General features: G+C 38.1%; 64 protein-coding genes. 61 read left to right on the plus strand and 3 right to left on the minus strand.

Translation table 11 applies throughout. The annotated features are described in order from the left end of the window. Window positions 1–287 precede the first annotated feature (287 nt). The 12 genes from AB3I12_RS02350 to deoD all read left to right on the plus strand — a co-directional run bounded on the left by AB3I12_RS02350 (window position 288) and on the right by deoD (window position 14,656). On the plus strand, window positions 288–2,609 hold the full coding sequence (locus AB3I12_RS02350; protein WP_231105523.1) for a hypothetical protein: 2,322 nt from the start codon (window positions 288–290) through the stop codon (window positions 2,607–2,609). A 168-nt stretch (window positions 2,610–2,777) separates the two neighbouring features. After that, a complete protein-coding gene (locus tag AB3I12_RS02355) occupies window positions 2,778–3,794 on the plus strand; it encodes a LacI family DNA-binding transcriptional regulator (protein WP_010720475.1) in 1,017 nt (338 codons plus the stop codon). 140 nt (window positions 3,795–3,934) lie between these two features. Next, window positions 3,935–5,236, plus strand: coding sequence for a pyrimidine-nucleoside phosphorylase (locus AB3I12_RS02360; protein WP_063626393.1), 1,302 nt, complete (start codon window positions 3,935–3,937; stop codon window positions 5,234–5,236). A 14-nt stretch (window positions 5,237–5,250) separates the two neighbouring features. Next, entirely contained in the window at window positions 5,251–5,913 is a 663-nt protein-coding gene (deoC, locus tag AB3I12_RS02365) for a deoxyribose-phosphate aldolase (protein WP_010720473.1), read from the plus strand. A gap of 17 nt (window positions 5,914–5,930) precedes the next feature. Beyond that, window positions 5,931–6,329: a cytidine deaminase gene (locus tag AB3I12_RS02370; RefSeq protein WP_063626394.1), complete on the plus strand. Its 399-nt coding sequence runs from the start codon at window positions 5,931–5,933 to the stop codon at window positions 6,327–6,329. A gap of 73 nt (window positions 6,330–6,402) precedes the next feature. Beyond that, window positions 6,403–7,485, plus strand: a complete 1,083-nt coding sequence (locus AB3I12_RS02375) for a BMP family protein (RefSeq protein ID WP_010720471.1) — start codon at window positions 6,403–6,405, stop codon at window positions 7,483–7,485. 502 nt (window positions 7,486–7,987) lie between these two features. After that, window positions 7,988–9,550, plus strand: a complete 1,563-nt coding sequence (locus AB3I12_RS02380; RefSeq protein ID WP_010720470.1) for an ABC transporter ATP-binding protein — start codon at window positions 7,988–7,990, stop codon at window positions 9,548–9,550. Continuing rightward, complete coding sequence (locus AB3I12_RS02385; RefSeq protein WP_010720469.1) at window positions 9,543–10,676, plus strand: ABC transporter permease; 1,134 nt, start codon at window positions 9,543–9,545, stop codon at window positions 10,674–10,676. Before AB3I12_RS02380 ends, AB3I12_RS02385 begins: the two co-directional genes overlap by 8 nt. Beyond that, complete coding sequence (locus AB3I12_RS02390; protein WP_010720468.1) at window positions 10,676–11,632, plus strand: ABC transporter permease; 957 nt, start codon at window positions 10,676–10,678, stop codon at window positions 11,630–11,632. Before AB3I12_RS02385 ends, AB3I12_RS02390 begins: the two co-directional genes overlap by 1 nt. Before the next feature lie 97 nt (window positions 11,633–11,729). Beyond that, window positions 11,730–12,896: a phosphopentomutase gene (deoB, locus tag AB3I12_RS02395; RefSeq protein WP_010720467.1), complete on the plus strand. Its 1,167-nt coding sequence runs from the start codon at window positions 11,730–11,732 to the stop codon at window positions 12,894–12,896. 212 nt (window positions 12,897–13,108) lie between these two features. Then, on the plus strand, window positions 13,109–13,927 hold the full coding sequence (locus AB3I12_RS02400) for a purine-nucleoside phosphorylase (RefSeq protein ID WP_010736792.1): 819 nt from the start codon (window positions 13,109–13,111) through the stop codon (window positions 13,925–13,927). 21 nt (window positions 13,928–13,948) lie between these two features. Next, window positions 13,949–14,656, plus strand: a complete 708-nt coding sequence (gene deoD, locus AB3I12_RS02405; protein WP_010720465.1) for a purine-nucleoside phosphorylase — start codon at window positions 13,949–13,951, stop codon at window positions 14,654–14,656. A gap of 54 nt (window positions 14,657–14,710) precedes the next feature. Here the strand turns inward: deoD and gpmA are convergent, their stop codons facing one another. From gpmA to rpiA, 3 genes are all read right to left on the minus strand, one after another. Next, window positions 14,711–15,397 carry a 2,3-diphosphoglycerate-dependent phosphoglycerate mutase gene (gene gpmA / locus AB3I12_RS02410; protein WP_010720464.1) on the minus strand — a complete coding sequence of 229 codons (687 nt, stop codon included), beginning with the start codon at window positions 15,395–15,397 and terminating at the stop codon, window positions 14,711–14,713. Window positions 15,398–15,705: 308 nt separating this feature from the next. Next, entirely contained in the window at window positions 15,706–16,287 is a 582-nt protein-coding gene (locus AB3I12_RS02415) for a recombinase family protein (protein WP_010720463.1), read from the minus strand. 137 nt (window positions 16,288–16,424) lie between these two features. Beyond that, window positions 16,425–17,108 (minus strand): ribose-5-phosphate isomerase RpiA, encoded by a 684-nt coding sequence (gene rpiA, locus AB3I12_RS02420; RefSeq protein ID WP_010736793.1) that lies wholly within the window; start codon window positions 17,106–17,108, stop codon window positions 16,425–16,427. 308 nt (window positions 17,109–17,416) lie between these two features. On the opposite strand from rpiA, the gene rpsL reads away from it, so the two are divergent. The 49 genes from rpsL (at window position 17,417) to AB3I12_RS02665 (ending at window position 57,376) form a co-directional block, all read left to right on the plus strand. Beyond that, window positions 17,417–17,830 carry a 30S ribosomal protein S12 gene (gene rpsL / locus AB3I12_RS02425; RefSeq protein WP_002294318.1) on the plus strand — a complete coding sequence of 138 codons (414 nt, stop codon included), beginning with the start codon at window positions 17,417–17,419 and terminating at the stop codon, window positions 17,828–17,830. 91 nt (window positions 17,831–17,921) lie between these two features. After that, entirely contained in the window at window positions 17,922–18,392 is a 471-nt protein-coding gene (gene rpsG / locus AB3I12_RS02430; protein WP_010720461.1) for a 30S ribosomal protein S7, read from the plus strand. A 78-nt stretch (window positions 18,393–18,470) separates the two neighbouring features. Beyond that, on the plus strand, window positions 18,471–20,555 hold the full coding sequence (gene fusA, locus AB3I12_RS02435) for an elongation factor G (RefSeq protein ID WP_010720460.1): 2,085 nt from the start codon (window positions 18,471–18,473) through the stop codon (window positions 20,553–20,555). A 171-nt stretch (window positions 20,556–20,726) separates the two neighbouring features. Further along, window positions 20,727–21,914 (plus strand): elongation factor Tu, encoded by a 1,188-nt coding sequence (gene tuf, locus AB3I12_RS02440; RefSeq protein WP_010720459.1) that lies wholly within the window; start codon window positions 20,727–20,729, stop codon window positions 21,912–21,914. 353 nt (window positions 21,915–22,267) lie between these two features. Continuing rightward, entirely contained in the window at window positions 22,268–23,104 is an 837-nt protein-coding gene (locus AB3I12_RS02445) for a PRD domain-containing protein (RefSeq protein WP_010736794.1), read from the plus strand. Window positions 23,105–23,113: 9 nt separating this feature from the next. Next, a complete protein-coding gene (nagE, locus tag AB3I12_RS02450) occupies window positions 23,114–25,090 on the plus strand; it encodes an N-acetylglucosamine-specific PTS transporter subunit IIBC (RefSeq protein ID WP_063626395.1) in 1,977 nt (658 codons plus the stop codon). A 243-nt stretch (window positions 25,091–25,333) separates the two neighbouring features. Further along, on the plus strand, window positions 25,334–26,803 hold the full coding sequence (locus AB3I12_RS02455; protein ID WP_063626396.1) for a PRD domain-containing protein: 1,470 nt from the start codon (window positions 25,334–25,336) through the stop codon (window positions 26,801–26,803). A 1-nt stretch (window position 26,804) separates the two neighbouring features. Further along, complete coding sequence (locus AB3I12_RS02460) at window positions 26,805–27,293, plus strand: PTS sugar transporter subunit IIA (protein ID WP_063626397.1); 489 nt, start codon at window positions 26,805–26,807, stop codon at window positions 27,291–27,293. Window positions 27,294–27,313: 20 nt separating this feature from the next. Further along, window positions 27,314–27,628: a PTS fructose transporter subunit IIB gene (locus AB3I12_RS02465; RefSeq protein WP_010736797.1), complete on the plus strand. Its 315-nt coding sequence runs from the start codon at window positions 27,314–27,316 to the stop codon at window positions 27,626–27,628. A 15-nt stretch (window positions 27,629–27,643) separates the two neighbouring features. Continuing rightward, window positions 27,644–28,726, plus strand: a complete 1,083-nt coding sequence (locus tag AB3I12_RS02470) for a PTS fructose transporter subunit IIC (RefSeq protein ID WP_063626398.1) — start codon at window positions 27,644–27,646, stop codon at window positions 28,724–28,726. 24 nt (window positions 28,727–28,750) lie between these two features. After that, window positions 28,751–29,602: a class II fructose-bisphosphate aldolase gene (locus AB3I12_RS02475; protein ID WP_010720452.1), complete on the plus strand. Its 852-nt coding sequence runs from the start codon at window positions 28,751–28,753 to the stop codon at window positions 29,600–29,602. 18 nt (window positions 29,603–29,620) lie between these two features. Further along, window positions 29,621–30,520, plus strand: coding sequence for a ketose-bisphosphate aldolase (locus AB3I12_RS02480; RefSeq protein WP_010720451.1), 900 nt, complete (start codon window positions 29,621–29,623; stop codon window positions 30,518–30,520). Window positions 30,521–30,979: 459 nt separating this feature from the next. Next, window positions 30,980–31,288 carry a 30S ribosomal protein S10 gene (gene rpsJ, locus AB3I12_RS02485; protein WP_010720450.1) on the plus strand — a complete coding sequence of 103 codons (309 nt, stop codon included), beginning with the start codon at window positions 30,980–30,982 and terminating at the stop codon, window positions 31,286–31,288. Window positions 31,289–31,318: 30 nt separating this feature from the next. Then, on the plus strand, window positions 31,319–31,948 hold the full coding sequence (gene rplC / locus AB3I12_RS02490; RefSeq protein WP_002290445.1) for a 50S ribosomal protein L3: 630 nt from the start codon (window positions 31,319–31,321) through the stop codon (window positions 31,946–31,948). A gap of 27 nt (window positions 31,949–31,975) precedes the next feature. Further along, window positions 31,976–32,599, plus strand: a complete 624-nt coding sequence (gene rplD, locus AB3I12_RS02495; RefSeq protein ID WP_010720449.1) for a 50S ribosomal protein L4 — start codon at window positions 31,976–31,978, stop codon at window positions 32,597–32,599. Further along, window positions 32,599–32,889, plus strand: a complete 291-nt coding sequence (gene rplW / locus AB3I12_RS02500) for a 50S ribosomal protein L23 (protein ID WP_002290449.1) — start codon at window positions 32,599–32,601, stop codon at window positions 32,887–32,889. The genes rplD and rplW overlap by 1 nt, the downstream gene beginning before the upstream one ends. Before the next feature lie 39 nt (window positions 32,890–32,928). Beyond that, window positions 32,929–33,762 carry a 50S ribosomal protein L2 gene (gene rplB / locus AB3I12_RS02505; protein WP_010720448.1) on the plus strand — a complete coding sequence of 278 codons (834 nt, stop codon included), beginning with the start codon at window positions 32,929–32,931 and terminating at the stop codon, window positions 33,760–33,762. Window positions 33,763–33,804: 42 nt separating this feature from the next. Next, entirely contained in the window at window positions 33,805–34,083 is a 279-nt protein-coding gene (rpsS, locus tag AB3I12_RS02510) for a 30S ribosomal protein S19 (RefSeq protein ID WP_010720447.1), read from the plus strand. Window positions 34,084–34,104: 21 nt separating this feature from the next. Continuing rightward, on the plus strand, window positions 34,105–34,452 hold the full coding sequence (gene rplV / locus AB3I12_RS02515; protein WP_002288657.1) for a 50S ribosomal protein L22: 348 nt from the start codon (window positions 34,105–34,107) through the stop codon (window positions 34,450–34,452). 13 nt (window positions 34,453–34,465) lie between these two features. Continuing rightward, the gene (rpsC, locus tag AB3I12_RS02520; protein ID WP_010720446.1) at window positions 34,466–35,122 is read left to right on the plus strand and encodes a 30S ribosomal protein S3; all 657 of its coding nucleotides are present in this window, start codon (window positions 34,466–34,468) and stop codon (window positions 35,120–35,122) included. A gap of 2 nt (window positions 35,123–35,124) precedes the next feature. Continuing rightward, complete coding sequence (gene rplP / locus AB3I12_RS02525) at window positions 35,125–35,559, plus strand: 50S ribosomal protein L16 (RefSeq protein ID WP_010720445.1); 435 nt, start codon at window positions 35,125–35,127, stop codon at window positions 35,557–35,559. Further along, complete coding sequence (gene rpmC, locus AB3I12_RS02530) at window positions 35,549–35,737, plus strand: 50S ribosomal protein L29 (protein ID WP_002288664.1); 189 nt, start codon at window positions 35,549–35,551, stop codon at window positions 35,735–35,737. Before rplP ends, rpmC begins: the two co-directional genes overlap by 11 nt. A gap of 24 nt (window positions 35,738–35,761) precedes the next feature. Beyond that, complete coding sequence (rpsQ, locus tag AB3I12_RS02535) at window positions 35,762–36,028, plus strand: 30S ribosomal protein S17 (RefSeq protein ID WP_010720444.1); 267 nt, start codon at window positions 35,762–35,764, stop codon at window positions 36,026–36,028. Between the two features lie 57 nt (window positions 36,029–36,085). Beyond that, window positions 36,086–36,454, plus strand: a complete 369-nt coding sequence (gene rplN / locus AB3I12_RS02540) for a 50S ribosomal protein L14 (RefSeq protein WP_002288669.1) — start codon at window positions 36,086–36,088, stop codon at window positions 36,452–36,454. A 36-nt stretch (window positions 36,455–36,490) separates the two neighbouring features. Beyond that, window positions 36,491–36,802, plus strand: a complete 312-nt coding sequence (rplX, locus tag AB3I12_RS02545) for a 50S ribosomal protein L24 (protein ID WP_010720443.1) — start codon at window positions 36,491–36,493, stop codon at window positions 36,800–36,802. A gap of 25 nt (window positions 36,803–36,827) precedes the next feature. Further along, window positions 36,828–37,367, plus strand: a complete 540-nt coding sequence (gene rplE, locus AB3I12_RS02550; RefSeq protein ID WP_002288671.1) for a 50S ribosomal protein L5 — start codon at window positions 36,828–36,830, stop codon at window positions 37,365–37,367. A gap of 18 nt (window positions 37,368–37,385) precedes the next feature. Beyond that, complete coding sequence (locus tag AB3I12_RS02555) at window positions 37,386–37,571, plus strand: type Z 30S ribosomal protein S14 (RefSeq protein ID WP_002356214.1); 186 nt, start codon at window positions 37,386–37,388, stop codon at window positions 37,569–37,571. A 36-nt stretch (window positions 37,572–37,607) separates the two neighbouring features. After that, window positions 37,608–38,006 carry a 30S ribosomal protein S8 gene (gene rpsH / locus AB3I12_RS02560; RefSeq protein WP_002288675.1) on the plus strand — a complete coding sequence of 133 codons (399 nt, stop codon included), beginning with the start codon at window positions 37,608–37,610 and terminating at the stop codon, window positions 38,004–38,006. 31 nt (window positions 38,007–38,037) lie between these two features. Beyond that, on the plus strand, window positions 38,038–38,574 hold the full coding sequence (rplF, locus tag AB3I12_RS02565) for a 50S ribosomal protein L6 (RefSeq protein WP_010720442.1): 537 nt from the start codon (window positions 38,038–38,040) through the stop codon (window positions 38,572–38,574). A gap of 158 nt (window positions 38,575–38,732) precedes the next feature. Then, entirely contained in the window at window positions 38,733–39,089 is a 357-nt protein-coding gene (gene rplR, locus AB3I12_RS02570) for a 50S ribosomal protein L18 (protein WP_005880747.1), read from the plus strand. Window positions 39,090–39,109: 20 nt separating this feature from the next. Continuing rightward, complete coding sequence (rpsE, locus tag AB3I12_RS02575) at window positions 39,110–39,610, plus strand: 30S ribosomal protein S5 (RefSeq protein ID WP_002288681.1); 501 nt, start codon at window positions 39,110–39,112, stop codon at window positions 39,608–39,610. A 14-nt stretch (window positions 39,611–39,624) separates the two neighbouring features. After that, the gene (gene rpmD / locus AB3I12_RS02580; protein WP_010720441.1) at window positions 39,625–39,804 is read left to right on the plus strand and encodes a 50S ribosomal protein L30; all 180 of its coding nucleotides are present in this window, start codon (window positions 39,625–39,627) and stop codon (window positions 39,802–39,804) included. A 61-nt stretch (window positions 39,805–39,865) separates the two neighbouring features. After that, window positions 39,866–40,306, plus strand: coding sequence for a 50S ribosomal protein L15 (gene rplO, locus AB3I12_RS02585; protein WP_010720440.1), 441 nt, complete (start codon window positions 39,866–39,868; stop codon window positions 40,304–40,306). Then, window positions 40,306–41,601, plus strand: coding sequence for a preprotein translocase subunit SecY (gene secY / locus AB3I12_RS02590; RefSeq protein WP_010720439.1), 1,296 nt, complete (start codon window positions 40,306–40,308; stop codon window positions 41,599–41,601). Before rplO ends, secY begins: the two co-directional genes overlap by 1 nt. A gap of 59 nt (window positions 41,602–41,660) precedes the next feature. After that, window positions 41,661–42,308, plus strand: coding sequence for an adenylate kinase (locus tag AB3I12_RS02595; protein ID WP_010720438.1), 648 nt, complete (start codon window positions 41,661–41,663; stop codon window positions 42,306–42,308). Between the two features lie 191 nt (window positions 42,309–42,499). Beyond that, on the plus strand, window positions 42,500–42,718 hold the full coding sequence (gene infA / locus AB3I12_RS02600; protein ID WP_002288695.1) for a translation initiation factor IF-1: 219 nt from the start codon (window positions 42,500–42,502) through the stop codon (window positions 42,716–42,718). A 32-nt stretch (window positions 42,719–42,750) separates the two neighbouring features. Further along, window positions 42,751–42,867 carry a 50S ribosomal protein L36 gene (gene rpmJ, locus AB3I12_RS02605; protein WP_002288710.1) on the plus strand — a complete coding sequence of 39 codons (117 nt, stop codon included), beginning with the start codon at window positions 42,751–42,753 and terminating at the stop codon, window positions 42,865–42,867. 17 nt (window positions 42,868–42,884) lie between these two features. Further along, on the plus strand, window positions 42,885–43,250 hold the full coding sequence (gene rpsM, locus AB3I12_RS02610; RefSeq protein WP_002288713.1) for a 30S ribosomal protein S13: 366 nt from the start codon (window positions 42,885–42,887) through the stop codon (window positions 43,248–43,250). Between the two features lie 27 nt (window positions 43,251–43,277). After that, a complete protein-coding gene (gene rpsK / locus AB3I12_RS02615; protein ID WP_002288714.1) occupies window positions 43,278–43,667 on the plus strand; it encodes a 30S ribosomal protein S11 in 390 nt (129 codons plus the stop codon). 79 nt (window positions 43,668–43,746) lie between these two features. Further along, the gene (locus AB3I12_RS02620) at window positions 43,747–44,685 is read left to right on the plus strand and encodes a DNA-directed RNA polymerase subunit alpha (RefSeq protein WP_005880735.1); all 939 of its coding nucleotides are present in this window, start codon (window positions 43,747–43,749) and stop codon (window positions 44,683–44,685) included. A gap of 27 nt (window positions 44,686–44,712) precedes the next feature. Then, window positions 44,713–45,093, plus strand: a complete 381-nt coding sequence (gene rplQ / locus AB3I12_RS02625; RefSeq protein ID WP_005880733.1) for a 50S ribosomal protein L17 — start codon at window positions 44,713–44,715, stop codon at window positions 45,091–45,093. Window positions 45,094–45,365: 272 nt separating this feature from the next. Further along, window positions 45,366–46,205: an energy-coupling factor ABC transporter ATP-binding protein gene (locus AB3I12_RS02630; RefSeq protein ID WP_034697737.1), complete on the plus strand. Its 840-nt coding sequence runs from the start codon at window positions 45,366–45,368 to the stop codon at window positions 46,203–46,205. Further along, window positions 46,181–47,050, plus strand: coding sequence for an energy-coupling factor ABC transporter ATP-binding protein (locus AB3I12_RS02635; RefSeq protein ID WP_034697740.1), 870 nt, complete (start codon window positions 46,181–46,183; stop codon window positions 47,048–47,050). Before AB3I12_RS02630 ends, AB3I12_RS02635 begins: the two co-directional genes overlap by 25 nt. Further along, window positions 47,040–47,837: an energy-coupling factor transporter transmembrane protein EcfT gene (locus AB3I12_RS02640; protein WP_053766555.1), complete on the plus strand. Its 798-nt coding sequence runs from the start codon at window positions 47,040–47,042 to the stop codon at window positions 47,835–47,837. The genes AB3I12_RS02635 and AB3I12_RS02640 overlap by 11 nt, the downstream gene beginning before the upstream one ends. Before the next feature lie 15 nt (window positions 47,838–47,852). Further along, window positions 47,853–48,602, plus strand: a complete 750-nt coding sequence (gene truA / locus AB3I12_RS02645; protein ID WP_063626400.1) for a tRNA pseudouridine(38-40) synthase TruA — start codon at window positions 47,853–47,855, stop codon at window positions 48,600–48,602. A 381-nt stretch (window positions 48,603–48,983) separates the two neighbouring features. After that, window positions 48,984–50,612 carry a hypothetical protein gene (locus tag AB3I12_RS02650; RefSeq protein WP_231105524.1) on the plus strand — a complete coding sequence of 543 codons (1,629 nt, stop codon included), beginning with the start codon at window positions 48,984–48,986 and terminating at the stop codon, window positions 50,610–50,612. A gap of 361 nt (window positions 50,613–50,973) precedes the next feature. Then, window positions 50,974–53,676, plus strand: coding sequence for a hypothetical protein (locus AB3I12_RS02655; RefSeq protein ID WP_063626401.1), 2,703 nt, complete (start codon window positions 50,974–50,976; stop codon window positions 53,674–53,676). A 242-nt stretch (window positions 53,677–53,918) separates the two neighbouring features. Then, window positions 53,919–54,296 carry a hypothetical protein gene (locus tag AB3I12_RS02660; protein ID WP_063626402.1) on the plus strand — a complete coding sequence of 126 codons (378 nt, stop codon included), beginning with the start codon at window positions 53,919–53,921 and terminating at the stop codon, window positions 54,294–54,296. Between the two features lie 368 nt (window positions 54,297–54,664). After that, window positions 54,665–57,376, plus strand: coding sequence for a hypothetical protein (locus AB3I12_RS02665; protein ID WP_231105525.1), 2,712 nt, complete (start codon window positions 54,665–54,667; stop codon window positions 57,374–57,376). Window positions 57,377–57,671 lie beyond the last annotated feature (295 nt).

The following is a 57,671-nucleotide window of genomic DNA, read 5'->3' on the forward strand; positions in this document are numbered from 1 at the left end:
CCGAAGAATCCTAAAATAGAAGTAACTATTTGCGGGTCCTTCGGTTTATTTTTGTCCCTTTCTTTCTATTAAAAAACAGGCGATAGGTACTCTAGGTCATGGGAATATGGAGATCGTAAAAAAGTTGATGAAAGGAGTGAGACACTTCGCTAACTAGTGGAACTTTTTCCTATTGAAAAGTGGCGTATTTCAAGGAGCTAATAATTGAATAACGTTTCTTCCTTTTTTAGAAAACAAAACTAGCATGGTATTGAAAAATTTGAGTGACTTGAAAGGAGAATAAAAAAATGACACAAACCAGAATGATAGTAGATACTAAATCTATTTTAGAATTACCCATGTATAACCAGGAAAACGTATTAAGGTATTTAGAAAAAGACCATGTCGAAATGGCTACAACATTTAAAGCATGGGAAGAAAAGGCGAAGGGGATCGTCCAGAACAATAAAACGAAAAGAGAAAAATTAAATAGCAAAAGAGAAAAAAGTGAAGTTCAGCCAGATGATCAACATGTTGCTTTAACAAATGAACTTTTAGATCTCTTAGATGGATTAGTACATCATGGTTTGCATCAGTATCGTCCCACACTAGTGTCTAAGTATAAAAATCTATTGATATGGAAAGATCAAGAAAAATTTGATTTCTTACTTAAGAATCGAGATGCTAAGAACGGGTTCACTCAAATCATGAACGACAAGCCTATGATTAAGCTTTACCAAAAAAAGCCAAAGAAATTTGCTCAGATCAAAAAAGGCTACCATTCTCAAAAAAACAACGATGTCCTATTTGTTGGAAACATGCTGCTGTTTGAACTACTTGATTTTTCTCGCTCAGAGAGGGAACAACTGGTAAAAGAATTTCTAACCCATACGATTCCCAACGATCAGCGACGAGACAACTTAAATCAAGAAATTCAAAATCGTCCTGCGGCAACGCTTGACAAGCTTTCACAGAGAAATAAAACAGTCTATTGGGAGTTTGTTAGTATCAGAAGTGTGGCAGATTATTCTAAAGTAAAACATGTGAAAGAACAAATTGATCATCAAGATGGATTGACTCCAGAAGAAAAACAGGCACTTCATAACGATTTAGATGCACGTATCGCCAAATTTAATAGTCAAGCTATACTGTTTGAAGAAGCAGTCGCGGATCTAAGTGAAAAAAATAAGGATTTACATAAGATGTTCAAAAAAGATGTACCACAAGAGCGAATTGACTTGCTCAAACGAATCAAAGATGAGTCAAATTTGGATTGGCTAACAAAGAATGTGTTGACCGAAGAATTAGTAAGAAAACAAGTGGCTCAAGAAAAACTAGATACATATAAAGCACTGATGAGTGACAAACAATTGACCCGAGAAGTGGTAGCTAGCATCAAACAAAGCAAAGAGTATTCAGAAGAAATAAAAAAAGCTCTCATTTCTGAAATTAATCCCTCAGAGGAAGCGAAAAAGAACAACATCAAAAAAATATCAGTTATCAAACAGGAATTTTTCATTAGAAAGCAACTGTTAGAAGTACTAAAAGAACGAGTGGCAACGGATAAAACCTATCAGCCGCTTTTTGAACAAATAGAAAAAGTCATGAATAGTAATGAAAAACAAAAGGAACATGTAACTGCTCAAAGTGATATCAAAGAGTGCCAAAAGTTTATAAGTGAAAATAAATGGGAAGAGGAAATGATTAAAAGAATCAATCAAGAGGAACGAATCCCTCCACATTTGAAAGTAATCGTTTTATCTGAGTTAAAGGAACCAACAGCAAAAAATCAACGAGTTGGTGGAGAAAATCGGCAAGATTCCACACTTGTTGCTCTTGTTTTAAAGTCTCACGTTCAAAATATACAACTAGGATACCAACAAGAGGTTTCTCAAAAGACGAAGAAGGAGCAACAAATTGATCATCGCATGATTAAATACGAACAAAAGTTACAAAAAATTCTAAAGATAAGAACAGGACTCTTTGATGCCATAAATAGATTTGAGAGCCAGGAGAAACAACTGATAGGGGATGGGGGAAAGATTTCTGTTCCCAAGGATGAACAAGAAAAAGGCAGTCAACAAGCTACGCTGACTAAAAAAGATTTGCAAGAGAATGAAGAGCAGAGGCTAGCTATGGATATCGGAGAGCTTCTTATGAAAGGAAATACGGCAGACTATTTTCAGGCAGTCGATAAACATGATTTAAACTTTTTAAATCTTAGGCAACAAGTAAGGCAAGATCCAAAGATTCCTATTGAAAATAAAAAACCTTTCCTTGAACAGCTAACAACGATGATCGCCACGGATCGAACGGCAGGTTATCAAAAAGAGCTTCAACTTTTTTCATCTGTTCGAGAAAAGATTCTAGAACTCCATAATGAAATCTTAAACGATCAGGAGATAGCTCATGATGAGAAAAAAATACTTCTCAAGCAGGTAGATGGAATGGTAGGAGCGATTGAAAAACGGGATTCTGAACATATAGCTGCTGATAATTTAGTAACCCAAAGTCAGAAGTCTTCTTTGAGTGAGAAAGTAACTAGTGCAATCAATAATAGAAAAGATCAATCGCTAGTTACTCAAGCCAATGAAAAAACTCCTATGAAAGAGAAGAACAATGACAGATAATCGGCAGTTACAGAAGTTTTTAAGAAGTCAGTTTAGGAAATTGGCACTTTCCAAGCTATTTATTTTTATTAGTGAATAAAAGATTTTTTCTTATTTTTTTCTATCTATTCTTTTTTATATGCTTTTGGTAAACTAAAAAAGAATTTACATCATAAAGGAGGAGAAGAAGTGAAACTAACGATCCGAGACATTGCAGAAATGGCAGGTGTTTCAGTCACCACTGTATCACAAATTTTAAATAATAAAGGGAGCCGCTTTAGTGATAAAACACGAAAAAAAGTCCTGAATATTGTTAACGAGCACCATTATAAACCAGATTACTTTGCCTCGAATGTGATCAATCGTCATTCTAAAACGATTGGTATGATCGTGCCAGATGTCACTGACTTCTTCTTTTCTAAATTGATTGAAGGGGTCGAGAGTTACTTGAATCCACTGGGGTATGTGATCATGCTTTGCAACTCTCGTCATAGTCAAGAAAATGAAATCAAGTATTTAAAAGAATTGGCTCATCGCTCAGTGGATGGAATCTTATTGGCTACGCCCAATGTTTTGCCAGATGACTATTCTTTAGATAGTGGTTTTTATAAAAATATGCCGATTATTTTGATTGATCGTGGATTGAATACCAGAGATAATGGTCGGTTGATCGTAAAAGAGTATGAGGGGGCTTATCAAGCAGTTTCTTTGTTTATTAAGAACGGTCATACCAAAATCGGTATGCTCAAAGAAACAACAGGCTATTACCAGTTAGAAGAACGGTTCAACGGGTATCGTCATGCACTAAAGGATCATGGAATCCCTTTCAATGGAAAGTATGTAGAACAAGGGGAGTTGACGGTCCAAGGGGGATACGAGGCGTCTAAACGGCTCTTAAAGCACAAAGATCTTACAGCAATTTTTTGTGGAAATGATGCAATGGCGATTGGTTGTTACCAAGCGATTGATGAATTAGGCAAAAAAATCCCCGATGATATTTCAGTTATTGGTTTCGATGGGTTGAAGTTATCCGAGTATATGATCCCTCAATTGACAACAGTGAAACAGCCAAGTTCTGATATTGGATTTTATGCCGCAAGATTTTTGATCGACACGATCGAGTTCCCACAACGCAAAGTTCCGAACAAAGTCTTTGAAACAAAATTAATTATTCGTGAGAGCATAAAAACATTGACAAAGGGATAACTCAGCGTTATATTGCTTATGTAAGTGTTTACAAAGGCGGTGAGTAGCTCTTTGTATTCTTAGTAAACTGGTTTACTAAAGTGGTTTACCTTTTGGAAAATTCCTGTATAATACCGAATGAAGACGAGGAGGATCAAGCAATGCGAATGGTGGATCTGATTGAAAAAAAGCGAGACGGAAATGAATTATCGACAAAAGAAATCGAGTATATTATTACAAAATACACGAATGGTGAAATTCCAGATTATCAAATCAGCGCATTGTTGATGGCGATCTTTTATCAAGATATGACCGATAGAGAAATCACGGATTTAACACTTGCCATTGCCCACTCAGGAGATGTCATTGATTTAAGTCCTTTAGATGGGATCAAAGTGGATAAACACTCTACAGGTGGTGTGGGAGATACGACAACGTTGATCTTAGCACCTTTAGTCGCAAGTGTGGGTGTTACAGTTGCCAAAATGTCTGGTAGAGGTTTGGGGTATACAGGTGGTACGCTGGATAAACTAGAAGCAATTCCTGGATTTCAAATCGAGCTTTCTGATGAAGCGTTTATCCGAATTGTCAATGAGAGTAAAGTAGCTGTTATTGGACAATCAGGAAATCTTGCACCAGCAGATAAAAAACTTTATGCTTTGCGGGATGTGACTGCGACAGTGGATTCGATTCCTTTGATTGCCAGTTCGATCATGAGTAAGAAAATTGCCGCAGGAGCAGACGCGATCGTTTTAGACGTGACGACAGGTGACGGCGCCTTTATGAAGAATATTGAAGATGCTAGACGTTTAGCAAAAACAATGACTAGTATTGGAAAATTAGCTCATCGTCAGACAGTAGCCGTAATTTCTGATATGTCTGAACCTCTTGGTGAAGCAATTGGTAATAGTCTTGAAGTTGTGGAAGCAATTGAAACGTTAAACGGCAATGGACCAGAAGACTTGCTGGAAATGTGTTATGCATTAGGGAGTCAGATGGTGGTCTTAGCCAATCAAGCAGCAACAATCGAAGAAGCTAGAAGTTTACTGCAAGAAGCACTAGAATCTGGCAAAGCCTTAGACAAATTTAAGGAAATGATCCGTAATCAAGGTGGAGATGACTCTATCGTAGACCAACCAGAACGGTTACTGACAGCTAAGTATGTTGTTGAGTTGCCAGCCAAATCGAGTGGTATTGTCTCAAAACTCGTTGCGAATGAGTTGGGGATTGCAGCTATGATGTTAGGTGCAGGACGCAAAACTAAAGAAGATGATATTGATCACGCAGTTGGTCTTAAATTAAATAAAAAAATTGGTGATTCTGTAAAAGAGGGAGAATCATTATTGACAATCTACAGTAATACAAAAGAGATTTCTTCTGTTCAAGAATTGCTCTATCAAAATATCCAAATTAGTGACTCGGCTGAAAAGCCTACATTGATACATGATATCATCACCGAATAAAAGGAGAGAAAAAAATGGAATTGAACCGAATGATCGATCACACCATCTTAAAAGCAGATGCTTCTCAAGAAGACGTCATGCGAATTATTGAAGAAGCAAAGAAATACCATTTCTATTCTGTTTGTATCAACCCAACATGGGTCGCACTAGCAAAAGAACAATTAAAAGGCGAACCAGTGGCAGTATGTACAGTAATTGGCTTTCCTTTAGGAGCTAATACTGCTGAAACTAAGGCTTTTGAAACTACAAATGCGATTGAAAATGGCGCAGATGAAGTGGATATGGTCATCAATATTGGGGCAATGAAGTCTCAACAGTTTGATAAAGTCCAAAAAGATATTGAAGCAGTGGTTGCAGCGGCCAAAGATCGTGCTTTAGTCAAAGTCATCATCGAAACAGCTTTATTAAATCATGAGGAAATTGTAAAAGCTTGTGAGCTGGCAAAAGCTGCTGGGGCAGACTTTGTTAAAACTTCTACAGGATTTTCAACTGGAGGAGCAAAAGTCGAAGATGTTCGTTTAATGCGTGAAACTGTTGGACCTGAAATGGGTGTAAAAGCATCTGGTGGTATCCATAACGAAGCTGAAGCTTTGGCAATGATTGAAGCTGGTGCGACAAGAATTGGTACCAGTGCAGGAGTTTCGATTATGTCAGGATCTACTGGCGAAGGCTATTAAGTAGTAAGGGGAAGCTTATGACAGAAGTGAAGCAAGAATGGATCAACATTGCAGTAGAAGCATTGGATAAAGCATATGTACCATATTCACATTTTCCAGTAGGTGCATGTTTAGTCACTGAATCTGGAAAAACGTATCAAGGAGTCAACATCGAAAATGCCTCGTTTGGTTTAACCAATTGTGCGGAGCGCACGGCTTTTTTCAAAGCTGTTTCTGAAGGAGAAAAAGAGTTTACTCATTTAGTAGTGGTTGGTCATACGCCAGAGCCAATTTCTCCTTGTGGTGCTTGTCGTCAAGTAATGGCTGAGTTTTGTGTACCAGACATGCCGGTAACTTTAGTAGGGGATAACGGTGTGACTAAGGCAATGACGGTTAAAGAACTATTACCTTACGCCTTTACAGAAAAAGATCTATAGAATTATCACTCATGTTCATTCAGTCAGCTGACTGTTGAAAAATAAAACAATTATTTTAGGGGGCTTTACAGAAATGAAAAAAGCAAAATTATTTGGTTTAAGTGCTGTAGCGTTATCTGCTGGGTTATTATTGGGCGCATGTGGCAGCGGATCAGATTCAACTGATTCAACCGGTGGAAACAGCGGTTCAAAAACAGCAACTGCAGCATTGATCACAGATACGGGCGGTGTTGATGACCGTTCATTCAACCAGTCAGCTTGGGAAGGACTACAAGCTTGGGGGAAAGATCATGATCTATCACGTGGAAATGATGGGTTCCAATATTTCCAATCAGCAAATGAATCAGATTATATCCCTAATATTGACCAAGCTTTGAATGCAGGTTTTAAAACAATCTTTGGTATTGGTTATAAATTGAAACCAGCTATTGAAGAGCAAGCTGCATCAAATCCTGAAACAAACTTTGCTATTATTGATGACGTTATCGACGGCAAAGACAACGTGGTTTCAGCAACATTTAAAGATAACGAAGCTTCTTATCTTGCTGGGATTGCCGCAGCTTACACAACTGAAACAAACACTGTTGGTTTCATTGGTGGGGTAAAAGGTGAAGTAATCGATCGTTTTGACGCAGGATTCAAAGCTGGTGTAGATGCTGGTGCAAAAGCATTAAACAAAGAAATTAAAGTCTTGAATCAATATGCAGGAGACTTCTCAGCGCCAGATAAAGGACGTTCAATTGCTCAAGGAATGTATGCACAAAATGCAGATATCATTTTCCACGCATCTGGTGGTACTGGTAACGGTGTATTCCAAGAAGCGAAATCATTAAACGAATCAGGCGACAAAAAAGTTTGGGTTATCGGGGTTGACCGTGACCAATCTGACGAAGGCGAATACACTTTAAATGGTGAAAAGAAAAACTTTACTTTGACATCAACTCTAAAAGGTGTAGGAACTGTTGTTGAAGACTTAGCTCAAAAATCAGCTGATGGTGATTTCCCTGGTGGGGAACATACCGTTTACGGATTGAAAGAAGACGGTGTTGGTATCACAAAAGGTCAACTTTCAGAAAAAGCAGAAAAAGCTGTGAATGAAGCAAAAGAAAAAATCATCTCAGGAGATATCAAAGTACCAGAAACTCCTGAAAAATAATCAAACGAATTTCTATAGCCTTGTTGGACAATTGTTTGACAAGGCTATGGTTTAGTAAATAACTAACGATTGTTTCTTTATCAAGATGTTGCTGAAAAGCTATTTTCGTTTTTTTGTTCTTAATTCTTGAAGTAGAACATGCTGCTCACAGCCTCTTGCTAAACGGCGTTCAAGAAGCAGCTCCTCAACAATAAGCGATGATTTTTAAAAATATGAGAAGCTATTTTAAAAAATCCTCTCTTATTTGCTCGGAGCTAAACGCTTCTTTCACAGCCTCTTGCTAAACGGCGTTCAAAGAGCTGACCTTCGGCATTAAGTCAAAAAATCTCAAAACATGAAAAGCTGTTTCGAGATTTTCTTCCTTAATGCTCAGGTCAAAACGCTCTTTTCACAGCCTCTTGATAAGGGAATAATCCCCTGAAGTTTTTGCTTCAATTTGAGATTTTATGAAAAATCTTTGTTAATCGTTGCCTAGATAGAAATCGTTAGGATGTGAAAAATTGTGGTTCAAGAAAATATTGTCATCGAAATGCGGAATATCACCAAACAGTTTGGTACGTTCAAAGCAAATGACAACATCAACTTGCAAGTGAAAGCAGGAGAGATCCACGCTTTACTTGGAGAAAATGGTGCCGGAAAATCAACCTTGATGAATGTGCTCTCAGGCCTTTTAGAGCCAACATCAGGTGAAATACTGATGCATGGGAAAGAAGTGAAAATTACAAGTCCGACAAAAGCGAACCAGCTAGGTATCGGAATGGTCCATCAGCACTTTATGCTTGTGGATGCATTTACTGTTACTGAAAATATTGTTTTGGGAAGTGAGCCAAGTCGAGCAGGGGTACTTGATCGTCGCCAAGCACGTGAAGAAATCCAAAAGCTTTCTGAACAATATGGTTTATCGGTCAATCCTGATGCGTATGTCCGAGATATCTCTGTTGGAATGGAACAACGGGTAGAAATCTTAAAAACACTTTATCGTGGGGCAGATGTCTTGATTTTTGACGAACCTACAGCGGTATTAACGCCACAAGAGATTGACGAACTGATTGTAATCATGAAAGAGTTGGTCAAAGAAGGAAAATCGATCATTTTGATCACCCATAAGTTAGATGAGATTAAAGCTGTAGCAGATCGTTGTACAGTTATCCGTCGTGGTAAAGGGATTGGTACAGTAAATGTAAAAGATGTCTCTTCACAACAATTGGCAGATATGATGGTTGGACGTACGGTTTCATTTAAGACAATGAAGAAAGAAAGTCAGCCTCAAGAAGTTGTGTTATCGATTGAAAATCTAGTGGTTAAAGAAAACCGAGGATTGGACGCAGTCAAAGATCTAAGTTTAGAAGTACGAGCAGGAGAAGTTTTAGGAATTGCTGGTATTGATGGTAACGGACAGTCAGAATTGATCCAGGCGTTAACCGGTTTACGTAAAGCAGAAAGTGGAACAATTCGCTTAAAAGATGAAGATATCACGAATAAAAAGCCAAGAAAAATTACGGAGGCTGGTGTAGGACATGTGCCCGAAGACCGTCATAAGTATGGCTTAGTGTTGGATATGACGTTAGCGGAGAATATTGCTTTACAAAATTATTACCAAAAACCTTACAGTAGAAATGGCTTATTGAATTATTCGTTGATCAATGAACATGCACGAGAATTAATCGAAGAGTATGATGTTCGAACAACGAATGAACTTGTGCCAGCAAAAGCATTATCAGGTGGGAATCAACAAAAAGCAATTATTGCTCGGGAAATCGATCGTGATCCTGACTTGTTGATCGTTGCTAATCCGACACGTGGGCTAGATGTTGGAGCAATCGAGTTTATTCATAAACGTTTGATTGAACAAAGAGACAAATACAAAGCGGTCTTATTGATTAGTTTTGAATTAGAAGAAATTTTGAATGTTTCTGATCGTATTGCGGTACTCCACGAAGGAAAAATCGTGGGAATCGTTGATCCAAAAGAAACTTCTGAAAATGAACTAGGATTACTTATGGCGGGCTATTCTTTAGAAGAAGCAAGAAAAGAGTTAGAAAAGGTTGGTGGCGCACATGAATGATCGCAATGAAAAGATACGTAATCTCCTAGTTCCTATTTTTTCGGTAATTCTAGGTTTAGTTTTAGGTGCTATCTTGATGGCAGCTTTTGGTTATAACCCAGGCCAAGGTTATTCTTCAATGTTAAATGCGTCCCTTGGTTCTCAAAGAAGTATTGGTGAAACATTACGGCAAGCAACACCGTTGATTTTTACTGCATTAGGTTTTTCTGTTGCGAACTCAGCAGGATTCTTCAATATCGGGCTTTCGGGACAAGCACTCTGTGGTTGGATCGTTAGTGTGTGGGTAGCACTTGCCTTTCCTGATCTGCCAAAAGTCATTTTATTACCGACTTGTGTGATTTTAGGTGCTTTGGCAGGAGCCTTGGCTGCGGCTATCCCAGGGGTGTTAAGAGCCTTTTTCGGTACAAGTGAAGTAATCGTCACTATTATGATGAACTATATTTTACTTTATTTAAGTACTTTTGCTTTACATGACATCATGCCAGACACGTATCGTTCAAGCTTAGATTCTTCAAATTTGATTGGGCAAAATGCTTCTCTTAGATTACCTTGGCTGACACAAATGTTTGGCGGTTCTCGTGTAAATGCTGGTTTGTTTTTAGCATTGATTGCACTGGTTGTTGTTTGGCTATTGATGAAGAAAACGACGTTAGGCTTTGAAATTCGTTCGGTAGGTCTAAATCCTTTTGCTTCTGAGTATGCTGGAATGAGTAGTAAACGTACGATCGTCTTCTCCATGATGATTTCAGGCGCTTTAGCAGGACTTGGTGGAGTAGTCGAAGGATTAGGAACGTATCAAAACTTTTTCGTCCAAACAACTTCATTAGCCATCGGATTTGACGGAATGGCTGTGTCACTGTTAGGTTCTGGTTCAGCGATTGGAATTTTACTTTCAGCACTCTTGTTCAGTATCTTGAAAATCGGTGGTTTGGGGATGCAAACAGGTGCCGGTATACCATTTGAAATCGTAAATGTATCGATTGCATTGATTATTTTCTTTGTTGGGATCAACTTCTTGATTCGTTTCATTATGGCAAAATTCTTCCAAGGTAAAAAACAAGAAGCGATCGTGGAGACTGTTGAATCGAAACCAACAAATCAGAGTCAAGAAGGAGGAGAATTATAATGTCAACAACTGAGTTAATTGCTTTAATCCTCACTTCAACGTTGGTTTATTCAACACCATTAATTCTTACATCTTTAGGTGGAACTTTTTCTGAACGAAGTGGGATTGTCAATGTAGGTTTAGAAGGCATCATGGTTATGGGTGCTTTCAGTGCGGTAGTATTTAATCTAACCATGAGTCCTACCTTAGGAGACATGACACCATGGATTGCTATTTTAGTCGGTGGGATAGTTGGTGTGTTATTCTCTTTATTACATGCAGTAGCAACTGTTAGTTTACGTGCAGACCATATCATCAGCGGGACAGTTATCAACTTGATGGCACCAGCTTTGGGTGTATTTTTGATCAAAACATGGTATGGAAAAGGACAAACTGATAATATTTCAGTTAACTTAGGATATTTCTCATTTCCTGGATTATCAAAAATCCCTGTGATTGGACCAATTTTCTTTAAAAATACATTTTTACCAGCTTATTGTGCCATTTTAATTGCGATTCTTGCTTGGTTTATTATCTTTAAGACAAAGTTTGGACTTCGCTTACGCTCAGTGGGTGAAAATCCTCAAGCAGCGGATACATTGGGAATCAATGTTTACGCGATGCGTTATTCTGGGGTATTGATCTCTGGTTTACTTGGCGGAATGGGTGGCGCAGTATTCGCTCAATCGATTTCAGGGAATTTCTCTGCCGGAACGATCGTAGGTCAAGGGTTTATCTCAATGGCTGCTATGATCTTCGGTAAATGGAATCCACTAGGGGCCATGGGCGCTTCTTTATTCTTTGGTTTTGCGCAAAGTTTAAGTATCATCGGGGCTCAATTACCAGTGATTTCTTCGATACCGCCAGTATTGTTGCAGATTGCACCTTACCTATTAACCGTTATTGTGTTAGTAGCGTTCTTAGGAAAAGCATCTGGACCTAAAGCAAACGGTAAAAATTATATAAAATCAAAATAAACTTTTAGTGAATAAAAAGGGTGGGTTACGGGAAATGTTTTTTCGACTCGCCCTTTTTGATTTAATAGCAATAATAAAAAAGAAAGAAGGAATAATCATGTTTAAACGCGTACATTTGATTGTCATGGATTCAGTAGGAATCGGTGAAGCGCCAGATGCTGAAAAATTTGGTGATAAAGGTTCAGATACACTAGGGCATATCGCAAAAGAAGCTGGTTTGACAATTCCTCATTTAGAACAGTTAGGATTAGGAACGATTCGCCCATTAGAAGGTGTCGAAGCGGTTAAAAACCACCAAGGCTATGCCACTAAATTGGAGGAAGTATCTGTAGGAAAAGATACAATGACCGGTCACTGGGAAATCATGGGTCTGAACATCAAGACACCATTTCGAGTATTTCCTAACGGTTTCCCTGATGAATTACTCAAACAAATCGAAGACTTCTCAGGACGCAAAATTGTTTGCAATCAACCATATAGTGGAACCGCTGTTATAGATGACTATGGTGAACATCAAATGAAAACTGGTGATTTGATCGTCTATACGTCCGCAGATCCGGTTCTACAAATTGCTGCGCATGAAGAAATTATTCCTTTAGAAGAACTTTATCGGATTTGTCAGTTCGTTCGTGACATTACTAAAGACGACCCATACATGATTGGTCGAATTATTGCGCGACCTTACGTTGGAGAACCTGGTAATTTTACTCGTACGAGCAACCGACATGATTACGCATTGGATCCATTCGGGCATACGGTTTTAGATTCATTAAAAGAAGCAGGAAAAGACGTTATCGCTGTTGGAAAAATCAACGATATCTTCAACGGTCAAGGAATTACAGAGTTCGTCCGTACGAAAAGCAATATGGATGGCGTTGACCAATTATTAAATGTGATGAAAAAAGAGTTTACAGGGATCAGTTTTACTAATTTAGTTGATTTTGATGCATTATTTGGACATCGTCGGGATGTTGTAGGTTATGCCCACGCAATTGAAGATTTTGATTTACGTATTCCTGAAATATTAGAGGCAATGGCAGAGGACGACTTACTGATGATTACTGCTGACCATGGAAATGATCCAACATTCCCTGGAACAGATCATACACGTGAATATGTACCATTATTAGTTTTCAGCAAAAAAATGCAAGGACAAGGAAGCTTGCCACAAGGCTACTATTCAGATATCGCAGCAACGATTGCTGAAAACTTCGATGTTCCTGCTACCGAAAACGGCGAAAGTTTCTTAAAACTTTTGAAATAGGAATGACAGACCGCGTTTGAAAATTTGACCTGAAAAAGCGTAACTAAGATAGGTCAATCATTTTGTTCAAAGAGCCATCTTGCTTTAACAGTATCAATCAAGAGGTGAAAAAGCCCTGTTAATCAAGCATACCTGTTTTTTTAGCTAGTCGAACGACAGGGCTTCTAACCTCTTGACTTCTGTAGAAAAAAATAGTTAATAGGAGAAAGTAAATGACCCAATTAAGCGAAATGTTACAAGAAACGACTCAATTTATTCTAGAAAAGGGCGTAAAAGAAATTGATTTTGGTTTGATCTTAGGTTCAGGTTTAGGAGAGTTAGCGGAAGAAATCGAGGAAGCGATCGTGATTCCTTATGACCAAATCCCATTTTTCCCAACATCAACAGTTGTCGGCCATGCTGGTCAATTAGTCTATGGTACCTTGTCTGGTAAAAAAGTTCTGGCAATGCAAGGACGATTCCATTTTTATGAAGGTCATTCAATGCAAACTGTCACTTATCCTGTGCGGGTAATGGCAGCATTAAAGGCTCATTCGGTGATTGTCACGAATGCAAGTGGTGGGGTAAATGAATCATTTGTTCCTGGCGATTTGATGTTGATTACTGATCATATCAACTTCACAGGTCAAAACCCATTGATTGGTCCTAACGAAGATGAGATCGGTCCACGCTTCCCTGATATGAGCGAGGCGTATACCTTAACTTACCGTGAAGTAGCCAAAGAGGCTGCGAGCCAATTAGATTTGACTCTTAAAGAAGGGGTATACATGGGCTATTCTGGACCAACATACGAAACACCTGCAGAGATTCGGATGTCACGTACGATGGGAGCAGATGCAGTCGGAATGTCCACTGTGCCAGAAGTGATCGTTGCAGCACATAGCGGATTGAAAGTTCTCGGCATTTCATGTATCACTAATTTAGCAGCAGGCATGCAAGCGAACCTTAACCATGAAGAAGTGGTGGAAACAACGCAACGTGTCAAACAATCATTTAAGGCATTGATTAAAGAAGTATTAGTATTACTATAACTGAATCAAGGAGAGTGTCAGATGAGCGTACACATTGAAGCAAAACAAGGAGAGATCGCTGATAAAATACTACTTCCAGGCGATCCTTTACGAGCAAAATATATTGCTGAAACATTTTTAGAAGATCCAGTATGTTACAACCAAGTTCGTGGGATGTTAGGTTTTACTGGAACCTACAAAGGCGAACGTGTTTCGGTACAAGGAACGGGGATGGGGATGCCGTCAGCGACGATCTATGCCCATGAATTGATTCATTCATACGGTGTGAAAAAATTGATACGAGTGGGCACATGTGGTGCATTATCTAAAGATGTCCATGTTCGTGATCTTGTTTTAGCTCAAGGAGCAGCTACTAGTTCTTCGATGATCGAGAAAAATTTCCAAGCCTTTCATTTTCCGCCGATCAGTGATTTTAATTTATTGTTGAAGGCGTATGAAATTTCAAAAGACAAAGGATTTACCACACATGTAGGAAATGTTCTCTCGGAAGATTCATTTTATAAAGATGATTCAACAGAAACGTTTAAATTAGCTGAATTAGGTGTGCTAGGTGTGGAAATGGAAGCAGCTGCTTTATACTATTTAGGAGCAAAATATCATGTCCAAACATTAGCAATCATGACGGTGAGTGACCATTTGCTTACCGGAGAAGAAACAACTGCAGAAGAACGACAAACGACATTTAACGAAATGATCGAGGTCGGTTTAGAAACAGCAATCGCAGATTAATAAAAGAAGTGAGCGAGTGATTCAATTGAATCGCTTGCCCACTTCTTTTATTTATTATAGATAGTATTTTTTAGCAACTGTCAAGTCATCGTTTAATTCATAAACAAGTGGTTGACCAGTTGGAATTTCAAGATCCATGATATCTTCATCAGAAATTCCTTCGATGTGTTTTGCTAAAGCACGTAGAGAGTTACCATGTGCAGCTACTAAAACAGTTTTGTTGTCTAGTAAAGCTGGAGCAATTTCGTCTTGCCAGAATGGTAAAGCACGTTCTAAAGTAACTTTCAAGTTTTCGCCACCAGGAATATCGCGTTTGTCTAACATTGCATAACGACGATCGTTTGCAGCAGAACCTTCGTCACTTTCGTCCATCAATGGAGGAAGAGTGTCGTATGAACGACGCCAAATGTGTACTTGGTCATCTCCATATTTTTCAGCTGTTTCTTTTTTGTTCAATCCTTGTAATTTACCATAATGACGTTCGTTTAAGCGCCATGATTTGATTTGAGGAACCCAAAGTTGATCTGAGTGTTCTAAAATCAAATTACATGTTTTGATGGCACGAGTTAAAACTGAAGTGTAAGCAACATCAAATTCAATTCCAGCTTCTTTGATTTTGCGTCCGCCTTCTTTGGCTTCTTCGATTCCTTCTGGTGCTAAGTTTACGTCAGCCCAACCAGTAAATTGGTTTAATGCATTCCATTCACTAAGACCATGACGAGAAAAAACTAATTTTGGCATGTTTAGCTCTCCTTTAAAATAGGTTATATTTCTGAAAATTTCAGTTCTGCTTTATTGTACAATTTTTTTGACTAGATTTCCATTGAAAAATGAAGTTAATGAAAGGGAAAATCAGAAGATAGACAGATAAAAAAACAAAAATAATTCTTACAGTGACAGATAAAAAGAGGTAGGTGGGTCAATGGCTGCACTGTCATTGATCCACCTACCTATTCTTTATATACAGTTGATTCGTCTTTAGCAGACAGTCTGCGTTTGTTGCGCCAATCCATTTTTAAATGAAAGAATATCAAGATGTAGGCAGTCGTTTAAGATAATTGCTGAATCTCTTTTTCTGGAAGATTGATATATTTATAACAGGTTCCGACTGATACACCACATTTAGTAGAAATTAATTGGATCGTTTCTTTTTTTTCATAATAAAGCCGACGAATTTTTTTAATTGTTTTTGGATCGATTTTTGGACGTCCCCCGATTTTACCTTTTTTACGTGCTTCATCTAACCCAACAAGTGTCCGTTCCTTGATTAAAGAGCACTCCATAATGGCTAATCCTTCCATTAGTTGAAAATAGATTTTCCCCATCGGTGTACGCGTATCGATCTCTTCTTGGATACTAACTAGGTGTAAGCCACGATCTTTGAATAATTGTGTGAGTTCTGTTAGCTGACGAGTGGACTTCCCTAGACGATGAAGTTGACAGATAACTAAAGTATCGCCTTGTCGCATTTCCTTGATTACTTTTTCTAAACAAATATTATTAGACACCGCATCTTTAGACTTGTATGTCTCGTGAAAAATCTCCTGACAACCAAAATTAGAGAGTTGCTCCACTTGTGTTGTAAGATCAACATCATTTATGGTTGTGCGTGCATAACCAATAATCTTCATGGTGATTCCTTTCTAGCAATGATTTTCTGTCTATAGATAACAGTAAAAATGTAGCATAAAGTCCATTGAAAAGATAGTTTTTTTATGTTTTTAAAATGAACTATTTTTGCTAATTTTTATAACTAATATCAAGGTTGTTATTTTTGATGAGGTGAGTCGATAATTGATACGCCTTGTGCGGAGCCGACGACGACTTTTGAAACCATATTTAAAAACAGTCCATGTTCAACGACACCAACCAGTTGATCAAGGTACGTTGCCAAAGCTTCAGGGTCATTGATCACTTCTAAATGTAGGTCAATAATGTAATGACCACTGTCTGTTTTGACTATCTGACCTGTTTCGGTTTGACGTAAAACAGGCTGGTAACCTTTCTCATCAAAGATCCGCATCAATTGTTGAGCGCCATAAGGAATCACTTCTACTGGAAGAGGGAACTGCCCAAGTTGCTCCACTAATTTTGATTCATCAACGATCCAAATGACTTGTTTTGAATACGTAGCAACAATTTTTTCAAAAAGTAATGCTGCCCCACCACCTTTAATTCCTTGAAATGCTTTACTGATTTCATCAGCACCATCGATTGTGAGATCAACTACGGGTACTTCATCAATACTCTTAAGAGGAATACCTAATTTTTCTGCTTGTTCTTTAGTGGCATTCGATGTAGTGACACCAGTGATATTTAATCCTTCTTCACGCATTCTTCTACCAATTTCTTCTACCATATAATAGGCTGTAGAACCGGTACCCAAACCAACGATCATTCCGTCCTTCACAAATTTAGCTGCTTCAATTCCAGCTGCTTGTTTCAAATTCATCTGTTGTTCCCACCTTTTCTTTCGTCTCTATTCATAGCTATTTTATATTGAATGATTGGAAAAAGATAGCGTCCTTTTTTTAATTTCAAATGGCTAAAAAAAATACATAACACTGGTTGACAGAGTACTTTATTCATGATATCCTAACCAAGGTGCTTTATCTACAGGTCTCTGGTAAAGAGACGTGCTGACTGTTTATCAAAGCATATTTGATAAAGATGCAGAATTGCATTTATTTTTTATCGCAAAAAAAGAACCACCTGGATGTGTGGAACTAGACGCGAATCGTGGGAAGGAGGAAACAAGGAATGCCTACAATTAACCAATTAGTACGTAAACCTCGTAAATCAAAGGTGGAAAAATCTAATTCACCTGCTTTGAACAAAGGATATAACAGCTTTAAGAAAACTCAAACAAACGTGAACTCTCCTCAAAAACGTGGGGTAGCAACACGTGTGGGTACAATGACACCTAAAAAACCGAACTCAGCTTTACGTAAATATGCTCGTGTTCGTTTGTCAAACTTAATTGAAGTTACTGCTTATATCCCAGGGATTGGTCACAACTTACAAGAACATAGCGTAGTATTACTACGTGGTGGACGTGTAAAAGACTTACCAGGGGTACGTTACCATATCGTTCGTGGTGCACTTGATACAGCTGGTGTAAACGACCGTAAACAAAGCCGTTCTAAATACGGTACTAAAAAACCTAAAGCTTAATTTTAATTATTAAACAAATGAAACTTGTTCTTACTATGTTAAGAGAGTAAGGCAATTACTATGAAGAATATTTCGGAAGGAGGAGTTACGGATGCCACGTAAAGGTCCTGTTGCAAAACGTGATGTTTTACCAGATCCTATTTATAACTCAAAATTAGTAACTCGCTTGATCAACCGTGTAATGGTTGACGGAAAACGCGGTGTTGCAGCTAGTATTATTTATAACGCCTTTGATTTGATTAAAGAATCTACAGGTAATGATCCATTAGAAGTGTTTGAACAAGCTATGAAAAATGTTATGCCTGTTCTTGAAGTTAAAGCACGTCGTGTTGGGGGTTCAAACTATCAAGTACCAGTTGAAGTTCGCCCTGAACGTCGTACAACTTTAGCTCTTCGTTGGGTAGTAAACTACGCTCGCTTGCGCGGTGAACACACAATGGAAGAACGCTTAGCAAAAGAAATCATGGATGCTGCAAACAACACTGGTGCTTCTGTTAAAAAACGTGAAGACACTCATAAAATGGCTGATGCCAACCGTGCATTTGCTCATTATCGTTGGTAAGATCCTCTCTGCCTGTTGGGTTAAACGACAGCAGAAAGTCAATTTACAATCGATTTAAATAAAGAGAGGAGTAAGAAAATGGCAAGAGAATTTTCGCTAGAAAAAACTCGTAATATTGGTATCATGGCTCACGTTGATGCAGGTAAAACTACAACAACAGAGCGTATCTTGTACTATACTGGTAAAATCCATAAAATTGGTGAAACCCACGAAGGAGCTTCACAAATGGACTGGATGGAACAAGAACAAGAACGTGGTATCACAATTACATCTGCTGCGACTACAGCGCAGTGGAAAGGTTACCGTGTAAACATCATCGACACACCAGGACACGTAGACTTCACAATTGAAGTTCAACGTTCTCTACGTGTATTAGATGGTGCGGTAACTGTACTTGACTCACAGTCAGGTGTTGAACCTCAAACTGAAACAGTTTGGCGTCAAGCAACTGAGTACCGAGTGCCTCGTATCGTATTCTGTAACAAAATGGATAAAATCGGTGCGGACTTCTTGTACTCAGTAAAATCATTGCATGATCGTTTGCAAGCAAACGCGCATCCAATCCAATTGCCAATCGGTGCTGAAGAAAACTTCACTGGTATCATCGACTTGGTTAAAATGAAAGCTGAAATCTATACAAATGACTTAGGAACAGATATTCAAGAAACTGAAATTCCTGAAGAATATTTAGAACAAGCTCAAGAATGGCGCGAAAAATTAGTCGAAGCTGTTGCTGAAACAGACGAAGAACTAATGATGAAATATCTTGAAGGTGAAGAAATCACACAAGAAGAATTGATTGCTGGTATCCGCCGTGCAACAATTAATGTTGAATTCTTCCCTGTATTAGCTGGTTCAGCGTTCAAGAACAAAGGGGTTCAATTAATGTTGGATGCCGTTCTTGATTACTTGCCTTCTCCAGTTGATATCGAAGCAATCAAAGGGATCGATACAAAAACAGACGAAGAAACAACACGTCCAGCTGACGATGAAGCTCCTTTTGCTTCATTAGCGTTTAAAGTAATGACTGACCCATTCGTAGGTCGTCTAACTTTCTTCCGTGTTTATTCTGGTGTCCTTGAAAGTGGTTCATATGTATTGAACGCTTCTAAAGGCAAAAAAGAACGTATCGGACGTATTCTACAAATGCACGCCAACACTCGTCAAGAAATTGATAAAGTGTACTCAGGTGATATCGCCGCTGCTGTTGGATTGAAAGATACAACAACTGGGGATACATTATGTGCATTAGACTCACCGGTTATTCTTGAGTCAATCGAATTCCCTGACCCAGTTATCCAAGTTGCTGTTGAACCTAAATCAAAAGCAGACCAAGATAAAATGGGTGTTGCGTTGCAAAAACTTGCAGAAGAAGATCCTTCATTCCGAGTTGAAACAAACGTTGAAACTGGTGAAACTGTTATCTCAGGTATGGGTGAGTTGCACTTAGACGTTTTAGTAGACCGTATGAAACGTGAATTTAAAGTTGAAGCAAACGTTGGTGCTCCACAAGTTTCATACCGTGAAACATTCCGTGAAGCAACAAAAGCTGAAGGTAAATTCGTACGTCAGTCTGGTGGTAAAGGTCAATACGGTCACGTATGGGTTGAATTTACACCAAACGAAGAAGGTAAAGGCTTCGAATTTGAAAATGCAATCGTCGGTGGGGTCGTTCCTCGTGAATACATCCCTGCTGTTGAAAAAGGACTAGAAGAATCTATGAATAACGGTGTTCTTGCTGGCTATCCATTAGTGGATATCAAAGCAAAACTTTACGATGGTTCATACCATGACGTCGATTCAAATGAAACAGCCTTCCGTGTTGCTGCATCTATGGCTTTAAGAGCTGCTGCAAAACACGCACGTCCTGTTATTTTAGAACCAATGATGAAAGTAACGATTACTGTTCCAGAAGATTACTTAGGTGATATCATGGGACACGTAACTAGCCGACGCGGTCGCGTTGAAGGTATGGAAGCACATGGTAACTCACAAATCGTTAATGCGATTGTTCCATTGGCTGAAATGTTCGGTTACGCAACAACATTGCGTTCAGCAACTCAAGGACGCGGTACATTTATGATGGTATTTGACCACTATGAAGATGTTCCTAAATCAGTCCAAGAAGAAATCATTAAGAAAAACGGCGGTAAAGCTGAATAATTTCTTAAAACAAGATCGTCTGTTTGACAGATTATCTAAAGAGACTGTATTTTTAATATAGTTTCGTGTAAAATAATTATCGATGATATGGGCATGTGATAGACTTTTGGTTTATCACATACCTATCAGACAAATAAAAAATATATTGTATTTTTAGGAGGACATTTTAAAATGGCAAAAGAAAAATTTGACCGTTCTAAACCACACGTTAACATTGGTACAATCGGACACGTTGACCACGGTAAAACAACTTTAACAGCAGCAATCACAACTGTACTATCTAAGAAAAACGGCGGCCAAGCTATGGCTTACGATCAAATCGATGGTGCTCCAGAAGAACGCGAACGCGGAATCACAATTTCAACAGCTCACGTTGAGTACGAAACTGACACTCGTCACTACGCTCACGTTGACTGCCCAGGACACGCGGACTACGTTAAAAACATGATCACTGGTGCTGCTCAAATGGACGGAGCTATCTTAGTAGTATCTGCTGCTGATGGTCCTATGCCTCAAACTCGTGAACATATCCTATTATCTCGTCAAGTTGGTGTTCCATACATCGTTGTATTCTTGAACAAAGTAGATATGGTTGACGACGAAGAATTACTAGAATTAGTTGAAATGGAAGTTCGTGACTTATTAACAGAATACGAATTCCCTGGTGACGATGTTCCTGTAGTTGCTGGTTCAGCTTTGAAAGCTTTAGAAGGCGACGCTTCATACGAAGAAAAAATCCTTGAATTGATGGCTGCAGTTGACGAATATATCCCAACTCCAGAACGTGACAACGACAAACCATTCATGATGCCAGTCGAAGACGTATTCTCAATCACTGGTCGTGGTACTGTTGCTACAGGTCGTGTTGAACGTGGACAAGTTCGCGTTGGTGACGTTGTAGATATCGTTGGTATCGCAGAAGAAACAGCTCAAACAACAGTTACTGGTGTTGAAATGTTCCGTAAATTATTAGACTACGCTGAAGCTGGAGACAACATTGGTGCTTTACTACGTGGTGTTGCACGTGAAGACATCCAACGTGGACAAGTTTTAGCTAAACCAGGTACAATCACACCTCATACAAAATTCTCTGCAGAAGTATACGTGTTGACAAAAGAAGAAGGTGGACGTCATACTCCATTCTTCACTAACTACCGTCCACAATTCTACTTCCGTACAACTGACGTAACAGGTGTTGTTGAATTACCAGAAGGAACTGAAATGGTTATGCCTGGCGACAACGTAACAATGGAAGTTGAATTAATCCACCCAATCGCTATCGAAAACGGTACTAAATTCTCAATCCGTGAAGGCGGACGTACAGTTGGTGCCGGTGTCGTTACTGAAATCAAAGCTTAATCTTTGATCAACTGAATTGTAAGCAACATTGTATTCGGACAATAAAAAGTCATGGTGTCATTAGACATCATGGCTTTTTTTATGGCTTATTTTAAACTTTATTGAGTAAATGAAAGCATTTTGTTTGACAAAAGGAAAAAAAGATATTGACAAAAAAACGTTCCCTCGATAAAATTAAAGCGTTAACATATTTATTTTTCATGTGACTAGATCATACTAGGCATGGGAAGATTCCGTCGATAAGGAGACTTTGGTGGAATTTTTCTATGCTTTTTTTGTTGTCAAGCTTAAGATTGATAAAGGATGATTGGTCCATGAAGTAACTTTAATTCTGCAGAAAAAGGGTTATTATTATGAAAATCAAAAAGATTTTTAATCAAAATGCGGTCTTAGTCGATGACGATGGACAAGAAAAGGTCGCAATTGGTAAAGGTGTTGGATTCGATAAAAAGCGCAATGACTTGATTTTTCATCGAGAAATTGAGCGGATGTTTGTGATGGAGCCAGAAAGTCAAATGAAACTACAAAGTTTGCTGAATCAAATTGACGAAAAGTTTCTTTTTGCTGCTGAACACATTATTGATCATGCAGAAACAGTTTTAATGAAAAAGCTGAATGAGCATGTGTTGATCGCGTTAACGGATCATATTGCTTTTGCTGCTGAAAATATTCGTAATGGAATTGTTATTCGAAATAAATTACTGCGAGAAATCGAGGCGCTGTACCACGAAGAATTTAGTATTGCGCAATGGGCAGTTGATTATTTGAATCACACTTTAGCTATTCCTTATACATATGATGAAGCGGGTTATATAGCGATACATATCCATAGTGGTCATAGCGGACAAACTAGTAATCATCGTAGCATTCGCGAAGTCACGATCGTGTCGGAAATTATCCAGTTGATTGAAAAAGAGCTGAGGATCGATATCCATTCCGAACAAATGGCACTGAATTATTCTCGTTTAGCAAACCATCTTCGGTTGTTGATCCAACGGTATCACAATCAGCAGTATGCGGTCTTAGACGAGGAGATTATTGAGATAGTCAAACGAAAATATTCAGGAAGTTATGCAGTCGCAAAAAAAATTCGAGTACTTTTAACTAAACAATATCAAATGTCTATTACAAGCGAAGAACTTGGTTATTTAGTTATTCATATCGAACGCTTGCGAGGGACAACAGAATAGGAGAACAAAATGAAAACATACTTACAACGAATGGGACGTTCCTTGATGTTACCAGTAGCAACCCTTCCAGTAGCTGCTTTATTCATGGGGATTGGTTATTGGATCGATCCGACTGGTTGGGGTGGCAATAACATTTTTGCCGCTTTTATGATCAAAGCTGGAGGAACAGTCTTAGATAATTTAGGAATCATTTTTGCTGTTGGATTAGCATTGGGGATGTCTAAGGACAAAGATGGTTCATCAGCATTGGCAGGATTGATCGCCTTTTTAGCACCAGTCACATTAGTCAATAGTGCTTCTGTTGCATTGTTTACTAAAGTGGATGTTGAAAAAGTGAATATCGCTTTTGATGCAATCAATAATAAAAATGTATTTATTGGAATTTTGGCAGGCTTAGTCGCTGGTGCGATGTATAATCGCTTCAGCGGAGTTAAATTACCAATGGCGTTGTCTTTCTTTAGTGGAAAACGAGCAGTACCGATCGTAACAGCTGGTTTAATGGCAATTATTTCTGCTTTATTGATTTTTGTTTGGCCACCAGTTTATGATACATTGGTTAGTTTCGGTGAATTGATCTCTGGAATGGGCGCGTTAGGTGCTGGTCTATATGGCTTCTTCAACCGTTTGCTGATTCCAACTGGTTTACACCATGCACTGAACAATGTTTTTTGGTTCAATTTAGCTGGAATTGATGATATCGGTAAATTCTGGGCAAGTGAAGGGGTAAAAGGAGTCACTGGTATGTATCAAGCTGGTTTCTTCCCGGTCATGATGTTTGGGTTACCTGCTGGTGCACTTGCTATCTATCAATGTGCGCGACCAGAAAAGAAAAAAGTGACTGCATCTTTGATGTTAGCTGCCGCTTTCGCTTCTTTCTTTACAGGAGTGACTGAACCGTTAGAATTTTCATTTATGTTTGTCGCTTGGCCATTGTACGTCGTTCATGCTGCTTTAACAGGGATTTCGATGTTTATCGCAGCAACCTTCCATTGGACAGCGGGCTTTAATTTTAGCGCCGGCTTTATTGATTTCTTCCTAAGCTTACGTGTACCTATTGCCAATCAACCATTAATGCTATTGGTATTAGGCTTGGCGATGGGTGTGATTTATTACTTTACATTTTTATTTGTCATCAAAAAATTCAATTTGATGACGCCGGGGCGTGAAGAAGATACTGGAGTTGCAGAAAATGGGGAAGTAGGAACAGTGCCAACTGGTGACAATCGATTTGCCACGCTAGCTAATCAACTTTATCAAGCATTAGGTGGTGCAGCGAACGTTGTTTCCATTGACAATTGCACGACACGTTTACGCTTGTATGTAAAAGATACGGCAAAAGTTGATCAAGGGAAAATCAAAGCGACTGGCGTTCCAGGTCTGAAAGTAATTGATGCCAAAAATATTCAAGTGATCGTTGGAACGGAAGTCCAATTTGTTGCAGATGAAATGAAAAAAATTCATGGAAGTAGCGGCAAAGGAACTGCTCAGTCCACGCCTACTGTGACAACCAAAACAGTCGTTGATCCACAAAACCAAGATATTTTTGCGGTAGCAAATGGGAAGCTAATGCCAATCACAGAAGTGGCAGATGATGTCTTTTCACAAAAAATGATGGGAGACGGGTTTGCGGTTCTACCAACGAATGGTGAAGTGTTTGCCCCAATCGCTGGTACGATTATGAATATTTTCCCAACGAAACATGCTGTCGGTATCAAAACGGAATCAGGCGTTGAAGTCCTTTTGCATATGGGGGTCGATACCGTGAACTTAAAGGGAGCGCCTTTTACGATCTACGTGGAAGAGGGACAAAATGTTGCACGTGGACAATTAATTGCAACTATGGATTTAGCTGCACTGCAATCAGCAAACAAACAATCAGATCTGATCGTTGCTTTTACCAATGGTGAAAAAGTGGCGAAGCTAACGATGGATGCTAGTGGGGTAGTTAAAGCAAATGCTGTGATTGGTCATGTTAAGAGTAATTAAGGAAGAAAACTACTGACACCAATCAATAGTTACTTATTTTCATCGTTTCTAATTTTCATCACTTTCATTTAATCTGATGTATCGTGTAAAACATCGAAGACAGGTCTTTGCCTGCTTCGGTGTTTTTTTGTCTTTTTTGATACATTTTTTGTAAACGCTTTTAAAAATGTCCAGAGTAATGGACAGAACAAAAAATGAGTTGTCAGAAAATTCCGTTATAGTATAAACAAGGAGGTTGAACAAATGCAGCTAAGCAAAAGAGAGAAAGAAATGGTCGAATACTTTGTTAAACATGGCTTATCCCTTACAGCTCAGGAGTTAGCTGAATTTGCCCATGTTTCTACGAAAACGGTCTACCGTACGATTAAAAAGATAAATGATGTGTCTGAAAACGGGGAAATCATTTTGGCAGAGGCAGGCAAAGGATTTCGGTTAGACTACGATAAATATTTAAATGTGAGTGCAACGCATAATGAAAGTCGAACGAGTCAAGGACCTTTGGAAAGAAGAAATGCGATTTTGCTTAATTTGTTGTTTAAGGCACCCAAGAAGTTATTAATCAATGAATTGTTCCATCCGTATTATGTGAGTGATCCGGTAATTAGTAATGATTTGGCTAAGATCAGTTTATTTTTAATGAAAAACCACCTCCAACTTAAACGCCAGGGTACCCGAATTGGTATCGAAGGAACAGAAAAACATATTCGTAAAGTAGTGAATATGCTATTAAGTATCCATTTATTGGAAGATAAAAAAGTGGTTCCTAGTCACCCAATGATCAGCTCATTTGATATCAATTTTATTACTTCGATCGTTGAGTTTATCGAACAAAAACTAGTCAGCCGAATTGCCTATCCATATGCAATGAATATTTTTTCTCATATTTATATCTTAGTCAAACGCTTCCGTGAAGGGGTCGTGTATCTAGAAGAAGATACGTGGGATTTAGATGAAGAAGATCAGGCGCTGATCCATTATAACCAGGAACTGTACCAACTATCAAAGCAAGTCATGCTCAAATTAGGTCAATATTTAAATACGACTCTCCCTGAAAGTGAAACTTTTTATCTTTTTCAATACTTGATTTCCTCCAGGATCGAAAATGGTTCGATTAAACATCAAAATATCTCAAATGAAGCTGAAGAAATCACCCGTTTTTTTTCTGCTACGATGAGCCGGCTCATGGGAGTGGCGATTGATCAAGAACGAAACCGACATGATTTGTATAGTCACATTCAGCCGCTATTGTATCGATTAAAACATGAGATCACAATCAAAAATGATTTGTTGCACGACATTGAATTAGAGTACCAGGAAACGTTTCAATTAGTAGAATTTGTCAGTAAAATGGTCCAAAAAAAATTTCATACAAACCATATATCCAAAGATGAAATTGGATTTTTAACATTATACTTTGTGAGATACAAAGAGTTAGCCCCAATAAAAAAACGTGTATTGATCATGTGTAGTAGTGGTGTTGGAACTTCAGAACTATTGAAAGTCAAAGTAAAAAAAGCCTTTCCTGAATTAGAGATTATTGCTGTTTTATCTTCTCGGCAGTACCAGAAAAACCAAGCGGAATTTAGTAAGATCGATTTGATTTTAACAACGGTTTGTTTGAATGAGCCACCGAAGATTCCCACGATATTAGTAAACTCAGTATTTACCAAGCAAGACGAAAAACGTGTGAAGCAAATGTTAGGAGAGATGTGAAATGGTTACAAAACAGGTAACGTCAGAATTTAGTATCGCAAATGTGATTACAGAAAAACTGATACGTTTAGAAATGAAAGCGAAAACAAAAAAAGAAGCGATTCTCGAATTAAGTGAATTACTAAAAGAAAACGGCATTATCAAAGATGTTGGTGATTTTTCATCAGATGTCTTTCAACGGGAGAAAGAAGGAATCACAGGGATTGGAAACGGTGTGGCGATTCCCCACGGAAAATCAGCGAGTGTCATTCAGACTTCTTTGGTTGTGGGTAAAGTCGAGACCCCGATCCCTTGGGAATCATTAGATGAGCAGCCTGTAAAGGTCATTATCTTATTTGCAGTAAAAGATACAGATGCCAATACTGTTCATATCAAATTGTTACAAAAAGTAGCAATGTTATTAGCAGAAGATACCATTATCGAAAAAATGAATCAGGCAACTAGTAAAGCAGAATTAATGGAACTATTAGCAAAAGAACCAACTGTCTAAAAGAAAAGGAGGAAGAAAAAATGAAGATCGTCGGAGTAGCAGCCTGTACTTCAGGAATTGCACATACGTATATTGCCAAACAAAAATTAGAAAAAGCAGCAAAAGCATTAGGACATGAAGTGCACATCGAAACACAAGGAACAATTGGTACAGAAGACGAGTTATCGAAGGAGGAGATCAAGCAGGCAGATGTCGTCATTATTGCAGCAGATATCAAAATTGGTGGAAAGGAGCGGTTCGAAGGAAAAAAAGTGATTGAGATTCCTACGAACATGGTCATTAAAGCACCGAAAGGGTTGATTACTAAAATTGAAGAAGAACTCAGTAAAACATAAAAGGAGAGGAATTGGATGCTTCGTCAACTACAATTAAAAAAGCATGCACTGACAGCTATTTCATACATGTTACCAGTTGTTGTGACCGCTGGACTCTTGATCGCTATTGGGAATTTAACAGGTGGGCAAGTCATCAATGATTATCAAACGTCTTATTCTGTACCCGATGCCTTAGTTTCTCTAGGGGTTTTGGGCATGGGATTATTGGCTCCAGTGATTTCTGCAGCGATTGCCTATTCCATTGCCGATCGCCCAGGGATTGGTCCAGGTTTGTTTATGGGGTTAATTGCAAATGCCATTGGCGCAGGTTTTTTAGGTGGTATGTTAGGCGGTTACTTGGTGGGGTTCTTTGTCCTGTTATTGGTGAAATATCTCAAAGTTCCTAAGTGGGCACAAGGATTGATGTCGATGATGATCATCCCACTGTTAGCGACCCTTAGTATCGGTTTATTGATGTTTTTCGTGGTAGGTGTGCCGATTGTTTGGGCAACAGAAGCGATGACCGATTTTTTACAAGGACTACAAGGTTCTGGAAAATTCCTCTTTGGGTCAATTGTCGGTGGGATGGCTGCCTTTGATTTTGGTGGACCAGTCAATAAGGTAGCCTCATTGTTTGCTGATGGGATGCTTTTGGAAGGTGTGCAAGAACCAGAAGCTGTGAAAGTGTTAGCGTCAATGGTTCCGCCTTTCGGTGTCACCATTTCATGGGTTTTATCTAAGTTATTTCGGCAAACAAAATATTCAAAAGAAGAAGAAAACAACATTAAGATTGCTTTTCCGATGGGACTTTGCATGATTACGGAAGGCGTTATCCCCTTAGCGGCAGTTGATCCGCTTCGTGTGATCATTTCGTGTACAGCTGGTGCAGCGATTGGCGGAGGTTTGAGTATGTCGTGGGGAATTGGGTCACCAGTTCCTTCTGGTGGGGTCTTTATTATCCCAGCAATGACGGATCCGTTGAAGTTTACTTTTGCCTTATTGATTGGTTCTGCAGTTACCGGCATTCTATTGTTTGTTTTGAAAAAGGCGCCAGCTGAACATCCTGTCGTAGAGGAAGAAGAGGAAGAAGTAGATTTTTCTTCTATTAAATTATCTTAAAAACTGTAGGGAGAAGGATTTGATATGTATGTGTCAATGAAAGAGATGCTCAAAAAAGCAAATCAAGAAAACTATGCTGTCATGGCGATCAATTGCTTTAATCTAGAAACAGCTAAAGCAACGATCCAAGCTGCTGAGGAATTACATGCGCCGATCATCATAGATTTATTGCAAGATCACTTAAAGCAACACATCAATTATCATTATTTAACGAAGCCCATCATCCGTATGGCACAGGATGCCAAAGTCGAAGTAGCGATTAATCTAGATCATGGTCAAGACATCGCATTTGTCAAACAGTGCTTACAAGAAGGATTTTCCAGCGTCATGATGGATGCTTCGATGTATCCCTTGGATCAGAATATCGAAATAACGAGAGCGATGGTTCAATTTGCCCAAACGTATGATGCGAGCGTAGAAGCAGAAGTAGGAAATATGGGGGCAGTCACAGGCGACCATTTTACAGATGATGCCATGTGTACGGACCCAGCAGAAGCAATCCGATTGATCAATGAAACGGGTGTGGACTGCTTAGCGATTTCCTATGGCTCCAGTCACGGAGATTATCCTAAAGGGTACAAACCACGTTTTCGTTTCGATATTGTCCAAGAAATAAAAGAGAAGACTCAACTTCCGTTAGTTTTACATGGGGGGTCAGGAGCGGGAAAAGACAACATTCGCCAATCCATTGAGTTAGGGATCAATAAGATCAATGTTGGTTCTGATTTTATGAAGGCGCAACAACAAAGATGCCAACAGCTTCTACAACAGGAGCCAACGATCGAATACCCCACTCTCATCCAACAAACAGTCATAGCAGGAAAAGAGTTAGTTCAGCAATACATTCAACTATCAGGTTCAACCAATAAATCATAGAAATGGAGAAAATAGACGATGTTAATCAATATGAATCAAATGTTAGAAATTGCCAAGGAAAATCATTTTGCAGTAGGGGCGTTTAACGTTGCTGACAGCAACTTTTTACGAGTAGTCATTGAGGCGGCAGAAGAAAATGATGCACCCGCAATCATTGCAGTCCATCCGACAGAATTAGACTTTACCAAAGATGAGTTTTTCCAATATGCAGTGAGCCGAGCGAAAAACAGCGCTGTGCCTTTCGTTATCCATATGGATCATGGCGATAGCTTAGCAAGTATCATGCGAGGGATTCATTGTGGGTTTAGTTCAGTTATGATCGACGGATCCTTGTTGCCATTTGAAGAAAATATTGCACTAACAAAAGAAGTGGTAGATGTTTGCCATAAGATCGGGGTTTCGGTTGAAGGCGAACTAGGAACGATTGGTAACACGGGTACTTCAGTAGAAGGCGGTGTATCGGAAGTCATTTATACGAAGCCGGAAGATGCACAGGAATTTGTGGAACGTACAGGAATCGATTCGTTAGCGGTGGCAATCGGAACCGCTCATGGTATCTATCCAAAAGATGTCAAGCCAGCATTGAAAATGGATGTTTTAACAAGTATTAAAGAAAAAGTAGCCATTCCGCTAGTTTTACATGGAGGATCTGCTAATCCAGACGAAGAAATTGCAAAAGCAGTGCAAATCGGTATTCAGAAAGTCAATATTTCATCCGACTATAAATATGCTTTTTATAAAAAGTGTCGTGAGATCTTAGCTACAACAGAGCTATGGGACCCAAATGCCATTTATCCTGAATGTATCGCAGCAGCAAAAGAAGTGGTGAAGCAAAAGATGGAACTCTTCCATTCAATCAACCAAGCAAAAGTCTATCGTCAAGCGAATATTCAACCTTGGCGACAAGAACAGAACTAAAAAAAATAATCCAAACTTTGTTTTTCAAGAAAAGTGTATGGCTTAGATCGTCTATCACTTCCGATAGTTAATAGAATAAAAAACCGTAGAAACCAACATGATTGGGGGTTCTGCGGTTTTTTTGAATAACTGAAGATAGGCGAACTACTATAGGAAGGAAGTTTAGTAGAAATAAAATGTGACATTTAAGGATAAGAGGCATCTAAAGTTATCTAAATGAAAACTTATGAAAACAAATTGTTTTTTACAGGAAAAAAGCCTTGCTTTGTGGATTTAGATATATTATAATTACAAAGGTGCGTTTACCTAAACGTAAATGTCACAGACGTGATCTATAGGATTTCGTCGGCTAAGAAACGAGAGGTTGCGACACGCCCGGACGCTTTGCCACGAACGAGCGTGACGGAAATTTTCGTGGAGCTATGTCTACTTTTCAAAATAGGCGAAGGAGGGAACAAGATGGCAAAACAAAAAATTCGTATCCGTTTAAAAGCGTATGAACACCGTATTTTAGATCAAGCGGCGGATAAAATCGTGGAAACTGCAAAAAGAACTGGAGCTAGCGTGTCTGGTCCAATTCCATTACCAACTGAACGCAGTCTTTACACAGTTATTCGTGCGACTCACAAATACAAAGATTCACGCGAACAATTCGAAATGCGTACACACAAACGTCTTATCGACATTGTGAACCCAACACCAAAAACTGTTGATGCTTTGATGAAGCTAGACTTACCATCTGGTGTTAACATCGAAATCAAACTATAATATTAAAATAAAATTAATGGAGGTGTACTCATGACCAAAGGAATCTTAGGGAAAAAAGTGGGAATGACACAAATCTTCACTGAATCTGGCGAATTAATTCCAGTAACTGTTGTAGAAGCTACTCCAAACGTAGTGCTACAAGTGAAAACAATGGAAACTGATGGCTACGAAGCTATTCAAGTTGGTTACCAAGATATGCGTGAAGTTTTATCAAACAAACCTGCGAAAGGTCATGTTGCAAAAGCAAACACGGCTCCTAAGCGCTTCATTCGTGAATTCAAAAATGTTGAGCTAGGAGAATATGAAGTAGGAAAAGAAATTACAGTAGATGTTTTCCAAGCAGGAGACATTATTGATGTAACAGGTACTACGAAAGGTAAAGGATTCCAAGGGGTTATCAAACGTCACGGCCAAAGCCGCGGACCAATGGCTCACGGTTCTCGCTACCATCGTCGTCCTGGGTCAATGGGTCCAGTTGCACCTAACCGTGTATTCAAAAACAAACGTCTTGCTGGCCGTATGGGTGGCAACCGCGTAACAATCCAAAACTTGGAAGTTGTCCGCGTTGATGCAGAAAGAAACGTTATCTTAATTAAAGGAAATGTTCCTGGAGCTAAAAAATCATTAATCACTATCAAATCAGCTGTGAAAGCTAAATAATAGTAGGAAGAAAGGAGGAACTAAGGAATGCCGAATGTAGCATTATTCAAACAAGATGGAAGCCAAAACGGTGAAATCACACTTAACGAAGAAATCTTCGGAATTGAACCAAATGAAAGTGTTGTTTACGATGCAATCGTTATGCAACGTGCGTCATTAAGACAAGGAACACATGCGGTTAAAAACCGTAGTGCTGTTCGAGGCGGTGGACGTAAACCATGGCGTCAAAAAGGAACTGGTCGTGCTCGTCAAGGATCAATCCGCTCACCACAATGGCGTGGAGGTGGCGTAGTCTTTGGACCAACACCACGTTCTTACAGCTACAAACTTCCTAAAAAAGTTCGTCGTTTAGCAATGAAATCTGTATTGTCAGAAAAAGTTGCTGAAAACAACTTGGTAGCAATTGAAGGATTAAGCTTCGATGCACCAAAAACAAAAGAATTTAAACAAGTTCTTGCTAACTTATCTATTGACTCTAAAGTATTGGTTGTTCTAGAGAATGGTAACGACTTTGCTGCTTTATCAGCACGTAACTTACCAAACGTAACTGTAGTAACTTCTGATAACGTAAGTGTTCTAGATGTTGTTTCAAATACAAAAGTGTTAGCAACACAAACTGCTCTTACTCAAATTGAGGAGGTGCTTGCATAATGAACTTACTAGACGTAATCAAACGCCCAGTGATCACTGAAAAATCAATGCTTGCCATGGATGACAAGAAATATACTTTTGAAGTGGACACTCGTGCAAACAAAACTTTAGTAAAACAAGCGGTTGAAGCTGCTTTTGACGTAAAAGTTAAAAACGTGAACATCGTGAACGTACGTGCGAAATTCAAACGTATGGGCAAATATGCAGGATATACAAAAAAACGTCGCAAAGCGATCGTTACATTGACTGAAGATTCAAAAGAAATCCAATTATTCGAAGCTGCTGAATAAGCACTTACTAGATAACTCATTAAATTAGGAGGGAAAAACGTGGCGATTAAAAAGTACAAACCTACCTCAAATGGTCGTCGTAACATGACAGGTTCTGATTTTGCTGAAATCACAACATCAACACCTGAAAAATCATTGTTACAACCATTGAAAAACCATGCTGGACGTAACAATAACGGCCGCATCACTGTACGTCACCAAGGCGGCGGACACAAACGCCAATATCGCGTGATCGACTTCAAACGTAACAAAGATAACGTTGTTGCAACTGTTCAAACGATCGAATACGATCCAAACCGTTCAGCTAACATCGCGTTAGTACACTATGAAGATGGAGTGAAAGCTTACATCTTAGCACCAAAAGGACTACAAGTTGGAATGAAACTTGTTTCAGGTCCAGATGCAGATATCAAAGTCGGAAATGCTCTTCCTTTAGAAAACATTCCAGTTGGTACTGTTATCCACAATATTGAAATGAAACCTGGTAAAGGTGGACAATTAATCCGTTCTGCTGGTACAAGTGCTCAAGTACTTGGTAAAGAAGGCAAATACGTATTGATCCGCTTAAACTCTGGTGAAGTTCGTATGATCTTAGCTGCTTGCCGTGCAACAATCGGTTCAGTAGGTAACGAACAACACGAATTGATCAACATCGGTAAAGCTGGACGCTCTCGTTGGATGCGTAAACGCCCAACTGTACGTGGTAGCGTAATGAACCCTAACGATCACCCACACGGTGGTGGTGAAGGTAAAGCTCCTATCGGACGTAAAGCACCAGTTTCTCCTTGGGGACAACCAGCACTTGGTTACAAAACTCGTGATAAAAAAGCTAAATCAGACAAACTTATTGTTCGTCGTCGTAAAAATAAATAATTTCTTTGACCATGTGTCGCACATTTTGAGAGGAGGTTCACCATGGGTCGTAGTTTAAAGAAAGGACCTTTCGTTGATGAGCATTTAATGAACAAAGTTGAAGCTCAAGCAGGGGTTGAAAAGAAAAAAGTTATCAAAACTTGGTCTCGTCGTTCGACCATTTTCCCAAGTTTTGTTGGATATACCATCGCAGTATACGATGGACGTAAACACGTACCAGTTTACATCCAAGAAGATATGGTAGGACACAAACTAGGTGAATTCGCACCAACAAGAACTTATCGTGGCCATGCTGCAGACGATAAGAAAACGAAACGCTAATTGAGGGGAGGATAAAACCAAATGGCAGAACAAATCACATCAGCTAAAGCAACTGCAAAAACAGTTCGCACTTCACCTCGAAAAGCCCGTTTAGTAATTGACCTTATCAGAGGTAAAAGTGTTGCGGATGCAATTTCAATCTTGAAATTCACACCAAACAAATCTGCTGGAATCATTGAAAAAGTATTGATGTCAGCAGTTGCGAATGCAGAAAACAATTTTGACTTAGATGTTGAAAACTTGGTAGTATCTGAAGCATTTGTTAACGAAGGACCAACAATGAAACGTTTCCGTCCACGTGCAAAAGGATCAGCTTCTCCAATCAACAAACGTACAAGTCATATCACGGTAGTCGTATCAGAAAAATAAGGAGGGATAATCAGTGGGTCAAAAAGTACATCCAATTGGAATGCGTGTAGGCATCATCCGCGACTGGGATGCTAAATGGTATGCTGAAAAAGAGTATGCAGAGTTCTTACACGAAGATTTAAGAATCCGTAAATTTATTTCAACTAAACTTGCTGATGCTGCTGTATCAACAATTGAAATCGAACGTGCTACAGGCCGTGTTAACATTTCAATTCACACAGCAAAACCAGGTATGGTTATTGGTAAAGGCGGATCTGAAGTCGAAAACCTAAGAAAAGAATTAAATAAATTAACTGGTAAAAGAATCCATATCAACATCGTGGAAATCAAAAAACCAGATCTAGATGCAAAATTAGTAGGTGAAGGAATCGCACGTCAATTAGAAAATCGTGTTGCTTTCCGTCGCGCTCAAAAACAAGCCATCCAACGTTCAATGCGTGCTGGCGCTAAAGGGATCAAAACTCAAGTATCTGGACGTCTAAACGGTGCGGACATCGCTCGTTCAGAAGGATACTCAGAAGGAACTGTTCCTCTTCACACATTACGTGCGGATATTGATTACGCATGGGAAGAAGCAGATACAACATACGGAAAACTAGGAGTTAAAGTGTGGATCTATCGTGGAGAAATTCTTCCAACTAAAAAAAACACTGAGAAAGGAGGGAAATAATCATGTTAGTACCTAAACGTGTAAAACACCGTCGTGAATTCCGCGGAAAAATGCGCGGGGAAGCCAAAGGTGGTAAAGAAGTAGCATTCGGTGAATACGGTTTGCAAGCTGTTGATTCACATTGGATCACTAACCGCCAAATCGAAGCTGCTCGTATCGCAATGACTCGTTACATGAAACGTGGTGGGAAAGTATGGATTAAAATTTTCCCTCACAAATCTTATACTGCCAAAGCAATTGGGGTACGTATGGGTTCTGGTAAAGGGGCACCTGAAGGATGGGTTGCACCAGTAAAACGTGGTAAAATCATGTTTGAAATTGCAGGCGTGTCTGAAGAAGTGGCTCGTGAAGCGTTACGTCTAGCTTCTCACAAATTACCAATGAAAACTAAGATCGTAAAACGTGAGGAAATGGGTGGTGAATCGAATGAAGGTTAAAGAAATCAGAGAATTAACCACTGCCGAAATGCTTGATCAAGAAAAACAATTAAAAGAAGAATTGTTTAATCTTAGATTCCAATTAGCAACAGGTCAATTAGAAAACACTGCACGTATTAAAGAAGTACGTAAATCGATTGCACGCATCAAAACTGTATTGCGTGAACAAGCTAAGTAATTATGGAAGGAGGCCATTAAGCGTATGACTGAAGAAAGAAATCAACGCAAAGTTTATCAAGGTCGCGTGGTATCTGACAAAATGGATAAAACCATTACAGTTTCTGTTGAAACAAAGAAAAACCACCCTATCTATGGCAAACGCATGAACTATTCTAAGAAATACAAAGTGCATGATGAAAACAACACAGCTAAAGTTGGCGACATCGTGAAAATTATGGAAACTCGTCCATTATCAGCTACAAAACGTTTCCGTTTGTTGGAAGTAGTCGAAGAAGCAGTTATTATCTAATAACACGAGATTTTCCTATATAGATTGAATGCAAAATCTGAAAGGAGGATACACAACGTGATCCAAGCAGAAAGTCGTTTAAAAGTCGCTGATAATTCAGGCGCACGTGAAATTTTGACGATCAAAGTCCTTGGTGGTTCTGGTCGTAAAACTGCTAACATCGGTGATGTGATCGTTGCTACGGTTAAACAAGCAACGCCAGGTGGGGTTGTCAAAAAAGGTGACGTCGTAAAAGCCGTTATCGTTCGAACAAAATCAGGAGCTCGTCGTACAGACGGTTCATATATTAAATTTGATGAAAATGCTGCAGTGATTATTCGTGATGATAAAAGCCCTCGTGGAACGCGTATCTTTGGGCCGGTTGCACGTGAACTACGTGAAAACAACTTCATGAAGATCGTTTCACTAGCACCAGAAGTTTTATAATCTTGAGACACTTATCAAAGGAGGTGCGAAACAGTTATGTTTGTTAAAAAAGGCGATAAAGTTAAAGTTATCACTGGAAAAGACAAAAATAAAGAAGGCGTTGTATTAGCAGCGTTTCCGAAAAAAGATAAAGTCATTGTCGAAGGTGTGAATGTTGTTAAAAAACACCAAAAACCTTCTCAAGCTGCTCCTCAAGGTGGAATTGTTGAGATGGAAGCACCAATTCATGTTTCTAACGTGATGGTGATCGACTCTACTGGCGTAGCTGGCCGAGTTGGCTACAAAGAAGTAGATGGCAAAAAAGTCCGCGTTTCTAAAAAAACCGGTGAAGTTTTAGATAATAAATAAGTTTAAGGAAGGAGGGGCTTACTGAATGAACCGCCTAAAAGAAAAATATCTTAAAGAAGTAACTCCATCATTGATGGAAAAATTTAACTATAGCTCTGTTATGCAAACACCTAAAGTTGAAAAAATCGTCATCAACATGGGTGTTGGTGATGCGGTATCAAACGCTAAAAACTTAGATAAAGCAGTTGAAGAATTAACTTTGATCACTGGACAAAAACCAATGATTACTAAAGCTAAAAAATCAATCGCTGGATTCCGTTTACGTGAAGGAATGCCAATTGGGGCAAAAGTTACCTTGCGCGGAGAAAGAATGTACGAATTTCTAGACAAATTGGTTTCAGTTTCTCTACCACGTGTACGTGACTTCCATGGTGTAAGTAAAAAAGCCTTTGACGGTCGTGGAAACTATACTTTAGGTATTAAAGAACAATTGATCTTCCCAGAAGTAGATTACGATTTAGTAGATAAAGTACGTGGTATGGACATCGTTATTGTAACGACAGCTAACTCAGATGAAGAATCTCGTGAGTTGTTGACACAATTAGGCATGCCATTCCAAAAATAATTAAAGGAGGCGAACTACGTGGCTAAAAAATCAATGATTGCTAAAAACAAACGCCCTGCAAAACATTCAACACAAGCTTACACTCGTTGCGAACGTTGCGGACGTCCACATTCAGTTTATCGTAAGTTCCATCTTTGCCGTATTTGCTTCCGCGAACTTGCCTATAAAGGTCAAATTCCCGGCGTGAAGAAAGCTAGCTGGTAAAAAAGTAAATTCGCATAAGAAGGAGGTAAAAGATCAATGGTCATGACAGATCCAATTGCAGATTTTCTAACTCGTATCCGTAACGCAAACATGGTTAAACATGAGTCTTTAGAAGTTCCTGCATCAAAAATTAAACGTGACATCGCTGAAATCTTAAAACGTGAAGGTTTCGTTCGTGATGTTGAATATATCGAAGATGACAAACAAGGCGTGATCCGTGTTTTCCTAAAATTTGGTAAAAACGGCGAACGTGTTATCACTAACTTAAAACGTATCTCTAAACCAGGTTTGCGTGCTTATGTCAAAGCTGACGAAGTACCAAAAGTATTGAACGGTTTAGGTATCGCAATCATTTCGACTTCTGAAGGTGTTGTTACTGATAAAGAAGCTCGTGAAAAAAATATCGGCGGCGAAGTTATCGCTTACGTATGGTAATCAACTAGAATTTACAAGGAGGTGTCTTTAAGTGAGCCGTATTGGAAATAAAGTTGTTGTGATCCCTGAAGGAGTAACAGTTACTCAAGATGGAAACAACATTACAGTTAAAGGACCTAAAGGTGAATTAACACGTACTTTCTCTTCTGATATCAAAATGAATATCGAAGGAAACGAAGTGACTTTCACTCGTCCAAATGACAGTAAAGAAATGAAAACAATCCATGGAACAACTCGTGCTAACTTCAACAACATGGTTGTAGGTGTTAGTGAAGGATTCCAAAAAGCATTAGAATTGATCGGGGTTGGGTACCGTGCGCAATTACAAGGATCAAAACTTGTCTTGAACGTAGGTTACTCACATCCAGTAGAAATCACACCACCAGCTGGCGTAACTGTTGAAGTACCAGCTAACACACAAGTAATTGTTAAAGGTGCGAACAAAGAAGAAGTTGGCGAATTAGCTGCGAACATTCGCGGAACTCGTCCTCCAGAACCTTATAAAGGTAAAGGTATTCGTTATGTTGGCGAATATGTACGCCGTAAAGAAGGTAAAACTGGTAAATAGTTTAGAAAAATTGCATAGAAGCCAGCAGCAGGAAAAAAGGATTTTGCAGAAGTTTACCTTCATTCAAAAGAAATTTAACTTGTGCCGCAGCTTCTATTTTTCGAGACTTTGGTGTTTCTGCCTAAGTGCAGTACAATAAAATTAAAGAGGTGACAATTGTGATTACAAAACCAGATAAGAACAAAACACGTCAGAAAAGACATCGTCGTGTACGTAACAATATCTCTGGTACTGCTGAGCGCCCACGCTTGAACGTTTTTCGTTCTAACAAAAACATCTACGCTCAAATTATTGATGACGTAGCGGGTGTAACGCTAGCAAGTGCCTCTACCTTGGATAAAGAAATTTCAGGTGGAACAAAAACAGAAGCAGCACAAGCTGTCGGTAAATTAGTTGCTGAACGTGCAACTGAAAAAGGCATTAAAGTAGTAGTCTTTGACCGTGGTGGATACCTTTACCATGGCCGTGTGCAAGCTTTAGCTGAAGCTGCTCGCGAAAATGGACTAGAATTTTAGGAAAAGGAGGAATACCATTCATGGTTTATATCGATCCAAAACATTTGGAATTAGAAGACCGCGTTGTTGCAATTAACCGTGTAACAAAAGTTGTTAAAGGTGGACGTCGTCTACGTTTTGCTGCTTTAGTTGTTGTCGGTGACAAAAACGGACATGTAGGATTTGGTACTGGTAAAGCACAAGAAGTACCTGAAGCAATCCGTAAAGCAATTGAAGATGCGAAGAAAAACTTAGTTGAAGTACCTATGGTTGGTTCAACAATCCCACACGAAGTCATCGGTGCTTTTAGTGGTGGTAGAATCCTAATGAAACCTGCTGTTGAAGGTTCTGGGGTTGCTGCTGGTGGACCAGTTCGTGCCGTATTGGAATTAGCAGGGGTAGCAGATATCACTTCTAAATCTTTAGGTTCAAATACACCAATCAACGTTGTTCGTGCAACTGTTGAAGGTTTGAAACAATTGAAACGTGCAGAAGAAGTTGCAGAACTTCGCGGCAAATCAGTTGAAGAATTAATCGGATAAGGAGGACAAAAATAATGGCTGAATTAAAAGTTACTTTAAAACGCAGTATTATCGGACGTCCTCAAAACCAACGTGATACAGTAAAAGCGTTAGGTCTTACAAAGATTAACAGCTCAGTGGTTAAACCTGCTAATGAAGCAATCAAAGGCATGATCAACACTGTTTCTCACTTGGTGGACGTTGAAGAAATCTAATTAAACAAACCTAGTATATAGTAAGAAATATGAACTAGAATATTAAGGAGGTGCCAAACCTATGAAACTTCATGAATTAAAACCTGCAGAAGGTTCACGACAAGTACGTAACCGTGTTGGACGTGGTACTTCTTCTGGTAACGGAAAAACTGCTGGACGTGGTCAAAAAGGTCAAAAAGCTCGTTCAGGCGGTGGTGTACGTCTAGGATTTGAAGGGGGTCAAACTCCATTATTCCGTCGTTTACCAAAACGTGGTTTCACAAACGTGAACCGCAAAGATTATGCAGTCATCAATCTTGATGTCCTAAATCGTTTTGAAGATGGTGCTGAAGTAACTCCAGTTGCTTTAGTAGAAGCTGGAATCGTGAAAAACGAAAAATCTGGAATCAAAGTATTAGCTAACGGTGAGTTAACTAAGAAATTGACTGTGAAAGCCGCAAAATTCTCTAAGGCAGCTGAAGAAGCAATCGTTGCTGCTGGTGGGTCAATTGAGGTGATCTAATGTTCAAACTGTTAAAAGATGCTTTTAAAGTAAAAGACATTAGATCCAAAATCCTATTTACTGTTTTTGTTCTATTTGTATTTCGCTTAGGTGCACATATCACTGTGCCCGGAGTAAATGCTAGTTCATTGCAAAACCTTTCTTCTTTACCTTTTTTCAACATGTTGAACTTGGTGAGTGGTAGTGCGATGCAAAACTTCTCCATCTTCTCAATGGGGGTTTCGCCTTACATTACAGCTTCGATCGTTATCCAATTGTTACAAATGGATATCGTGCCACGTTTTGTTGAATGGTCAAAACAAGGGGAGGTTGGTCGTAAGAAGTTGAATCAAGCAACTCGATACCTGACATTAGTATTGGCATTTGTCCAATCTGTTGGGATCACTGCTGGATTTAACCAATATGCTCAACTAGGTTTTGTGAATAACCCTAACGTTTCAACCTATGTTACTATCGGTCTGATTTTGACTGCAGGTACAATGTTTGTCACTTGGTTAGGAGAACAAATCACAGAAAAAGGAATCGGTAACGGAGTATCAATGATCATCTTTGCAGGGATCATTTCTCGACTTCCTGAAAGTGTAAAAGAAATTTATGAAGACTATTTCGTAAATATCAATCAATCAGATATCTGGAAATCTGCAATTTTCATTGCTATTTTAATCGTTGCAATCTTATTGATCGTAACGTGCGTTACATTTTTCCAACAAGCTGAACGCAAAATCCCAATTCAATATACGAAACGTGTAGCAGGGGCGCCAACAAGTAGTTATCTACCGTTGAAAGTCAATGCGGCTGGGGTTATCCCGGTTATCTTTGCAAGTTCGTTTATTGCGACACCTAATGCGGTTTTACAAGCATTGAGTGGAAGATTTGGGGCTGAAAACTGGTATAAAATAATGATGCAGATCTTTAACTATAATACTGCACCTGGTGCAACTATTTATACGATCTTGATCGTCGCATTCACATTCTTCTATGCTTTTGTTCAAGTAAACCCTGAGAAATTAGCGGAAAACTTACAAAAACAAGGAAGCTATATACCAAGCGTACGTCCTGGTAAAGGAACTGAAGAGTATGTCTCAAGCTTATTGATGCGTTTAAGTACAGTCGGTGCGATTTTCCTTGGTTTAGTGGCTTTATTACCGATCATTGCTCAAATGATTTGGAATCTGCCTCAGTCCATTGGGTTAGGTGGTACTAGCTTACTGATCGTCATCGGTGTAGCTTTAGAAACTGCGAAACAGTTAGAAGGCTTAATGCTGAAACGTAAGTACGTTGGATTTATCGAGTAAGAAAGCGTGTTGAGGTTTTTCCTCAACACACGTTCTCACATTTATTAGGAGGGAAAACAATGAACCTCATTTTAATGGGGCTACCAGGCGCAGGTAAAGGAACACAAGCAGAAAAAATCATTGATGCTTATCATATTCCTCACATCTCAACAGGAGACATGTTCCGTGCAGCAATGCAAAATGAAACAGCTCTTGGCTTGGAAGCAAAGTCTTATATTGATAAAGGTGAATTAGTTCCTGATGAAGTAACAAATGGAATCGTGAAAGAGCGCTTAGCTGAACCTGATACGGAAAAAGGCTTCTTATTAGATGGTTTTCCCCGTACACTTGAGCAAGCAGAAGCGCTAGATGCAATGTTAAAAGACTTAGACAAAAAAATTGATGCAGTCATCGATATCCATGTTGGTGAAGATGTATTGGTTGAGCGTTTAGCTGGCCGATTCATTTGCAGCAATTGTGGAGCAACTTATCATAAAATTTTTAACCCTACAAAAGTTGAAGATACATGTGATCGTTGTGGTGGGCATGAATTCTATCAAAGAGAAGATGATAAACCTGAGACGGTTAAAAATCGTCTGGCTATCAACATCAAAAATAGTGAACCAATCTTGGCCTATTACAAAGAACAAGGTTTGCTAAACACTATCGATGGTGATCGTGAAATCGATGCTGTATTTACTGATGTCCAAAAAATTATTGAAAAATAGCACGATTGCCCGTAGCCGACTTGCATTAAGCAGTTACTCTTGTCAAGTTCAATAAATTATGATAGAATATGTCAGTCCGACTTCTAGAGAAATCCTCTAGATGATCCATTTTGAGAATTTTGAGGTGGGAACTGCAGTTTCCGCCATTTTATCGTGTGAAAATGCGAAACAAGTACAAGGAGGTACTGTGCGTGGCAAAAGAAGATATGATTGAAGTCGAAGGTACAGTCGTCGAAACTTTGCCGAATGCAATGTTTAAAGTTGAACTAGAAAACGGACACCAAGTTCTTGCTACTGTTTCAGGTAAAATCCGTATGCATTACATCCGTATCTTACCTGGTGACAAAGTGACGGTTGAATTGTCTCCGTATGATTTAAACCGTGGCCGTATTACTTATCGCTTTAAATAATTGTACTCCGTAAAACTACAGGAGGTATTATCATGAAAGTAAGACCATCAGTAAAACCAATGTGCGAACATTGTAAAGTAATTCGTCGTAAAGGACGCGTTATGGTGATTTGCCCAGCAAATCCAAAACATAAACAACGTCAAGGATAATTGGAGGTGCAATAAATATGGCTCGTATTGCAGGAGTAGATATTCCTCGTGATAAACGTGTAGTAGTTTCTCTTACTTATATCTATGGTATTGGTAACACTACTGCTAAAAAAATCTTAGCTGATGCTGGTGTATCTGAAGATGTTCGTGTTCGTGAATTAACGAATGAACAAACAGATGCTATCCGTGCAGAAGTAGATAAATTAAAAGTTGAAGGTGACCTTCGTCGTGAAGTGAACTTAAACATCAAACGTTTGATGGAAATCGGTTCATACCGTGGAATCCGTCATCGTCGTGGATTGCCTGTTCGTGGACAAAACACGAAAAACAATGCACGTACTCGTAAAGGTCCAGCTCGCGCTATCGCTGGCAAGAAAAAATAATTCTTAAGTGAAGGAGGTTAGAACTTCATGGCAGCAAAAAAAGTGAATCGTAAACGCCGTGTGAAAAAGAATATAGAAGCAGGTATTGCACATATCCATTCTACATTCAACAACACTATCATCATGATCACTGATACTCACGGGAATGCATTAGCGTGGTCATCAGCTGGTTCATTAGGCTTCAAAGGAAGCAAAAAATCAACTCCTTTTGCCGCTCAAATGGCAGCAGAAACAGCTACAAAAGCAGCAATGGAACACGGATTAAAAACTGTTGAAGTAACAGTTAAAGGACCTGGTTCTGGACGTGAAGCAGCAATTCGTTCATTACAAGCTACAGGTTTAGAAGTGACTGCAATTCGTGACGTGACTCCAGTTCCTCATAATGGTGCCCGCCCTCCAAAACGCCGTCGTGTTTAATGAGTGCCGCTCATTTTGAGTTCTATTAGTAACGTCATTGAACAAGACACTTTTCGTTTTGAAAGGGGTAAAGATAAGAATGATTGAGTTCGAAAAACCAAGAATCGCAAAAATTGATGAAGAAAAAGATTATGGCAAGTTCATCGTTGAACCTCTTGAAAGAGGATATGGGACTACTTTAGGGAATTCCCTACGTCGTATTTTATTATCTTCTTTGCCAGGTGCTGCCATCACTAATATTCAAATCGATGGTGTACTGCATGAATTCTCTACCATTAAAGGGGTAAGAGAAGACGTCACTCAAATCATCTTGAACATTAAAGGCTTAGCACTTAAAATGTATGGTCAAGAAGAAAAAACCCTTGAAATCGATATTACCGGACCTGCTACAGTAACTGCTGGCGATATTATCGTTGATAGTGAGGTAGAAATTCTTAACAAAGATATGTACATCTGTAGCGTCTCTGAAGGAGCTACGTTCCACGCTCGCTTAACAGTGAAGCCAGGACGTGGTTATGTTCAAGCAGATGAAAACAAAAAAGAAGATATGCCAATTGGTGTACTTCCAGTCGATTCAATCTACACGCCAGTTCGTCGTGTGAACTACCAAGTAGAAAACACTCGTGTTGGACACCGTGAAGATTTTGATAAATTGACGATGGAGATTTGGACAGATGGTTCAATCGAACCGTTGGAAGCAATGAGTTTATCTGCAAAAATCATGACAGAACATTTAGACATCTTTGTAAACCTAACTGATGAAGCTAAAAATGCTGAAATCATGGTCGAAAAAGAAGAAACACAAAAAGAAAAAATGTTAGAAATGACAATTGAAGAATTAGACTTGTCTGTTCGCTCTTATAATTGTTTGAAACGTGCAGGAATCAATACTGTACAAGAACTTACAAATAAATCTGAGCCAGAAATGATCAAAGTCCGTAACTTAGGACGTAAATCATTAGAAGAAGTGAAAGCTAAATTACACGACTTAGGTTTAGGTTTACGTAAGGAAGATTAAAACCTTTTACGAAGGAGGGAAACCAACGTGAGTTATCGTAAACTAGGACGCACATCTAGCCAACGTAAAGCGATGTTGCGTGATTTAACAACTGACTTATTAATTAACGAACGTATTGTGACTACTGAAGCTCGTGCGAAAGAAGTTCGCTCAACTACAGAAAAAATGATCACTTTAGGCAAACGTGGAGACTTACATGCACGTCGTCAAGCTGCGGCTTTTGTACGTAATGAAGTTGCTAGCGTACGTGAAGAAAATGAGGACATCGTCATTGAATCAGCTTTACAAAAACTATTTAATGATATCGCACCTCGTTATGCTGAACGTCAAGGTGGCTACACTCGTATCTTGAAGACAGAACCAAGACGCGGTGATGGTGCACCAATGGTTGTCTTAGAACTTGTCTAAAATCACACTAATAACATCACTTTATAGATGATTCTTTTAGAGTGTTATGATGTTGGAAGTTAACTCTTCCGAGTCTAGCTCAGCGCTACTCCCCAAATCTATTGGTTTGGGGAGTATGCACTCATCATAAAGTGTTTTTTTGTACCTTCAATTACCTGTCAAGACATCTAATTGAAGGTGTAAAAAAACACTTTAATTAAAACGGAAACAATTGAAAAATCAGGTGTTTTTTGATAGTGTTAGTAGGAACTTAGGATGGAGAAGGAGTAATTATGGAGCCAATAATTGAATTAGGAAAGATTAATTACAAATATCAACCTGATGACCCTCGTCCAGCATTAAAAGACATTTCATTTACCATCAAGCAAGGTGAGTGGATCGCAATCATCGGACATAATGGATCAGGGAAATCAACACTTGCAAAAACAATCAATGGGTTGCTTCTACCAGAGTCTGGTATTGTGAAAGTTGGCAATCAAACACTTAATGAAGAAAATATCTGGTCGATCCGTCGAATGGTTGGAATGGTTTTCCAAAATCCAGACAACCAATTTGTTGGATCTACTGTTGAAGATGATGTTGCTTTTGGTCTTGAGAACCAAGGTATACCTAGAGAAGAAATGGTGATCCGTGTACAAGATGCGCTAGAAAAGGTACGTATGATCGATTTTGCCAAACGTGAACCAGCAAGACTTTCTGGTGGACAAAAACAACGAGTAGCCATTGCTGGAGTCGTAGCTCTACGTCCAGATATTATTATCTTAGATGAAGCTACTAGTATGCTTGATCCAGAAGGTCGTGAAGAAGTGATTTCCACGATTAAAAAAATCAAAGATGAAAGTAATTTGACCGTCATATCTATCACTCATGATATCGATGAGGCAGCAAATGCCAATCGGATATTAGTGATGAAACAAGGAGAATTAGTCAATGAAGGCACACCAGAACAAATCTTTTCTGCTGGTCCAGAATTGATCAATTTAGGGTTAGATCTTCCTTTTCCTGAAAAATTGAAAAGCGCCTTGAAGCAACGAGGAATTGATGTTCCTAGTGAATATATGACAGAAGAAAGGATGGTGGAATGGTTATGGACATCCGTTTTGAAAAAGTAGATTTCACCTATCAACCAAACACACCATTCGAACAACGTGCATTATTTGATATTGATTTAATGATTAAAGAAAATAGCTACACAGCCTTAGTCGGGCATACTGGAAGTGGGAAATCAACCTTACTGCAACATTTGAATGCGTTGATTAAACCTACCAGTGGGATCGTACATATTGGCGATCGACAAATCAAGCCCGATACGAATAATAAAAACTTAAAACCCATTCGTAAAAAAGTGGGCATTGTTTTTCAGTTTCCTGAAGCCCAATTATTTGAAGAAACGGTAGCAAAAGACATTGCTTTTGGACCAAAGAACTTTGGTGTCAGTGAGGAAGATGCACGAGACTTAGCTAAAGAAACATTAGCACAAGTTGGTTTAGATGAAACTTACTTAGAGCGTTCTCCTTTTGAATTATCTGGAGGACAAATGCGTCGAGTAGCGATTGCAGGTGTACTTGCTATGAAGCCGGAAGTACTAGTATTAGACGAACCAACGGCCGGACTTGATCCTCAAGGTCGAAAAGAAATGATGGATATGTTCTGGCGACTGCACAAAGAACAAAAAATCACGATCGTATTGGTCACTCATTTAATGGATGATGTGGCAAATTACGCTGATTATGTTTATGTCTTAGAAAAAGGTAGGATTGTAAATAGCGGTCAACCTCATGCAGTTTTTCAAAATCTATCTTGGCTCAAAGAAAAGCAATTAGGTGTTCCGACTGCGACAGAATTTGCGGAAAAGCTGAATAGTCGAACAGCGCTTTTTTCCGAACTTCCAATCACTGCAGATGAATTAGCAGATCAGCTCGTAGCATTAGTAGGGGGACAACCTGATGATGAATAAATTAATTTTTGGTCGATACATGCCTGGAGATTCCTTGATCCATCGATTAGACCCTCGTGCAAAGTTATTAGCAAGTTTCTACTTTATTGGAATTATTTTTTTAGCAAATAATTGGCAGACTTATACGTTATTAGCTGTTTTCACTTTACTTGCTGTCTTTCTCTCAAAGGTAGATTTCAAATTTTTCATCCGAGGCATCCGTCCTTTGATCTGGTTGATTTTATTTACAGTGGCACTCCAAGTATTATTTACTAGCGGTGGTGCTACCTACTGGAGTTGGGGAATCTTCAATATTACGGAGTTCGGTGTAATGAATGGGCTGTTTATTTTTTGCCGATTTGTACTAATCATTTTTATGTCTACCTTATTAACATTAACGACTCCACCTTTGGAATTATCTGATGCGATTGAGTATTTACTTCGCCCATTAAAAGCAGTTCGCTTTCCGGTGCATGAAATTTCGTTGATGCTTTCGATTGCTCTACGATTCGTACCAACGTTGATGGATGAAACAGAGAAAATCATGAATGCACAACGAGCTCGTGGGGTTGATTTTGGTGAAGGAAGTCTAGTCCAAAAAATGAAAGCAGTTATTCCTTTGCTGATTCCTTTGTTTGTTAGCAGTTTTAACCGGGCAGAAGATTTAGCGACTGCCATGGAAGCAAGAGGATACCAAGGTGGTGAAGGAAGAACAAAGTACCGCATACTGCATTGGCATCAACGAGATACGATGGTCCTTGTTGTTTTTGTCTTGATGACCATTGCATTAGTCTTTTTAAGAAGTTGATGAGTAGGTGAAAGTATGACACGTTATAAAGCAATTATTGCCTATGATGGTACCCATTTTAATGGTTTTCAGAAGCAACCAAATGGTCGTACTGTCCAAGAGGAAATGGAAAAAACGCTAAAGAAAATGGCCAATGGAAAAGAGATCACTGTCTTTGGTTCTGGCCGTACTGATGCAGGGGTCCATGCGATGGGGCAAGTGATCCATTTTGATTATCCTGAAGAACGACCTTTAGAACGTATGCGTTTTGCATTAGATACGCAATCGCCAGAAGATATCGCAGTTAAAGCCGTTGAGATCGTTTCAGATGATTTTCACGCGCGCTATTTAGTAAAAGAAAAAACTTACCAGTTTCGGGTCGATATTGGAAAACCACGCAGTCCGTTTCGTCGGCATTACGCAAGTTATTTCCCCTATCCACTTGATTTATCGAAAATTCAACGAGCATTGCCTGACTTAATAGGTACCCATGATTTCACTTCTTTTTGTGCTTCTGGAAGTTCAATCGAGGACAAAGTAAGAACGATCTATGAAGCAAAGATGGAAGTCAATGAGGCCGGGGATGAGTTGTTATTTACTTTTCGTGGGAATGGTTTCTTGTACAAGATGATTCGGATCCTTGTCGGTACGTTGCTGAAGATTGGGAACGGGCGACTCTCAGAGGATAGTATACCCGAAATCATTGCGAAAAAAGATCGAAATGCTGCAGGACCCACAGCTCATCCAGAAGGGTTATATCTGTATGAAGTGGTGTATGATCAATAAAGAAAAGTTCCAAATAGATCCTATTGGAGGTAATAAACTTCAAAAAAGGACGAGAGGGTTAAATGGTTAAGAGAAAATAGCTCTTTTTATGAATCCATAAAGACCTTTTATTCACACGTTTCGTTTAGAGAAAAAATATTTCTCTAAACGGAACGTTTTTTTATTTTTTATGAGTTTTAACTCTCCAAAAAATAATAACAGTAACAAGATATTACTAGCATATAAGTAGCTAAATGATCAATTTTATAGAAATATAAAATAACTATTATTTAAAATAACAATCGAAATAACATAAAGTATATAAAAAAGAAAAAGTTGTTGCTAAAGAGAGGATTCTTTTCTTTATAATAGAACCTAATGAGCGAAAGGAGAATAAATGACATGAGCAATGAAAAATTAGATCAGAATACTTTAATCAGCATACTGGGAGAAGTACATGAGGAAAAACCCTTTATTGAGACGAGACTAGATGAGAAAGAAAATTTTAAAAATGCTATGGGTAATATATTCCAACAAAACCCATCCATACAGCCAAAAATAGTAACAACAGCCCCAGCAAAAAATTCGGCAAACAATAATCCATCAGTACTATCGAGTGCGAAGATGGAAAATTCAACTAGCATATTGGGAGAAACAACCGGTTCAAAATCGTTTATGGCTATGACAGCAGCTGAGAAAAAAATTTTTAAAAACGCTATGGGTAATATATTCCAACAAAACCTAACCATACAGCCAAAAATAGTAACACCAGATCCAGCAAAAAATTCGGCAAACAATAATCCATCAATACCATCGAGTGCGCAGATGGAAAATCCAACTAGCATATTAGGAGAAACAACCGGTTCAAAATCGTTTATGGCTATGACAGCAGCTGAGAAAGAAAATTTTAAAAATGCTATGGGTAATATATTCCAACAAAACCCATCCATACAGCCAAAAATAGTAACAACAGCCCCAGCAAAAAATTCGGCAAACAATAATCCATCCATACTATCGAGTGCGCAGATGGAAAATCCAACTAGCATATTGGGAGAAACAACCGGTTCAAAATCGTTTATGGCTATGACAGCAACTGAGAAAGAAATTTTTAAAAACGCTATGGGTAACATATTCCTAAAGAACCTGCCCATACATCAGACAACAGTAATACCAGTGCCAATAACAAAGGAATCGTCAAAAACTAAACCTTCTGATCAAGGAGAGCATAGAAGAAAATTCGTTGATGTATTAAACCAAATAAAGTTAAATAATCCAGTAGCACAAGAAAGAACAGCAGAGTCTGCAAAAAAAGAATTTACAGAAAACACCTCTTTGATATTACCGAGTGAGGAGAAGTCAGGACAACCCGAGTCAACAAGAACAGATCTTACGGAAAACATTCCTTCGAAACTATTGAGCGAAGAGAAACCAAAACAACCCGAGCCAGCAAAAAAAGATTTTACGGAAAACACTCCTCCGGCATTAACGAATGAGGAGAAACCAAAACAACCCATGCCAACAAGAACAGATCTTACGGAAAACACTTCTTCAAAACTACAAGGTGATCAAAAACTGCAACGATCAAACTTTGATATTGTATTAAACCAGTTAATGTTAAATAAACTAACGGCACAGAAAATATCAGTAGAACAAACAGTAGAAAACTCGGCAGACGATAATCCTTCGAAACTATTGAGCGGAGAGAAGCCAGAACAACCCGAGCCAGCAAAAAAAGAATTTACAGAAAACATCCCTTTGACATTACCGAGTAAGGAGAAGCTAGAGCAACCTGAGCCAACAAGAACAGATCTTACGGAAAACACTTCTTCGAAACTAGAAGTTGATCAAGAAAAACATAACAATAAAACCAATCAACTGGTACCAAAAACAAATGTCAAAGCGTTAACTAAGTTTTTTGAAACAAAGAGTTCTATAAACGAAGCTTGTGATAGAGCAAAACAAGGTGCAGAGTTAGAAAAAAATAGAATTTCCCAAAATACTGTGACAAATGGACAATCTTTATCTAGGTAATAGCTGATAATCAACCCTTAAATAAAGAAGTCAGATGGATTTTATACGGCTAGTGAGTACACCTGTTGTTTAATTATTTGAGAACGTACCATAGCTACTCAAGGTGAGCCATTTTTGTAGGATAGAATGCTTCAATTCATGATTTTGTTTTATGAATATGCGAATCGAGTTCAGTACTCAGCTAAATATTGGAAGAGTAGATATGAAAAATAATGACTAGATATTAAGTTAGACGATGTGTACGAATGTCGAACATTTTTACTAAGCGAAACATAAATTTTAAAAAAAAGAAAAAATAGGTAAAGGAATGATTGGATTTTAGTATACAATATGGACTAACTTAACGGAGGGAGATTTTTTAATGGAAAATAATCAGGAAACATTGAAGACTATACATGGAGACCTTATAGCGATAGCTAACAATCTAGGATTTTATGATAGCGAAACATTTCATAAAAAAATAAGTGAAGAAACAAAGAAAACGTTATCGAAAGACAATAAGCAATTAACCAAAGAAAAACTAGAAGTAGCAGTGATGAACTTAACTGAAATGATACCGAATACTATAAAAACTAAACTAAAGGCAGATGAAAGGCTAGTAGCAAGTAAAAGCGCACGTTTATTTACACGTGCTGTAAGCGAAAAAAAGCAAGATTCAGATGGTATTTTACAAGATATACTAGCATATAACAAAAGTATTAGTGATGGAGTGGAATCACTGAAGAAAGCTAGACCGCATGAAAGAGAACAGCTAATTAGTTCAATTGAAGAAGGTTGGGAAGCTGCTAAGAACAATTTGAACCTATTAAAAAAAGACGAGGGTATTGCTCCTGATGGAATGACTAACACTGCAGTAATAGAATCTCTATTATTTCAGAGAAAGAATTTTTTAAATACATATCACATGATACATCAAGTAAGGGAACAACTTGGTTTAAAACAAATTCGAAGGCAAGATTTAAGTGTTGGTGCTAATAGCCAAAACTCTTCGGTTAGTTTAGCAGAAGTGGTTAAAATGAAATTTAAAGAATTCCAAAAGAAACAACAAGAGAGTCTAAAAAACAGTTCAGAGGACAACACAATACATAGTTCCCAACTTACGAGTCAAGGACAAAACGGAAATCATGCTGTTGATGATAATGGGTATGAAGAACCAGTTGAATATGGTGAAGTAGGCATTTATGGGGAGAACGAAAATCCTGAGGAGCTAACTCCTCGTTCAAGTGCTGTTGATGATAATGGGTATGAAGAACCAGTTGAATATGATGAAGTAGACATTTATGGGGAGAACGGGAATCCTGAGGAGCTAACTCCTCGTTCAAGTGCTGTTGCTGCTCATGTGTATGGCGAACCAGTTGAATATGATGAAGTAGACATTTATGGGGAGAACGGGAATCCTGAGGAAGTAAGTTTAGAGCCAACTCCTCGTCCAAGTAATGCTTCTACCACGTCTTCAATATCTTTTAGCATCTATGATGAAGTTGCGGATATTAATAATGATTATGAAGTCGTAGATAATAACCGGGATCAAGGGCCGAAACCGGAACTTTGGCAATCCATGAACTCTTTAAGAAATGAAAAGCAAAAACTATATAAAGAGATCATTCAGTTATCTAAAGAACATAAAGTAGGTACAAAAGAATTTTCTGAAAAAGTAGAGAGATTACTAGATATTCGCTATAAAATCGCCATAAAAAAAGAACTGATTCAAAAGGTTGGTTTTGATTTCACAAAAATTTTAAATAATCCTAAATTTTTAGGTAGAGACAATCCAGACATGATAAACAAATATGATGATGCAATCAGTAATTTTATAAACCAAACGAAAACTAATATACCACAAGTAACAACTGACAATACTAAAGATGAGAATAAGAAAAAAAGAGCTAAATTATATCAGAAAATGAAACATCAATTTAATACCAATCAAACATTGTCTGGAAGAGAATCAGCTGCACAGATTTATCCACTTATAGTAGAAGTATTGAACAAAAATATACCTAATAACCTATCGACCTATGATTATTACGATTTGAGTAAAAGTAAAACGTTGAAAAAGGCCGGTCTTCATAAATGGGGAAATGTTGAGAAGATATTGGATGCTTCGAATCGATTAAAGTTTAATTATCCGTCACCTGATACTAAAAACTTGCAGTACGTTAAACAAAGCAAAAAAGAGTTAAAGGAACTTGAATTGGTTTTCAATAAACAAGTTACCAAATTTTATAAGCTTTTTAAAAATGCTAAAACTTCACTAAATAAGGATGTGCATGAAAAAGAATTCATCACTAATCTAAGCAACTTACGTGACATCCATCATCAACTTGAGACTAGAAAAACGATCGAACACATGCTTGGGATGGACTATGAGAAATTTTGTCACAAATTTGCTGAGCGAAACAACGTTGATCCCCAAAAAATCATTCATGCATGGCAGGAGACAGCAGCAACGCAATTAAAAGATAAAAGTCCTAATCTGGTGGATGATTTTACACAGGATGTTAGCAAAAGATTTCAGGATGTGACAAGGAGTGCTGACCCGTTATCAGTTGGGAAGTTGAATGAATTTTTTAATATGGATCTATATAAGGCTAGAATAGCGAAGAACTATTTAGAATCCAAAAAGGTTGATTATGCTCAAGATAGAGCTTGGATTATTAATAAGGTCAATTATATAAAACGATTGGATAAAGAGGGATCATATAAAAGGGCGAATGAAGAGTTCATAAAGCTACTACCAGAAATAGATAAGCTACTTAATCAATACACGCTAATCGAACAACCATTTTATCACATTAATACCCCTATTAATGAGTGTCCTACATTAAAGAACTTAGGAATTAAAGATTGCCGTGAGTATTTACCAGATCCTGTGAAAAAAATAGAACCCCTTTACGCTCAAGTGAATAAAAATAAGGGAATGAATCCAGAAAATGACCAAGGACGATTATTAAATATAATAAATGTAGCACAAAGTAAAGTACAGCAGGATGCGCAAAATCAACAACTTGATCCGTCTAAAAGAAAGCCTAGTAATGATTTATTAAGAGAGACTAGTGTCTAATTTAAATTATAAAATGTAAAACAAACAGTTAAAGAATCTAAAACCATTTTTGTACCGATCCCTAAAGATTAGCTCAAAAACTAACTTCTGGGGGTCGGTAGTTTTATGAATAAATAGACAAAAAAGTAAGGGACAAAAAAAGACACCACAACATTATAATTTACCTATGACATAGGGACTGAAAGAGCGAAGGGAGAAAAAATTTATAGAAAATAAGCAATCAATAGGACAAGGTAAGCACCATGGAAAATAAAAAGAACGATGGTATCCCTAAAGAGCAGGTAATACGATCTAAGTATCATCAAATGACAATAAAACAATTGCAACAAACAAAAAAAGAATTGTATAAAACTATTATTGCGTTATCTAAAAAAGGGGAGGTAAATACCGAAACATTTAAAGAAAATCTATCTGATTTGTTGGAAATAAGATATCAACTTGCAATAAAAAAAGAATTTGAACAAAGTATTGGTATAGATATTTCCATTTTTTATCTAAAAGAGTCATTATTTACTATGCCAGCTATAGAATCAAGTTTGGAGCAAACTTTAGAATCAATACAACCTTTAAATCAAATTTACATAAATAAAATGACTGAATTTTATCAAAAAAACCAGTAATCATCAGAAGGTCCTTCGGTATAATTTACCATCAACAAATAGTTTTTCTAATAGTCGATCGAAACCTGTAACCAGAAATGATCGTTCTTTTTAACTAATAGATAAATAAAGCATCAAGAGTGACAGAAGCATTCAGCCGGGATGTATAATTTATGTTATTTTATTATTGGGGTTCCTAATTGGAAGACTCAGGTAAGCTTGCGTACTACGGGTAAATTCTAAAATAGATCAATCAGTTTACTGAATCCTCTGTTACTATACAGAACTTAAATTTTAAAAATAAAGAAAAAAATGGACTAGGAACCACTTGTTTTGAGTATATAATGTGAAGGACTTAGTAGGTTTATTAACGAAAGGAGAGTTATTTTATGGTAACTGAAGAAGATACATATCTAGGAACATCAAGCTTTAACCGTATTACTGACTATCAAAGTTTTGACGATAGTTCGGATTCTGAGGATGAGTTTGAACAAGCTGCAGACCCAAGGGAGAATGCTGAGCCTAACGAAAACCAAGCCATGATCGTTGACTATAGTAAGCTAACAATGAAAGAGTTGAAACACGAGAAAGAAGATTTGTACAAAGAAATCATCCCAGCTTATGAAGAAGGGGATTTGGATACCAATCAATCGAAAGAAAAATTACGTAACTTGTTAAACATACGATACCAAATTCTTGCTAGAAATCAGCTTAAAAAACAATTCGGTATTGATGTTCACGCTTTGTATCATAAAGATCATTTGTTTGATGATCGAAGCGTAGAAGGGCAACCATTGAATCAAACATACAAAAAAAAAATAGTTGCTCTTTCTAATGGAATCTCAGACCCTCCAAAACAATCAGTAGATTATTTAGATAAACCATCAAAAAAAGATCTAAAAGAAATTGGTGAGCTCTATAAGCAAATAAAGAAGTTAAAAACAAAAGATTTAGAAAAAGCAAGGAGTTTAGTTAAGCTTTTGCATAACAAACTTCAACCTGAATTGAATAAAAAATTACAATACCTAAATGATCGACATAGCTATGACTATTACGATCTAAGTCGAAGCAAAACTTTACAAAAAGCAAGGATACACGATATAGATAGTAAAAATATACTTATAACAAATAGCAAAGAACGTTTAACTCATAGAAGCTATAATCATAAAACATTTGACTTTGACATTCATACTAAAAATAAGAAGGAACTAAAGCAACTAGAAGAGAAGTACAATAAATCACTTGCTTCGTTGATTAAAAAATCAAGAAAGCAAGAAGTCCCTGGTTTGAATGAGCGTATTAAATGGACTATAGGACAACTACGTGATGTCCGTCTTCATCTTTATGTCGTAAGAAACGTGGATCGTGTTTCTAGTATTGACCTGCGCGAGTTTTGTGAAAAATATGCTCCAAGAATAGGGGAAAATCCGCAACGACTCTATCGGTCGTTTCAATTGACACTGGCAGATCATTTAAAAACGTCGGGGTCTAGCTTAAGTGAAAGGCAATCTATTGATAAAAAATATCAAGAATTAAAAAAAGAGGATAGTGAAATAAACTGGAATGAATCGAAGAAGAAGATAAACGAACTCTGTTCCCAAATATTCCGGGTACTTAAACATAATGGCTTGATAGAAGCTAACGCCTATAAGTACAAAAATGACTTAGAAAATAATAGTCCTATCTATAAGCTATTTGAAAAAGAGATTGAAGAGATCAAAAAGACTACATTAGAAAATGCTGTTCCTGAAATTTCAAAAGAACGAAGTGAGTATGTAGAATTAGGAATAAAAGATTTGAGGAAAACAAAAAAGAAATTATATGATGAGATTATTACGGCGTATCGAAACGGGTATGGAGACACTCCAAGCTTTAAAGAAAATTTACGAGATTTACTAGAAGTTCGTTACCAAATTGCAATGAAAAAAGGGGTGAAACGAAATGTTTTTAGCCTAATGACAAAAGCGGAAAATTCAGTCGCAACAAAAAGCTATAATTATTACGATCTCAGCACAAGCAATACGTTAAAAAAAGCAGGTATACATAACATAGATAGTAAGATGATTCTCAGTAAGGAAAATGAATACACATTAAATGAACAAGATCAAGAATATCTTACAAAAAATGAGCAAGAATTGGAACAAGAATTAACTGATTTGAAAAATCTGAAGAATACACTTGATAAACAATCAAGTGAACAAACAGATCCTCGGCTGAAAAAGCAAATGGAAGTGGGATTAGCTGAATTAACAGCTCAAATAGAGGACACTTCTCTTCATCATCGTGTATTGCGAGATATAAACGAATTTGTTGGTATTGATCTCCAAGAGTTTTGTGAAAAATATGCTCGAAGAGTAGGGGAAGATCCACAAAAATTACATTATATGTTTCAAAAAAAAGCAGTAGAAAAATTAAAAACGTATAATGGAAATGTTGAAGAAACAAAGTCAGAATTAAAATTTGTTGCTGAGAGCTACGAGAGCATAAAACAGGATGATAAAAAAAAATACTGGAAGAAAGCGAATAGGGAGATAAACACCCTTATTTCAAAAATAAACAATGTATTTGAAACGGATGAGTTAACCGAAAGTCAACACTTACAGGAACCACGATTATCTGTGGGAGAAGGACAATCAAGCAGAAGTAGTTTATTGGATAAAAAAGATGATGCAACTCCAGAAGAAACAAATTTAAATTTAGAAGTGATAAATCCTATAATAGTCAGCAAGATAGAAGGAAAAACAGGCAGTTTAGATCAACATACCTCTCAAACCAAAAAAACAGGTGGCATGCCTTTGTTTAGACCTACATATTTGAATAATATCGATGACTTGCAAAACAACCCAATATATCAAAGAATCGCTAGACAATTAAGTAATGAAGTGGGGAATAATGGCAAGTTTAATAACGGAGAAGTGTATAACAGAAAGGTAGATAACGGTAGATTGAGTAATGGTCAGCAAAAAGAACTTAGAGTAATTTTAGGAAACTATGGCACACAGGAGGTCAAAATAGATTCGCAGTCTGAAAGACCTACAGCATCTCGAAATCTTGTAAGCCGGCTAAATAATCCTAAGGACGCCGTTGGGTACGACAGATAAGTAATCAATAAATCTGAACATTTAACTTTTTAACTCCGTTAAGAAATGATCGGAAATTGATGTTGGTTATGAGAGATAGAATAATTGGGATAGAAAGAAGAAAAGTTTCTTTCTGTCTTTTTTATTTGGTAGGTTTTGCCATAACGGAACATGTTTGTAGGTTGAAATAATAAAAATAAGCGATTGGATCCTTGACAATTCACCCTCTCTTTCCGGAGGTGCGAATTTAAATAAGGGCAGTTCATCTAATCAACAGGGTGATGTTCAACGCTTAGGAGAGCTTTTGGAGAACAGG

It is taken from the genome of Enterococcus sp. C65, from assembly GCF_040887165.1.
GTDB classification, from domain to species: Bacteria; Bacillota; Bacilli; order Lactobacillales; family Enterococcaceae; genus Enterococcus_B; species Enterococcus_B hirae.

What these genes read in the sequence shown, in the direction of transcription:
- AB3I12_RS02350 (WP_231105523.1), top strand. Translation starts at nt 288, where the DNA reads ATGACACAAACCAGAATGATAGTAGATACTAAATCTATTTTAGAATTA.
- AB3I12_RS02360 (WP_063626393.1), top strand. Translation starts at nt 3,935, where the DNA reads ATGCGAATGGTGGATCTGATTGAAAAAAAGCGAGACGGAAATGAATTA.
- deoC (WP_010720473.1), top strand. Translation starts at nt 5,251, where the DNA reads ATGGAATTGAACCGAATGATCGATCACACCATCTTAAAAGCAGATGCT.
- AB3I12_RS02370 (WP_063626394.1), top strand. Translation starts at nt 5,931, where the DNA reads ATGACAGAAGTGAAGCAAGAATGGATCAACATTGCAGTAGAAGCATTG.
- AB3I12_RS02375 (WP_010720471.1), top strand. Translation starts at nt 6,403, where the DNA reads ATGAAAAAAGCAAAATTATTTGGTTTAAGTGCTGTAGCGTTATCTGCT.
- AB3I12_RS02385 (WP_010720469.1), top strand. Translation starts at nt 9,543, where the DNA reads ATGAATGATCGCAATGAAAAGATACGTAATCTCCTAGTTCCTATTTTT.
- AB3I12_RS02390 (WP_010720468.1), top strand. Translation starts at nt 10,676, where the DNA reads ATGTCAACAACTGAGTTAATTGCTTTAATCCTCACTTCAACGTTGGTT.
- deoB (WP_010720467.1), top strand. Translation starts at nt 11,730, where the DNA reads ATGTTTAAACGCGTACATTTGATTGTCATGGATTCAGTAGGAATCGGT.
- AB3I12_RS02400 (WP_010736792.1), top strand. Translation starts at nt 13,109, where the DNA reads ATGACCCAATTAAGCGAAATGTTACAAGAAACGACTCAATTTATTCTA.
- deoD (WP_010720465.1), top strand. Translation starts at nt 13,949, where the DNA reads ATGAGCGTACACATTGAAGCAAAACAAGGAGAGATCGCTGATAAAATA.
- gpmA (WP_010720464.1), bottom strand. Translation starts at nt 15,397, where the DNA reads ATGCCAAAATTAGTTTTTTCTCGTCATGGTCTTAGTGAATGGAATGCA.
- AB3I12_RS02415 (WP_010720463.1), bottom strand. Translation starts at nt 16,287, where the DNA reads ATGAAGATTATTGGTTATGCACGCACAACCATAAATGATGTTGATCTT.
- rpiA (WP_010736793.1), bottom strand. Translation starts at nt 17,108, where the DNA reads ATGAATTTGAAACAAGCAGCTGGAATTGAAGCAGCTAAATTTGTGAAG.
- rpsL (WP_002294318.1), top strand. Translation starts at nt 17,417, where the DNA reads ATGCCTACAATTAACCAATTAGTACGTAAACCTCGTAAATCAAAGGTG.
- rpsG (WP_010720461.1), top strand. Translation starts at nt 17,922, where the DNA reads ATGCCACGTAAAGGTCCTGTTGCAAAACGTGATGTTTTACCAGATCCT.
- fusA (WP_010720460.1), top strand. Translation starts at nt 18,471, where the DNA reads ATGGCAAGAGAATTTTCGCTAGAAAAAACTCGTAATATTGGTATCATG.
- tuf (WP_010720459.1), top strand. Translation starts at nt 20,727, where the DNA reads ATGGCAAAAGAAAAATTTGACCGTTCTAAACCACACGTTAACATTGGT.
- AB3I12_RS02445 (WP_010736794.1), top strand. Translation starts at nt 22,268, where the DNA reads ATGAAAATCAAAAAGATTTTTAATCAAAATGCGGTCTTAGTCGATGAC.
- nagE (WP_063626395.1), top strand. Translation starts at nt 23,114, where the DNA reads ATGAAAACATACTTACAACGAATGGGACGTTCCTTGATGTTACCAGTA.
- AB3I12_RS02455 (WP_063626396.1), top strand. Translation starts at nt 25,334, where the DNA reads ATGCAGCTAAGCAAAAGAGAGAAAGAAATGGTCGAATACTTTGTTAAA.
- AB3I12_RS02460 (WP_063626397.1), top strand. Translation starts at nt 26,805, where the DNA reads ATGGTTACAAAACAGGTAACGTCAGAATTTAGTATCGCAAATGTGATT.
- AB3I12_RS02465 (WP_010736797.1), top strand. Translation starts at nt 27,314, where the DNA reads ATGAAGATCGTCGGAGTAGCAGCCTGTACTTCAGGAATTGCACATACG.
- AB3I12_RS02470 (WP_063626398.1), top strand. Translation starts at nt 27,644, where the DNA reads ATGCTTCGTCAACTACAATTAAAAAAGCATGCACTGACAGCTATTTCA.
- AB3I12_RS02475 (WP_010720452.1), top strand. Translation starts at nt 28,751, where the DNA reads ATGTATGTGTCAATGAAAGAGATGCTCAAAAAAGCAAATCAAGAAAAC.
- AB3I12_RS02480 (WP_010720451.1), top strand. Translation starts at nt 29,621, where the DNA reads ATGTTAATCAATATGAATCAAATGTTAGAAATTGCCAAGGAAAATCAT.
- rpsJ (WP_010720450.1), top strand. Translation starts at nt 30,980, where the DNA reads ATGGCAAAACAAAAAATTCGTATCCGTTTAAAAGCGTATGAACACCGT.
- rplC (WP_002290445.1), top strand. Translation starts at nt 31,319, where the DNA reads ATGACCAAAGGAATCTTAGGGAAAAAAGTGGGAATGACACAAATCTTC.
- rplD (WP_010720449.1), top strand. Translation starts at nt 31,976, where the DNA reads ATGCCGAATGTAGCATTATTCAAACAAGATGGAAGCCAAAACGGTGAA.
- rplW (WP_002290449.1), top strand. Translation starts at nt 32,599, where the DNA reads ATGAACTTACTAGACGTAATCAAACGCCCAGTGATCACTGAAAAATCA.
- rpsS (WP_010720447.1), top strand. Translation starts at nt 33,805, where the DNA reads ATGGGTCGTAGTTTAAAGAAAGGACCTTTCGTTGATGAGCATTTAATG.
- rplV (WP_002288657.1), top strand. Translation starts at nt 34,105, where the DNA reads ATGGCAGAACAAATCACATCAGCTAAAGCAACTGCAAAAACAGTTCGC.
- rplP (WP_010720445.1), top strand. Translation starts at nt 35,125, where the DNA reads ATGTTAGTACCTAAACGTGTAAAACACCGTCGTGAATTCCGCGGAAAA.
- rpmC (WP_002288664.1), top strand. Translation starts at nt 35,549, where the DNA reads ATGAAGGTTAAAGAAATCAGAGAATTAACCACTGCCGAAATGCTTGAT.
- rpsQ (WP_010720444.1), top strand. Translation starts at nt 35,762, where the DNA reads ATGACTGAAGAAAGAAATCAACGCAAAGTTTATCAAGGTCGCGTGGTA.
- rplX (WP_010720443.1), top strand. Translation starts at nt 36,491, where the DNA reads ATGTTTGTTAAAAAAGGCGATAAAGTTAAAGTTATCACTGGAAAAGAC.
- rplE (WP_002288671.1), top strand. Translation starts at nt 36,828, where the DNA reads ATGAACCGCCTAAAAGAAAAATATCTTAAAGAAGTAACTCCATCATTG.
- rpsH (WP_002288675.1), top strand. Translation starts at nt 37,608, where the DNA reads ATGGTCATGACAGATCCAATTGCAGATTTTCTAACTCGTATCCGTAAC.
- rpsE (WP_002288681.1), top strand. Translation starts at nt 39,110, where the DNA reads ATGGTTTATATCGATCCAAAACATTTGGAATTAGAAGACCGCGTTGTT.
- rpmD (WP_010720441.1), top strand. Translation starts at nt 39,625, where the DNA reads ATGGCTGAATTAAAAGTTACTTTAAAACGCAGTATTATCGGACGTCCT.
- rplO (WP_010720440.1), top strand. Translation starts at nt 39,866, where the DNA reads ATGAAACTTCATGAATTAAAACCTGCAGAAGGTTCACGACAAGTACGT.
- secY (WP_010720439.1), top strand. Translation starts at nt 40,306, where the DNA reads ATGTTCAAACTGTTAAAAGATGCTTTTAAAGTAAAAGACATTAGATCC.
- AB3I12_RS02595 (WP_010720438.1), top strand. Translation starts at nt 41,661, where the DNA reads ATGAACCTCATTTTAATGGGGCTACCAGGCGCAGGTAAAGGAACACAA.
- rpmJ (WP_002288710.1), top strand. Translation starts at nt 42,751, where the DNA reads ATGAAAGTAAGACCATCAGTAAAACCAATGTGCGAACATTGTAAAGTA.
- rpsM (WP_002288713.1), top strand. Translation starts at nt 42,885, where the DNA reads ATGGCTCGTATTGCAGGAGTAGATATTCCTCGTGATAAACGTGTAGTA.
- rpsK (WP_002288714.1), top strand. Translation starts at nt 43,278, where the DNA reads ATGGCAGCAAAAAAAGTGAATCGTAAACGCCGTGTGAAAAAGAATATA.
- AB3I12_RS02620 (WP_005880735.1), top strand. Translation starts at nt 43,747, where the DNA reads ATGATTGAGTTCGAAAAACCAAGAATCGCAAAAATTGATGAAGAAAAA.
- AB3I12_RS02630 (WP_034697737.1), top strand. Translation starts at nt 45,366, where the DNA reads ATGGAGCCAATAATTGAATTAGGAAAGATTAATTACAAATATCAACCT.
- AB3I12_RS02635 (WP_034697740.1), top strand. Translation starts at nt 46,181, where the DNA reads ATGGACATCCGTTTTGAAAAAGTAGATTTCACCTATCAACCAAACACA.
- AB3I12_RS02640 (WP_053766555.1), top strand. Translation starts at nt 47,040, where the DNA reads ATGATGAATAAATTAATTTTTGGTCGATACATGCCTGGAGATTCCTTG.
- truA (WP_063626400.1), top strand. Translation starts at nt 47,853, where the DNA reads ATGACACGTTATAAAGCAATTATTGCCTATGATGGTACCCATTTTAAT.
- AB3I12_RS02650 (WP_231105524.1), top strand. Translation starts at nt 48,984, where the DNA reads ATGAGCAATGAAAAATTAGATCAGAATACTTTAATCAGCATACTGGGA.
- AB3I12_RS02655 (WP_063626401.1), top strand. Translation starts at nt 50,974, where the DNA reads ATGGAAAATAATCAGGAAACATTGAAGACTATACATGGAGACCTTATA.
- AB3I12_RS02660 (WP_063626402.1), top strand. Translation starts at nt 53,919, where the DNA reads ATGGAAAATAAAAAGAACGATGGTATCCCTAAAGAGCAGGTAATACGA.
- AB3I12_RS02665 (WP_231105525.1), top strand. Translation starts at nt 54,665, where the DNA reads ATGGTAACTGAAGAAGATACATATCTAGGAACATCAAGCTTTAACCGT.